The sequence below is a fragment of the Tardiphaga sp. genome (assembly GCF_041424195.1).
Taxonomy (GTDB): domain Bacteria; phylum Pseudomonadota; class Alphaproteobacteria; order Rhizobiales; family Xanthobacteraceae; genus Tardiphaga.
Map to the genome: position 1 here is coordinate 1 of NZ_JBGMOE010000070.1, position 56307 is coordinate 56307.

Genomic DNA, 56307 nt, shown 5'->3' on the forward strand with positions numbered 1-56307 from the left:
CTGATCGCGCTCAGCGAGGCCTATCCGGACCTCAAGGCCAATGCGAACTTCCAGCGGCTGCAGAGCGAACTCTCGGACATCGAGAACAAGATCGCGGCGTCGCGCAGGTTCTTCAACAATGCCGTGTCCGAATACAACACCGGCATCCAGCAGATGCCCGCAGCTTTGTTTGCCGGCACCTTCGGCTTCCACCCGAAGGAGTTCTTCGATCTCGGCGAGACCCGCAAGGAGGTCGAAGCCGTGCCGCAGGTCAAGTTCTGATCGCGGCCTGAACCGAGCAGCGCATCATGGCCGCCTATGGTCTCTATACGCATATTGCCTCGAACAAGACGCGTTCGATGCTGCTGCTCGCAGGGCTGTTCCTGCTGATCTATGTGATGGTATTCGCCGGCGCGCTGATCGGCGAGGTGGTGGTCAACAGCAACGGCACGGTTGCGTATTACATCAACGCGGCAACGCGCGACCTGATCAAGGCCTTGCCGATCGCCACCATCGGCGCGGTGCTGTGGATCATCATTGCCTATTTCTTCCACCAGAAGATGATCGACGCCATCACCGGCAGCGAAAGCGTGACGCGGCAGCAGCAGCCGCGGCTCTATAACCTGCTTGAAAATCTCTGCATCTCGCGCGGCATCCCGATGCCGAAGCTGAAGGTGATGAACAGCGACGCACTGAACGCTTTCGCCACCGGCCTGAACCCCAGGCAATATGCAATCACCGTCACCACCGGCCTGATGCGCGCACTCAACGATGACGAGATGGAAGCGGTGCTCGGCCATGAGCTGACGCATATCCGCAACGGCGACGTGCAGTTGATGGTGGTGGCCGTCATCATCGCCGGCGTGGTCGGCTTTGCAGCCGAACTGTTCTTCCGGATATTCATCAATTCCGGCTTCGACTTCCGCAGCAGCCGTTCGTCGCGATCGTCATCCTCATCCAGTGACAACAAGAATTCCGGTGGCGGTGCGATATTCGTCATCATCATCGCCGTGGCACTGATCGCGCTGGCCTGGGGCCTGTCGCTGGTGGTGCGCTTCGCGCTGTCGCGCTCCCGCGAACTGCTGGCCGATGCAGGATCCGTCGAACTGACAAAGAATCCCGACGCGATGATCTCGGCGCTACGCAAGATCGAGAATCACGGCGAACTGCCCGGCGCAACATCGGCTGTGATGGAGATGTGTATCGACAATCCCCGCGAGGGATTTGCCGACCTGTTCGCGACGCATCCGTCGGTGGATTCGCGTATCGCGGCTCTGGTGAAATTCGCCGGCGGGCACGATCCCGGCCGGATGGCGCTGCCGTCCGATACGGACGCGCCCGGAGAGGCCAATGACACACTGCCACCGCAGTCCGGACCATGGAGCAGCGACACCCCGCCTGCAGGCGGCGCACCGGACCCGTTACGCGGTCCGCTCAAAGGCCCCTGGGGCCGTCACGCCTAAGACGTGTCTCAGTTGGTGGATTTGCGCAGTTCGAGCGCTTCGGTCTTTTCCGGCTCCGGCGTCTTTGCAATTTCCTTCGCCGGCTCGGACTTGATCGATCCGACGGCGTCGATCTTGCTGCTCTCGACGCGCGGGGTCGAGACGCGGGTCACCGTGTTGTCGGCGCCAGCGGAGGCGTCGGCCGAACGGGTGGTGGAGGGCGCACGCAGCGAGCGCGGCGCCGACAGCGAACGGGCCATCAGCATCTGGCCGCGGCCGCCCTGGTGGCGGAAATCGCAATAAGCGAAGCCCATGCCCGAGACCGAACCGCGGAAGCTGCGCTCGTCATTCTTGTTGAGATTGAAACAGGGCTCGAACGGGATGCCCTTGATCGAGGCGCAAATGGCATCGCCGCGGACCTGAAGCGTATTGCCTGGCAGGCGCATGTTGCGCGCAGGGCCGGAGCCCGAGAACTGCACCGCACCCGCCGCACCGCCATCATCGAACACGCGGCCTGCGCCGCGCGTGCCGTCGAAACAGGTAAAGGCAAAGACCTTGCCGGCAACGAACTTGCGGGCCTCTTCGGCCGTCATCGACCCGGCCAGCGCGGGGGTCGCCACCGTGGCGGCGATCACCGCTCCCAACACATAACGCGCAACCATAGGATACTCCGAACAACTGAGCGCGGATGACCGCCAGATGTCTTTACCCGCTGCTTACCATACCAACCGTGGCAACAATGGAGCAGGTTGGTTGGTAAAGTCTGAACGTCGTTAGCCGATCTTTACCACGATTCGCCCGCGGACCTGCCCGGCCAGAACCTTGGCGCCGGCGTCGATCACCTGGTCCAGTGGAATTTCCTGAGTGATTTCAGCGAGTTTTGTATGATCAAGGTCAGTCGCCAACCGCGCCCAGGCCTGCTTGCGCAGCTCGATCGGGCACATGACAGAATCGATACCGAGAAGACACACGCCGCGTAAAATGAACGGTGCAACCGACGATGGCAGGTCCATGCCGGCCGCGAGGCCGCAGGCGGCGATGGCGCCGCGGTACTTCGTCATGGACAGGAGATTCGCCAGGGTGGTCGAACCGACGCTGTCGATGCCGCCCGCCCAGCGTTCTTTCGCCAGCGGCTTGGCAGGTCCCGAGAGCTCGTTGCGATCGATGATCTCGCTGGCGCCGAGGCCCTTGAGATAGCCCTCCTCGGACGTGCGCCCCGTCGAGGCGATGACCTGGTAGCCGAGCTTCGACAGCACCGCGATCGCCACCGAGCCGACGCCGCCGGCCGCGCCGGTCACAACGATCGGGCCATCGGCCGGTTTCAGCCCGTGCTTCTCCAGCGCCAGCACGCTGAGCATTGCCGTGTAGCCGGCAGTACCGACCGCCATGGCGTCGCGGGTGGTCATGCCCTCAGGGAGCCGAACCAGCCAGTCGCCCTTCACGCGGGTTTTTTCGGCATAGGCGCCAAGATGGGTTTCGCCCATGCCCCAGCCATTGCCGATGACCTTGTCGCCGGGCTTCCAGTTCGGATTGGATGACGCTTCCACCGTGCCGGCAAAGTCGATGCCGGCGATCATCGGGAACCTGCGCACCACCGGCGCCTTGCCGGTGACGGCCAGGCCGTCCTTGTAATTCACCGTGGACCATTCGACCCGCACGGTGACATCGCCGTCCATCAGTTCGGCTTCGTCGAATTGCGTCAGCGCAACCGTGGTGCCCTTGTCAGCCTTGTCGATACGGACAGCCTTGAACGTTCCCAACACACGTCTCCTGAGTTTTTGCTTGTGGTTTCTGCGGCCGAGTTATGCCGTAGCGTGGCGAGAAACGCCACCCGCACCAGCCGGTCAGGAGCCTTGCAGCCCTGCCCGGCCGTAGCGGCATAACGCGGCGTTGGTGGCGATCAGGCGGCGAGTTTCCGGGTCGCCGCAATATTGGCGATGGTGGTCGCACAGGCCGTCGCTGCCTCGGTGCCCTTCACGACGAAATGCTCGCGGAAGAATCTGACATGCTCGGCATGTTCGTGGAAATGCTGTGGCGTCAGCACCGCCGAAATCACCGGCACATCGCTGTCGAGTTGCACCCGCATCAGACCGTTGATCACGGCCTCGCAGACGAATTCATGGCGATAGATGCCGCCATCGACAACGAGACCCGCGGCAACGATCGCGACATAGCGTCCGGTGCGTGCCAGCAATTTTGCCTGCAGCGGAATTTCGAAGGCACCGGGCACTTCAAAGAAATCGATCTGACTGTCGGGCACGCCGCGCCGCGCGAGTTCGGCTGTGAAACCGAAACGGCATTGATCGACGATGTCCTTGTGCCAGCACGACTGGATAAAGGCGATGCGCCCGGTCGCTGGTGCAGAATTGAAGGAAGGGGAAGCTTTGAAGTTCATCACAGGCTGATTCATGGATGCTCTCGCGGTTTGAGACCAGAATCAGGACGTACGGTCACACGCCGAGCATCCGCCGAGGCGGTGACCCTGCGCATACCCGTTCTCTTTCATCCGGACTATGACCGTCGGCTCCGGCATCGCACCGGATCTGCTGACCCTGCTGGAGCAATCCAGCAGGCGCTCGCGGGCTTCTGAGCTGACGCTCAGTTACCGCCGGTGGGGATCTTCACCCCGCCCTGAGAACGAAGGCCGCCCCGACTGGAGCGACCGGGATCAATTTTTATCGCTGGAGATCAGCGAGTCAACAACCGGCTCATGCCGGCTGCGCAACCGGACGCGCGACAGGCTCTTCCACGATCGGCAGGTTGATCAGCGCCGACAGCACGCCGAACAGCACCGACAGCCACCATACCGGCGTGTAGGAGCCGAACTTGTCGAACACGATGCCACCGAGCCAGGCGCCGAGGAAGCCGCCGACCTGATGGCTGAAGAAGGCAAAGCCATACAGCGTTGCCAGCCAGCGCGTGCCGAACATCAGCGACACGAGGCTTGATGTCGGCGGCACGGTGGAGAGCCAGGCAAGCCCGCTGATGGCGCCGAACACGAGCGCCGAGGTGGTGGTCAGCGGCAGCATGATGAAGGCCACCGTGGCCAGCGCGCGGGTGAAATAGATGAAAGAGAGAATGTAGCGCTTCGGCAGCTTGCCCTGCACATAGCCGACCGTCAGCGAGCCGATGATATTGAACAGGCCGATAATGGCAATCACCCAGCCGCCTACAGCCGCCGGCAAGCCGCGATCCACCAGATAGGCCGGCAGATGCATGGTGATGAAAGCGAGCTGGAAGCCGCAGGTGAAGAAGCCGAGCACCAGCAGCACATAAGAACGGTGGCCGAAGGCTTCCGTGAGTGCGCTCTTGAACGACTGCTTCTGCGCCGCCGGCGCGTCGGGTGCGGCACCAGCGGTCGGGGTCGCCAACGCAAGCGACAACGGGATCACCAGCAACATCAGTACCGCGAACACGGTGAGCGTCGCCTGCCAGCCGGTGTTGTCGATCATCGCCACCGTGAACGGCGCGAAAATGAACTGGCCGAACGAGCCCGCCGCCGTGCCCGCGCCCAGCGCAACGCCGCGCCATTCCGGCGGCAGCAGCTTGCCGAAGGCAGAGAGAACGAGATTGAATGAACAGCCCGACAGGCCGAAACCGATCAGCAGGCCGGCGCCGATATTGAGTTCGAGCGGCGTCGAGGAATAGCGCATCATCAGCAAACCGGCCGCATAGAGGAAGGCGCCGATGCAGATCACGCGTACGCTGCCGAACTTGTCGGCGACGGCGCCGGCGAAAGGCTGGCCGATGCCCCAGAGGAGGTTTTGCACGGCAAAAGCCAGCGCAAAGACGTCACGACCCCAGCCGAACTCCTGGCTGAAGGGCTGCATGAAGAAGCCGACGCTGGAACGCGGGCCGAAGGTCAGCATGCCGATCAGCGATCCGCAGATGATGATCACCAGCGGCGTACGCCAGCCAAAACCAGATGCCGGACGCGTCGCGCCCTCGATTGCCGCCATGTCGTTTCCCCGGATCAGATTCGGATTGAAAATTCAGCCGGCCCAAGAGCGCAGGCCCGGGCTGGATCACGCGAAGATTAATGCATTCGCATGGAAATCCCAATGGGGATGATCGGGATTTGGGAGAATGCATTGCAGGGATGCAGGGTCCGGGAGGCGTCATCACCGCCCAGCGCCGGGACGACATTTTTCGGAAGCCGGAATGGAAGGAGCGATGCCGGGCATGGCATCGCTCCTGGCAGACTCGGAGGTAAAGTCGCGACTGCTACGGCTTGATTTGTGAGAGTTTGGCGGAGATTTCCGCCGTCTGAGCCGCCGTGCCCCAGGTCGGCGCCTCGCTGCCATCACCCCAGGCGCGCGGACGGTAGAAGGAGTGCACGCCGGTCTTGTACATCTTCTTCATCTCGCGAACCCATGACGGGTGCACCCAATAGGCATGGTAGTGCGTGGACTTTGCGACTTCCGGCAGCCAGATCCGGCCGTCAAGCGTCGCCTTCGCGATCTTGCGGGCACGCTCCCACATGTCCGGCTCTTTCACGACATCCGGAATGCCGTCGCAGGCGAAGGTGAACTGGCAGGCCAGGCGGCGATGCTTGTTCTGATAGACCACACCGCAAACGGTGGTGGGATAGAAGCCTGAGAACACGCGGTTCATCACCACCTGCGCCACCGCCATCTGGCCGCGCACCGCTTCACCGCGGGCCTCGAAGTAAACGGCTTCCGCCAGGCACTTCTCCTGCTTGCCCCGGGTCTGCTCGGTGAGGCCCATCCGTTCGGCCGGCGTCTTCACGCGCTGATTGGCACTGTTGACCTCGCCCTTGCCGGCAACGCTTTCGCCGCTATCACTTGGGCTGATCGTCGCCTTCGGCAAGGCCGCCGTGGCCTTCATGTCCGGGTCAAGGCTCGAGCCCGGCACGGCGATGCCGGGCATGGGTATGCCGGGCATCACGATGGTCGGCTCCTCGCCGGGCTGCCAGCGTTCCATGGTCTCGACGGACGCGCCGAGCGACGAGCTACCGAAAAACAGGCTTGCGGTCTTCACCGAGAAGCCGTCCTTGGCCGGCGCCGGCTCGACGGGGATCACCGCCGCATCGGTCTTGGCATCTTCGGTGGGTTGCACCGGTTGCGACGCATCATATTGCGCGAGCGGCGGCGCACGCAGCGCTTCATCGAGCTCGGGATCGAGAGGGGCGTGCCGCGCGGATGGCAGCGCATCGACGGTCTTTGCGCCCATCACCGATCTATTGTCGTCGAATGAATCCTGCCTGCCGGGCTCGTCGGGCACCATGGTCTCGGGCGCACGAATGGCAAGGCGATCACCCTTCAGCGAGCGATCCACTTTGGGGAAATCGGCGGCCTCATAACGACGTGGCGGTTGCGCCAGCGGATTGCGCGTGAGTGCACCGGCAAAGTCGATACCGGAATTGTCGAGGCTCGCGAGTTGCAAGGTCGGATTGCGCGAGGCCGTGCCGATCGGGCGGCCGAACGAGAACGTCGCAACCTGGATGGAGGAGACGGCGGGCGCGAAGACGCGCTTCTGCCAGCGTTCGGTCACGCCCGGCTGGCGAGCCAGCAGCGAGGCGATGTCCTGATAGCCAGATTCTGTCGGGGTCAACGCGAAAACGCAGAGACCGAAGCCGAAGAACGCGCCACGCGCGCCCTTCGGCCGGTTACGCAGTACTAACATCGATACGCTCACGCAACGCTTACACCAGCATCGTCCCGCACGGCACTAATCAGCACATCCGTACATTTCGATCTGTTTCGTTAGTACGAAATCAAAGTTGCCGCGGAGTTAATCGGCGATGCGTAAACGTCACACGCAAGATGTACGCGCGCAGTGCAAAATCATTCGAAAAGCTTGGTAAACCGGGGCTCCACAAAAGTAGTAAACATCGCGTTGACGAAGATGATGAAGAGAAATCTGCACGCGCGTAAAAATATTCGCGGGTTCCCTTCCGACGCACGCTCGTCATTCCCCGACACACCAATTGGTGTGCCTGAGGGCGGAACCGAAGCCGTAGGCGAAGACCGGACCCGGAATCCCGACATGAGAGTCTTCGACAGCGCAAAGCATATCGAGACTCCGTGTTCGCGTTCGGCAAGGGCCGACCGCGCCCTCAGGCAAACCAATTGGTTTGCCGGGGAATGACAGTGTAGTTCGAACAAAAAATGGCCGGGGAAACTCCCGGCCATTTTTCAGATCATGAAATCAGCGAAACTCTTACGCCTGGCTGGAGATTTCCTTGCCGAGCGCAGCCTGCGCTGCTGCGAGACGCGCGATCGGCACGCGATAGGGCGAGCAAGACACGTAGTCGAGACCGATCTGATGGCAGAACGCGACCGATGCCGGATCGCCACCGTGCTCACCGCAGATGCCGACCTTGATATCCGGGCGTGTCTTGCGGCCGCGTGCGACACCGATCTTCACGAGTTCGCCGACGCCATCGCGATCGACCGAGATAAACGGATCGACCGGCAGAATGCCCTTGGCGATATAGGTACCGAGGAAGCTTGCTGCGTCGTCACGGCTGATGCCGAAGGTGGTCTGCGTCAGATCGTTGGTACCGAACGAGAAGAACTCGGCGGTCTCGGCGATCTCACCGGCCAGCAGACAGGCGCGCGGCAGTTCGATCATGGTACCGACCGAATAGTTCAGCTTGCCGCCGGTCTCCTTCATCACCGCCGCCGCAGTGGCATCGATGCGCGCCTTGATGAGGTCGAACTCCATCTTGGTGACGATCAGCGGCACCATGACTTCGAGGCCGACCTGTTCGCCTGTGCGCTTGCCCGCTTCGATCGCGGCTTCGAACAGCGCGCGCGCCTGCATCTCGGCGATTTCCGGATAGGCGATCGCAATACGCACGCCGCGGAAGCCCAGCATCGGGTTGAATTCGGCGAGATCGCGCGCACGATCCGCCAGCTTGCGCGGGTCGGTGTTCATGACACGCGCCACTTCCTCGACTTCGCCCTGGGTGTGCGGCAGGAATTCGTGCAACGGCGGATCGAGCAGGCGGATCGTGACGGGCAGGCCCTTCATGATCTCGAACAGTTCGACGAAGTCGGCACGCTGCATCGGCAGCAGCTTGGCGAGCGCGGCACGGCGGGCCTGCTCGTCTTCGGCGAGAATCATCTCGCGCACGGTGCGGATGCGGGTCTCTTCGAAGAACATGTGCTCGGTGCGGCACAGGCCGATGCCTTCGGCGCCGTACTTGATGGCGGTGCGCGCATCTTCCGGCGTGTCGCCGTTGACGCGGACCTTGAGCTTGCGGACCTTGTCGGCCCAGCCCATCAGCGTTGCGAATTCGCCCGACAGTTCCGGCTCGATCATCGGCATGCGGCCGGCCAGCACATGGCCAACCGAACCGTCGATGGTGATGACATCACCTGCCTTGAACACGCGGCCACCGATCGACATGGTGCCGCGACCGTAATCGACGCGGACGGTGCCGCAGCCGGAGACGCAGGGTTTGCCCATGCCACGCGCGACCACCGCAGCATGCGAGGTCATGCCGCCGCGGGTGGTGAGGATGCCTTCGGCGGCGTGCATGCCGTGAATGTCTTCCGGCGAGGTTTCGACGCGAACGAGAATGACCTTCTTGCCGTCGGCCTGCAGCTTGGCGGCTTCATCCGACGAGAACACGATCTCGCCCGAGGCGGCGCCCGGCGAGGCCGGAAGACCGGTGGCGATGACGTCGCGATTGGCTGATGGATCGATGGTCGGATGCAGGAGCTGATCCAGCGAAGCCGGATCGATACGCGACACCGCGTCCTTCTGCGAGATCACGCCTTCATTGGCGAGTTCGACCGCGATGCGGATCGACGCCTTGGCGGTGCGCTTGCCGTTGCGGGTCTGCAGCATCCAGAGCCGGCCCTGCTCGACCGTGAACTCCATGTCCTGCATGTCGCGATAGTGCTTCTCGAGCTGCTTGTAGATGCGGGTCAGCTCGGCAAAGGCTTCCGGCATGGCAGCTTCCATCGAGGCCTTGTCCGAGCCGGACTCGATGCGCGCTTCCTCGGTGATGTCCTGCGGCGTGCGGATACCCGCCACCACGTCCTCGCCCTGCGCGTTGATCAGGAATTCGCCATACAGCTTGCTCTCGCCGGTGGACGGGTTGCGCGTGAATGCGACGCCGGTGGCCGAGGTCTCGCCCATGTTGCCGAACACCATGGCCTGAACGCTGACGGCAGTGCCCCATGACTCCGGAATGTCATGCAGGCGGCGATAGGTCACCGCGCGGGCGTTCATCCAGGACGAGAACACGGCGCCGACCGCGCCCCACAGCTGCTCGTGCGGATCCTGCGGGAAATCCTTCCCGGTCTCGCGCGCGACGGCTTCCTTGTACTGGCCCACGAGCTTCACCCAGTCGTCACCATCGAGATCGGTGTCGAGCGTGTAGCCCTTGTTGTCCTTGTAGGTGTCGAGAATGTCTTCGAAGTGATGATGTTCGAAGCCGAGCACCACGTCGGAATACATCGTGATGAAGCGGCGATAGCTGTCATAGGCGAAACGCTTGTCGCCGGAGAGTTCGGCCAGCGCTTCCACCGTGGTGTCGTTGAGGCCCAGGTTGAGGACCGTGTCCATCATGCCCGGCATCGAGGCGCGGGCGCCGGAGCGCACCGAGACCAGCAGCGGATTTTTCTCGTCGCCAAAGCGCTTGCCGGTGATCTTGCCGACGGCCTCGAGCGCCTTTTCCACCTGCGCCTGCAATTCCTTCGGATAGGATTTGCCGTGGGCGTAGAAGTAGGTGCAGACCGAGGTTGGAATCGTGAAGCCCGGAGGCACCGGCAGACCCAGATTGGCCATTTCGGCGAGGTTCGCACCCTTGCCGCCGAGCAGGTCGCGCAGACCGGCCTTGCCCTCAGCCTTGCCGCCGCCGAACGAATAGACCCACTTGCCGGCCTTGATGACATCGGTCATCGGCTTGCCAGTGGCCTTCTTGACGGCCTTTGTCGCTGTAGTCTTGGCTGTGGAAGATTTGGCTACAACCGCTTTCTTGGATGCGGGAGCCTTCGCAACCGGCTTCGGAGCAAGCTTTGCTTTCACAGCCGTCTTGGCCTTCGCCGCGGATTTCGCTGCAGTCTTCGCAGCTGGCTTCTTGAGCGCCTTGCGGGCCGCCGAAGCTACTTTGGGCGCAGCCTTGGAGACCTTTGACTTCGCAGGGGCTTTCTTGGACTTCGAGGCGGTTTTGGCCATGGTTCTCAATCAATCCGCGAGAGGAAACGACAGGGAAATGTGCCGCGTTACACCACGTTTCAGGGACGTGGCGCAAGCAGCCCGGAGGTACCTGTGTAGGTAATAGCCGTGTCAGAATTTAGCCGATTTTGAGCAGCTTGAAGACGCCAAGCCCAGCCAGTCCGATGAAGATCAGATAAATCGCCACCACCAGATTCAGAAACCGCGGCATGATCAAAATCAGAACGCCTGCGATAAGCGCGACGATCGGCTGGATGTGGGCTGCCGTGATGACCATGGACTATCTCCGTGAAGGAATCGATTCGGCGCGATGCGCCGCGGCGATTTAGCAGCATAAAGACCCCCTGCACATCAATGGGTTCCCGCATACTTGCGGGCTTTGCACCAAAAACCGGCAACTGCGCGTGGAAAATTCCGGAACGATCGCTGGCGGCATGCATTGGCGGACGGTGAATAAATCAGACCGGGGGCTGGATGGGGCATCCCGGCATGCGCCGGTCACCGTTCACGAAGGAGACGATCATGCGAAACAGACTTATTGTGGCTGCGGCCCTTGTCGGCACGCTCGGTGCTCCGCTGACCGTGCAGGCTCAAGGCGTCACCGTGGGCGTATCAGGCGGCGATCGTGTGATCGTCGACAACAACGATCCCGATGGCATCACCGTGCTGCAACGTCCGGCATTTCGTGAATATGTGGTGCGCGAACGCGTGCCGACCTTCACCGTGCCAGATCGCATCGTTGTCGGCACCATACTGCCTGAGGCCGGCGTGACCTATTACGACGTGCCGCAGACGGTCGCAACGACGCCCTATCGCTACACGGTCGTGAATGGTCAAACGGTGCTGGTCGAGCCGCGCTCGCGTCGCATCGTGCAGGTCATCGACTAGCACGTCACGACTGAAAGATTCGCTCGGGCGCCGTGAATGGCGACTGGGTGAAGAAGCCCCGACCCGGTTCATCCCCCCACCGGGCGGGGCTTTTTTTTGTTTGCGCATGACGCCACAAGCTCCGCCTCATGGTGAGGAGCGCGACTTCGCGCGTCTCGAACCATGAATGGGTGAGCCCCGGCGTTTGCAGCCATCCTTCGAGACGCGGCGAAGATGCCGCTCCTCAGGATGAGGACGGAGGATTGCAGCACCTTCCTGTATAGACGCTTATCCGCTCTTCAGCAGTGACAGGATGTGGTTGGTCGATTTGTAGCTGGCCACCGCATTATCGCGGAAGCTTGGCGTCCAGTTTGACGCAGTGCGTTCCTCGTCGCTCATCGCCGAATAGCTGTTGAGAATGCCGAGGCTGAACTGGCTGGGATCGCCGCTCTTCTGGCTGGCCTGCAACGCTTCGAGAATGCTGGTGCGATTACGTGAATCGAGCACCTGCTTGGCGGCGAAGCTCTCCTCCTTCGAGAACAATCCATTCTGGTTGAGCGAGATCGCCGAGAGCGAACGGTTGTCGATGGCGGAGAAATCCGCGAGCTGGCCGGTCTTGCGGCGACTGTCATAAACGAGCTCGCCCTTGCCGGCCTCCTGCGCCGCCTTGGCCTGCGCATCCAGCAGCGCACGCACGCTCTTCGCCACGGCAGCGATATCCTTGACGGGCACGGTCGTATCGGGCTGCGCGAGATAGGCGGCGACGGGATCATTGGCGATGCCGGACGGCATCTTGGTCGGGTTCTGCTGCGTCGCCTGAATGCCCTTCACGACCGCGTCGCGCTGCGCCGACCAGGTGGCCGAGGCTTTCTCTTCGCTGCCCGCGGCATCGAGATAGTCCAGCGCGGCCTTGTAGATGCCGCTGAAATCGCCGGTGAGCTTGGCCGTGCCGGTCGCCGGCGCCAGCGCCGCATTGAAGCGATTGCCCAGTTCGGTCTTGGCGACGCTCTGTTCGTCGGCGGTGAAGGTGCCGCCATTGTTGGTGGCCATGGCATAGAGCGAGCGGCGATCCAGCGTCGAGAGATCGATGGTCAGCTTGCCACTGGCATCCAGCGGCCCGGTTGCTTTCGCAGCAAGATAGAGACCCGCCAGCTTTGCCCTGAGATCGGTGACAACAGTCACGATATCCTTGTCCGGGCCTGAGCTCGCAAGCTTCGCCCGGGCCGCATCCGACAGCGTCAGATTGGTCGCCGCGTCCGACGACGACGATGCGCTCTCATTGGCATTCAGCGCATTGGCCAGCGACGGCGGCGCGGTGGCGGCGGCGCGCGCATAGGCAGAGCCGTAATTGGCATAGGGATTGAGGCCGTTATTGACCGAGGTCATGATCAGTCCTGTCCGCGCTTGGAATGCGACGGTTAAGAAACCGTTACAGGACGGGACCATTTCAAGTTGTGGTTAATGGAAGGTAAATGTTTCCGGAGATGTCATGATATTTCTGACGAGCTCAGAAAGCTTGGCCATCCTCCGTCCTCATGGTGAGGAGGCGCCACTTCGGCGCCGTCTCGAACCATGAGTTGGGCAAGCACCAGCGCCCGCGGCCATCCCCGGCGAATGGAATTCCATTCGCTGGAGACGCGGTCGAAGACGACCGCTCCTCAGGATGAGGGACTGTGCGTGCGGTCGATTTAGGCGTCTTCCGAACTTAATCCTGAATCTTCGAGAAATCCGCCACCGCACGCGTCGCCGCGCGGATCTCGTTCAACAGCTTCAGACGATTTTCGCGGACCGCCGCGTCGTCGTCATTGACCTTCACCTTGTCGAAGAATGCATCCACCGCCGGACGCAGCTTGGCCATGGCAGTCATCGCGCCGGCGAAGTCTTCCTTGGCAACAGCCGCGCTCGCTTCCGGACCGACTTCGGCAATCGCCTTGGCCAGCGCCTTTTCCTCATCGAGCTTGAATAGCGCAGCATCCGGCGCGCCGTCGAACTTGCGCTTGTCTTTCTTCTCCTCGATGGCGAGAATGTTGTTGGCGCGTTTGGTGCCGGCCAGCAGGTTCTTGCCATCGTCGCTGTCGAGAAATTTGCCGAGTGCTTCGACGCGGCGGACGACCATCAAGAGATCGTCCTGACCACCGAGCGCGAACACCGCATCCACGAGATCGTGACGCGCGCCCTGCTCGCGGAGCTGGACTTTGAGGCGATCGGCGCTGAAGTCCAACTGCGAGACGATAAACGCTTCAAGATCGACGACTAAGGTCTTGAGATATTCCCTCGATGAGGGCGCCGACGTAGCCGTCGAATTCAACTCCGAACTTACGCTTAGTAGAAGATCTCCAACGGTAATCGATTTACCGAGAGAAGGCTGGCTCAGGATCAGAACCTGCCTGCCATCTTCTTCTCTAATTTCGCCAAACTTCGTGGGATCTACTATTCCGCCGACGAACGAGGAAATAACAGGCGAACTGTTTGCCGTTTGGAAAACTTTTACGTCTACCTTTCCAGAGCGAACATCTTGCGTAAGAAATTGAAAATGCGGGCGAGCAAAATGAGGCCCGAACCCCACGTAGGTGAAAGCCAAAATCTCGCGCAAAGGAATGTGGATTTCGTTCGAAAGTATGATTCGTATAACGCCTAACGCAGCGCGACGCAGCGCAAACGGATCTTTGGACCCCGTAGGCTTTTCATCGATTGCCCAGAAACCAACTAGCGTGTCGAGTTTGTCGGCAAGAGCGACCGCAACACTAACCGGATCGGTCGGAACGCTGTCACCAGCCCCCTGCGGCTTCCAGTGGTCTTCGCTTGCTGCAGCAACAGCAACATCCTCGCCCTGCGCCAGCGCATAATACTTGCCCATCAGGCCCTGCAGCTCGGGGAATTCGCCGACGACTTCTGTCAGCAAATCCGCTTTTGCAAGCTGCGCGGCACGCTTCGTTTTCGCCGGATCGGCGCCAACCTGCGGCGCGATCTCGCCGGCAAGACGCTCGATGCGCTTGATACGCTCCGCCTGTGTGCCGAGCTTCTCGTGAAACACAATCTGCTCGAACTTCGGCAGTCGCGATTCGAGCTTCGTCTTGAGATCCGTCTCGTAGAAAAACTTCGCATCCGACAGGCGCGCGCGGATGACGCGCTCATTGCCGGCGATGATCGCGGCGCCGCCGTCGCTTGCCTCGATATTGGCGGTGATGATGAACTTGTTGGTCAGCTTGCCCGTCTTGGGATCCCGGACCACGAAGCATTTCTGGTTGGCGCGGATGGTGGCGCGGATCACCTCATCCGGGATCGACAGAAACTCCTGGTCAAACGACCCCATCAGCACCACCGGCCATTCGACCAGCCCCGCCACTTCGTCGAGCAGCGCGGGGTCTTCGACCAGTTCATACCCTTGCGCGAAAGTGAGCTGTCGCGCGTCGGCAAGAATGATCTCCTTGCGGCGCTCGGGATCGAGCACGACTTTCGCGGCCTGCAGCTTCGCCACGTAATCGTCGAAACGGCGCACCTGGATCGCATCAGGCGCGAGGAAGCGATGGCCGTAAGTGGTCTGGCCGACGCTGACGCCGCTGAGGTCGAATTGCACCACTTCCGGCTCTTCGGTCTCGATGCCGAAGGTCGCGACGATGGAATGCAGCGGGCGCACCCAGGTCAGCGCGCTGGACTTGGCGGAAAGTTCGCCCCAGCGCATCTGCTTCGGCCACGGGAAGGTGCGGATGATGATCGGGAGAATCTCGGCCAGCACATCGACCGTCGGCTTGCCCGGCTTTTCCGTCAGCGCGATGTAGAAATCGCCCTTGGGGTCGCGCTGGATCTTGGCTTCATCCAGCGAAGCGAGGCCGGTGGCTTTCAGAAAACCCTGGATCGCGGCTTCGGCGCCGCCGACGCGCGGTCCCTTGCGCTCCTGCTTCAAGTCCGACTGGCGCGCGGGAATGCCATGCACTGTCAGCGCCAGCCGCCGCGGTGTCGCAAAGGCTTTCGCGCCTTCATAGACGAGGCCTTCGGCCACCAGACGATCGGTGACCATGCGGCGCAGATCTTCCGCCGCCTTGGCCTGCATGCGGGCGGGGATTTCTTCGGAGAACAGTTCGAGGAGAAGATCGGGCATTACTGGTTCTCCCCATGGGAAGACTTACCCTCCCCTGGAGGGGGAGGGTCGCCCGCACTGACGATGCTCTGCATCGTCACGGGCGGGCGGGGTGGGGTGACAGCGGTCATGTTATGGATAACTTCCAGCACAGCGTCGGTCCTGCTCATCACGTCATTGTTCCAAAATCGTATCACTCGGTAACCTTCCGACTGCAGCCACTGCGTGCGGCTTTCGTCGCGGGCAAGCCCCTCGTCGTCGCCGTGTTGCGAACCATCGACCTCGATAATCAGCCGCGCCGCGAGGCAGGCGAAATCGGCGATATAGGGTCCAATCACAACCTGCCGTCTGAAATGGCTTCCCTTCACATCGAATCTTCGCAAATGTCGCCAGAGAATTTGCTCGGCGACCGTCGTATTTTCGCGCAGCCGTTTCGCGCTTTGGCGTTTGAAGTCGCTGATGGGCCGCTTGACCATATCACTACCGCTGTCACCCCACCCCGCCCGCCCGTGACGATGCAGAGCATCGTCAGTGCGGGCGACCCTCCCCCTCAAGGGGAGGGTAAAGAAGAACCGGCTTCGGTATGCACCCATGCTTCGCCGCAGGCCTTGGCGAGATCGCGGACGCGCATGATGTAGCTCTGACGTTCGGTGACCGAGATCACGCCGCGCGCATCGAGCAGATTGAAAACGTGGCTGGCCTTGATGCACTGGTCATAGGCCGGCAGCGCCATCAGGTGCGCCTCGCGCTTGCCGTCTTTCCAGCCTGCGTCGAGATATTTCTTGCAGGCGCCCTCGGCCATCTTGAACTGCTCGAACAGCATCGCGGTATCGGCATGTTCGAAATTGTGCCGCGAATATTCCTGCTCGGCCTGCAGGAAGACATCGCCATAGGTCACCTTGTCGGCGCCGTCGCGGCCGTTGAAGTTGAGATCGTAAACGCGATCGACGCCCTGCACATACATTGCGAGGCGTTCGAGGCCGTAGGTCAGCTCGCCCGCCACCGGTGCGCATTCGACACCTGCGACCTGCTGGAAATAGGTGAACTGGCTGACTTCCATGCCGTCGCACCAGCATTCCCAGCCGAGACCCCAGGCGCCCAGTGTCGGGCTTTCCCAGTCGTCCTCGACAAAGCGCACGTCATGCAGCGCGGTGTCGATGCCGATGGCTTTCAGCGACTGCAGATAGAGGTCCTGCAGGTTCGCCGGCGACGGCTTCATGATCACCTGGAACTGGTAATAATGCTGCAGCCGGTTCGGGTTCTCGCCATAGCGGCCGTCCTTCGGCCGGCGCGACGGCTGCACATAGGCGGCCTTCCAGGGCTTCGGCCCCAGAGCGCGCAAGGTCGTCGCGGGATGGAACGTGCCGGCGCCCATTTCCATGTCATAGGGCTGCAGGATCACGCAGCCCTGCTCGGCCCAAAACCGCTGCAGAGCGAGAATGAAGCCCTGGAACGAACGTTCCGGGCGCATGTGCGGAGGCAGGGAGTCCATCGTGGTTCTGGGCCGTTTTTCCGGGGATTCGCCAAGGGGATCAAGGCGGATCAAAGCGCGCGGACCGTATCGGCGCGGCCCCCCGGAATCAAGGCAATGCGGCCCGATTTGGCGGTAACCGGCGGGTAACCGCACCGGGAGATGGCCCGATCAGGTGGGCCAGTCGTTAAGTCCTGCGCGCTATCCTGATGGCATCGGTGGGAACGAACCCGGTCGTCGGGACCTGCCCCATCGAAAGGCCCGAACGACGTAAGTCGCACGGGCCGGAGACCTCCAAGTCTTTAAGTTGTCCAAACGTCCAGGGCCAAGGGACCTCCAAGCCTGAAAGCCCAACTTTGTCGCCGGCCTCAAGGACGTGCCCCGTCCTCGGGCCGGCGCAAATGTTTTGGGACCCAGCCTATGGCGGCTAGCCCGGCCGATATGCGCCGGTAACGGGATCGCGGCGCAGGGTCGGGACATCCGTGGTCCCGCTGCGTTCGGCCACCCGCGCCTGGCGGGCTTCTTCCAGTTCGTGATTGATCCGCTTGGCGGTTCGGTAAGCCCAGCGGACGACGGCTGCGCTCCCAAGCGCGCCTGCGAGTGCGACCAGCGGCGGCATCTGTCGATTCCTGTCGTTCATCAAGCCCCTGCCAATAGTCTTGCGCAACTGCCGGTTTCCCGCAATTGGCTTTTGCGACATCAAATGCCGCGGAACCGCGACCCGTTAAAAGCCGTATTTGGACCACAGCGCGCGCGTCTCCAGCGCCGAGATCAATTGCTCCGGCAATCCAGACAGCCCCTCCATCGAAAGCTGCGAACCCGCTCCCGGTTTGCGGCCCAGTAGACTGGACAGCATGCCCGAGGGCTGCGCGATCACCGGCATCTGCACCTTGTCACCATAGCGGGCACGCAGCACCGAGCGCGGATCGCCGATGGCATCGCTGAGACCAAGCGCGATGGATTTTTCGCCGGCCCAGTATTCACCGGAGAACAGCACATCCTCGGCGCCCTTCAACCGGGCACCGCGGCTCTCCTTCACGAGGTTGATGAAGATCGCGTGGATCTCGCGCTGGAGCGATTTCAGCCGCGCCACATCATCGGGATCTTCCGGCAGGAACGGATCGAGCATCGCCTTGTGCTCACCCGCCGTATAGAGACGCCGCTCGACACCGATCTTCTTGATCAATTCCTGAAAACCGAAGGTGCCGCCGACCACGCCTATCGAGCCGACGATGGACGATGGATCGACAAAAATCTCATCGCCCGCGCAGGCGATCATATAACCGCCGGACGCCGCGACATCCTCGACGAAGGCATACACGGGAAGTTTCTTCTCGGCCGCGAGCTGGCGGATGCGCAGATAGATCTGCCGCGACTGGACCGGCGAGCCGCCCGGCGAATTGATCACCAACGCTACAGCCTTCGCATTCTTGGTCGCAAATGCCTTGTCCAGCAGCTTTGCGATACCTGCGAGCGACAATCCCGGACGCAGCGGCGTTACCGCGCCGATCGTGCCGGACAGACGCACGACCGGGACCACTGCGGAAGCGCGACGGAAACGCGCAGGCAGCAGCCTTGTGATCGCCGTTTTCAGATTGGATTCGCTCATTCGAATTTCCTCGAGATTAACCAACTTTTATCACGCTGCTGTCATTGAACCGAGAGACGCTTCCAGCGTTGGGAAACCATAACAGGCCGCAGCGCCACAGCGGGAAGAAGACATGAAAATCTATCTGCTGATGCTGATCATCGGTACGCTGCTCACGGCGATCCACTTCACGTCGACGCCGCAGAAACGTTCCGAAACAGCTCCTCAATAAACCAACACGTTGACTGCGGCATCGCCTAAAGCGACGCCCAGGATAAAGCCACCTGCCCGCCCAGCACCCGCTGGATATGGAGATCGGGCGCGCCATTCGCATCCCGCAGCGAGATGCCCGGCTCAATTGCCGCAGGCGCGCGGCCCCCCTTCACAGCCCGCACCAACACCCTGATTGCCGGCATCGCCGTGTCCCCATGCACCGGCATGATCGACACGCTGCCGAAGCCGCGATCCAGCGCGGCCAACACATCGGCCAGACCATCCGCACGCCAGATCAGCGTCAGCACGCCGCCCGATTTCAGCAGGCGACGCGCCGCGTGAACCCATGTGGGCAACGTGTCTTCCGTCGCAACATGGGCGATCCCACGCGATTTGTTCGGCGAGGCGCGGTGGCGCGCGGGATCGTTGAAGGGCGGATTCATCAGCACCCCATCGGCGCTGTCTTGCGGCAAGCCTGCGGCCGCGAAGATATCCGCGCTGGCAGCGATATCGAGCGTGACGACATCCGCCGCAATACCGTTCGCCGCGGCGTTTTCCTTTGCCAGTTCAGCAAGTTGCGGATCGATCTCAACCAGTGTCAGGGACACGCCGGAGACCCGTCTGGCCAGCGCCAACCCCGCCGTCCCGACGCCCGAGCCGAAATCGACGACCTTGTCACCGTCCTGCGCCGAGGTTGCGGCGGCCAGCAAAATCGCGTCATGGCCGGCGCGATGACCCGATTTCGGCTGCCGCAGCCGCAATTGGCCGCCCAGGAAGCCGTCTTCCGTTGTCACGCTCGCGTCAGTCATCACTTCAGTCCTGCACCCGCAGCTCGTGGGCCAGCCCGGCGTCGGTCAGCACGCGGCGCGCCTGCGCGTCATCGTCCTCGTGGACGAGAATCCGGCGCGGGATGATGCCCAGCGATCCCTCGATCACGCTCATATTCTGGTCCAGCACCAGATGGTGGATATTCGCGCCATCGAGCAGCGCGCCCACCGCCGAAACCAGCACCACATCGTTCGTCCGCATGATTTCGCGCAATTGGAGGTCGCTCCCTGTCAGTAGCCGGGTATGTATCTGGGGGAAGTCATGGTTCCGATGCCCTTGCCGCGCCGCTGCGCAGTTTCTATTGTGCAGTCGCGGTCAATTCAGCAGATGGGGACACCTGTTTTCAACGTGAATTCGCCCTATTTGGACATAAGCGCTGCCGGTGCCGACCTTTTTTGCGGTCCGACGAAGCGCCCTCGTAATTCGGAGACCCCAGCGTGGCGGTGATTGTTCCCTTCGAGAGTCACGCGACAGCGTCGATCGACCAATTGGTCAGCCTTGTCGCCTCTGACATGGAGCGCGTCAATGCGACGATCCTGTCGCGGACCGGCTCGGAAGTCACCATGATCCCCGAGGTCGCCAATCACCTGATCTCCTCGGGCGGCAAGCGCCTGCGTCCCATGCTGACACTCGCGATGGCCAACCTCACCGGCTACACCGGCGATGGCCATATCAAGCTCGCCGCCTCCGTGGAATTCATGCACACCGCGACGCTGCTGCATGACGACGTGGTCGACCAGAGCGAACTGCGCCGTGGCAAGCTGTCGGCACGGATGCTGTGGGGCAATGAGGCCAGCGTGCTCGTCGGCGACTTCCTGCTAGGCCAGGCGTTCCGCATGATGGTCGAGGTCGGCTCGCTGCGCGCGCTGGACATTCTCTCTTCGGCTGCTGCGACCATCGCCGAAGGCGAAGTGATGCAGCTCGCCGCCGCCAAGAACACCGCCACCACCGAAGACGAATATCTCGCCGTCATCCGTGGCAAGACCGCCGAACTGTTCGCTGCCGCCTGCGAAGTCGGCCCGGTGATCGCCAACCGTCCGAAGGCCGAACAGACCGCGTGCCGCTCGGTCGGCATGAATCTCGGCATCGCCTTCCAGCTCATCGACGACGTGCTCGACTACGGCGGCAAGGCCGCCAAGCTCGGCAAGAATGTCGGCGACGATTTCCGCGAGGGCAAGATCACCCTGCCCGTGGTGCTTGCCTTCCGCCGCGGCAACGACGCCGAGCGCGAATTCTGGATCAAGGCGCTGGAGCGCGGCGAGATCGGCGAAGGCGATCTCGACCACGCCATCGGTTTGATGACCAAGCACCGCGCACTGGAAGACACCATCAACCGCGCCCAGCATTACGGCGCCATGGCAGTGGACGCGCTGGCGCTGTTCCCGCAGTCGCCGATGAAGACCGCGCTGGAGCAGGTCGTTGCGTTCTGTCTGGCACGGACGCATTGAGATCGAATCTTACCCACACCCCGCCCTCATGGTGAGGAGCGCGCTCTCCGGCGGAGCGCTCGCTCCGCCGCCGCGCGCGTCTCGCACCATGACTTAGCTGGGCTCTAGCATGTGCGGCCATCCTTCGAGACGCACGCCTTCGGCGTGCTTCTCAGGATGAGGATTGAGTGTTCGGCTAAATCCGCACCACCAATTCCTTGATCAGCGTCGTGATCCGCCCCGTCGGGGATTCCAGTTCTTTCATGATCGAGAAGTGATCCGCGCCCGGGATCTCCTCATAGCTCACCGGCAGGCCATGCTGCACGCGATGCACCGCGAGGTCCGCCGTCTGCTGGCGCAGGATAGGTAATTCGCCGCCGCCGACCACCAGCGCCAGCGGCTTGTTCGGGCCACCATCCTGCATCAGCGGCGACTGGCGCTTCGACATCGCTTCATCGAGCTTCAGTTTCTCGTTCAGATAGGACGCGCGGATGGGTTCGAGATCGTAGATGCCGGAGATCGCCACGCCGCCTTTCACCTTCGGATGCGACAAGGTTGTCGCGGTGAGATGGCCGCCGGCGGACCAGCCGGAAACCACGATACGGTTCGGATCGCCGCCGAGCGACGGCAGCTTTTCGGCGAGCGCATCGACGCCCACGTGCATCTCGGCGACGATCTCGTCCAGCGTCGCATCCGGCGCCAGCGTGTAGCCGATCGCGGCGACGTTGATGCCATGGGCGATCGGGCCGGCGGCGAAGCAGGTGAAGAAATCCTTCGAGCGCATCTGCCAGTAGCCGCCATGGATCAGCAGCAGCACCGGCCCTCCCTCGGCGGCCTTGATGAAATCGAACCTGTTGCGCTCGCGCGGGCCGTAAGCAACATCGAGATGCGCGGGATACTTTGCCTTCATGGCGTCGGATCGCTGGCCCCAACCTGCAGCGATATCGGCGCTGCCCGCAACGGCGGTCGAGTTGTTCAGGCCGGCATCGAGCTGCTCGCGCGACATCGCGCGCCAGTTGGAATCGCCGAAAGGCTTACTCATGGTTGCATCCCTGCATTGTGTGAGGCGACTTGGGTTAAGGAGATTTGGCCTGCGGGTCCCATTTATCCAGAAAATGGTCTACACGGCTACGTCGGGATCAACATCCCAAGCATACGAATTGCTCTGCATCCGAAATTGGAGACGTGCGTGGCCTCTCAGCAAGACCTTATCAAAGCAACGGCCTGCGCCGTGGTCGATCAACTCAATGCGGGGACCGTGACGCCACTCGATCTGCTCGACGTGCTGGAAGCGCGCATCAAGGAAGTCGACGGCCAGGTCAACGCGCTACCGATCCTGTGTTTCGATCGCGCGCGCGACGCTGCGAAAGAGCTGATGAAGAAGCCGCTCGGCGAACGCGGCATCCTCGCCGGCCTGCCGGTGCCGATCAAGGATCTCACAGCAGTTGCCGGCGTGCGCACCACGCAGGGATCGCCGATCTTCAAGGACGTGGTGCCCGCCAAGTCGAACGTCCTCGTCGAACGCCTCGAAGAAAACGGCGGCGTGATCTACGCAAAATCCAACACTCCTGAATTCGGCGCGGGTGCCAACACATTCAACGAAGTGTTCGGCGCCACACTGAACCCCTGGGACCTTTCCAAGTCCGCGGCCGGCTCGTCCGGCGGCGCTGCGGCAGCAGTTGCCAGCGGCACGGCGTGGATCGCACACGGTTCCGACATGGGCGGATCGCTGCGCAACCCCGCCAGCTTCTGCGGGATCGTCGGCCTGCGTCCGAGCATCGGCCGCGTCGCCACCACGCCATCGGTCGCGCTGGGGCGGACGCTCAGCGTGCAGGGCCCCATGGCCCGCACCGTCGAGGATCTCGCGCTGATGCTTGACGCCATGAGCGGCGAATTTGCCGGCGATCCGCTCTCGATCCCGCTGCTGCCGACCTCGTTCCGCTCGGCGGTCCGCGCCGGCACCAAGCCGAAGCGCATCGCCTATTCGCCTGATCTCGGCATCACCCCGGTGGATCCGGAAGTCGCCGCCATCACCCGCAAGGCAGCGGAAGCCTTCGCCGACGCAGGCGTCATCGTCGAGGAAGCGCATCCCGATCTCAGGGAAGCACACGAGTGCTTCCACGTGCTGCGCGCCTACGACTTCGCGCTCTCCAAGGCAGTCTTGCTGCGCGACAAGCGCGATATGCTCAAGCCGGAAGTGATCTGGAATATCGAAGAAGGCCTCAAGCTCAAGGTCAGCGACCTCGAACGCGCCGAAGGCCAGCGCATCGCGATGATGGCGCGGGCCTATGAGTTCTTCCAGACCTACGACCTGCTGCTGTGCCCGGCGACCATCACACCGCCGTTCCCGATCGAGCAGCGCTATCTCGCCGAATGCAACGGCACCACATTCGATAACTACGTGCAGTGGCTCGGCATCGTCTATGCGATCACGCTGACCTGCTGCCCGGCGCTGTCGATGCCATGCGGCTTCACCTCGAAGGGTCTGCCGGTCGGATTGCAGGTCGTGGGCCCGCCGCGCGGCGAAGCCTCGCTGCTCGCCGGCGCGCGCGTGCTGGAAGACATTCTGGGCCTGCGCGACTCCACGCCGATCGATCCGCGCCCGGCGAAGTAACGAAACGCTGTCACGGCCGGGCCACAGCGCAAAGCAAGGCTTCGCGTGATGACCCGGCCACCATCGTTAGTCTGCCGTTCTCAGTGGACGCATGCCCGGACCAAGTGAGGGAATGATCGGCCCTGCGGCCCGCCCTTTATTCGACTTTCGTCGATAGTGCACCGCAATAATTCCACGATATCGCGACATTGCGCCGCAGGCTGCCTGTGCTACAGGCAATCAGAGGTTCTTTTGCCACCAGCAATGCATTCCGCGGCATTGGCTTTTCGTGCCGCGCGTGGCAACGGAGCTTTTCATTTCACGGAATATGAGGCTTTACGTGGCTGAACAATTTGCAACCCCGGCGGACGGCAAACTCCACTTCGACGATGCGAAAAAGCGGATCAAGGCGATCTTCATCGGCTCGATGGGCAATCTCGTCGAATGGTATGACTTCTACGCCTACACGGCCTTCGCCCTGTATTTCGCCCCGGCCTTCTTCCCGAACAGCGACCCCGTCGTGCAGCAGCTCAATGCGGCGGTGCTGTTCGCCGCCACCTTCCTGATGCGGCCGCTCGGCGGCTGGCTGTTCGGCTATCTCGCCGACACCTATGGCCGTCGTATATCGCTGACGATCTCGGTCCTGTGCATGTGCTTCGGCTCGCTGATCATCGCCTGCACGCCGACCTATGCCACCATCGGCATCGCGGCACCGATCCTGCTCGCGCTCGCCCGTATCATCGAAGGCCTCAGCCTCGGCGGCGAATATGGCGCCAGCGCTACCTATCTCTCGGAAGTTGCCGATCCCAACCATCGCGGCTTCTATTCGAGCTTTCAGTACGTCACCCTGATCGGCGGCCAGTTGACCGCGATCATCGTGCTCCTGCTGCTGCAGAAGGTGTTCCTCACCGAGCAGGAGCTGAAGGACTGGGGCTGGCGCATTCCGTTCGTGATCGGCGCGGGTCTTGCGGTCTTCACTGCCGTGATGCGCCGCGACATGCACGAGACTGACCAGTTCGTTGAAGCCAAGAAGCAGGCCAAGCCGATGGGTTCGCTGCGCGCGCTGATGGCCTATCCGCGCGAATTGCTGTTGGTTGTCGGCCTCACCGCCGGCGGCACCGCAGCGTTCTATACCTTCACCACCTATATGCAGACCTTCGTGAAGCTCTCGGTCGGCCTCACCGCGGACCAGACCACGATGGTGATCTTCGGCACGCTGGTGTTCGCCTGCCTGCTGCAGCCGATCTATGGCGCGATCTCCGACCGCATCGGCCGCAAGCCGCTGCTGATTTTCTTCGGCGTTGCCGGCACGCTCAGCACGGTGCCGATCCTCACCACGCTGCAGACCACCAAGTCGCCATTCACCGCATTCCTGCTGATCTCTGGCGCCTGGGTGTTCGTGGCGGGCTACACCTCGATCAATGCCGTGGTAAAGGCCGAACTGTTCCCGACCAATATCCGCGCCCTTGGCGTCGGCGTGCCTTATGCGCTGACGGTATCAATCTTCGGCGGTACGGCGCCGGCGATCGCGCTATACTTCAAGCAGATCGGTCATGAACAGTGGTTCTACTATTACCTGTCGGGCATGATCTTCCTGTCGTTGCTGATTTACGCCACGATGCGCGACACCAAGCACAAGTCGGCGATGCACCGTCACGAGTGACGACAACGATTTAGCGAAGGAGCGTCAGCCATGACCGAGGACCACACCCCGCCGGATTCCAAGCTGCCCGAATCCAAGCTGACTCAATCCAAACGGCGCTGGGCGCGCGAGGGCCGGTTTCTCACCGGCAAGGTTGCGCGCCCAGGAGAACAGCGGCTTCCACCCGGCCAGCACCTGACCCAGGACTGGCCGGTGCTGGATCTGGGCATCACACCCGACATCCCCCGCGAGCGCTGGCGCCTCGATGTCTACGGCGCCGTCGAGACGCCGCTGTTCTGGGATTTCGCGCAGTTTTCCGCGCAGCCGCAATCGACCTTCATCTCCGACATTCATTGCGTCACCACCTGGTCGCGTTACGACAACCAGTGGGAGGGACTCTCGACGCGCGCGCTGCTGGATGCCTGCCAGCCGAAGCCCGAGGCCCGCTTCGTCGTGCTGGAATCCCATGACGGCTACACCACCAACCTGTCACTGGAAGACTTCGCTGCCGAAGACGCGCTGCTGGCGCACTCCTGGCAGGGTATGCCGATCGAGCGCGACCACGGCGGCCCGGTGCGCGTGATCGTGCCGCATCTGTATTTCTGGAAGAGCGCCAAGTGGCTGCAGCGCATCGAATTCGTCGGCGATGACAAGCCCGGCTATTGGGAAGTGCGCGGCTACCACAACCGCGGCGACCCCTGGCAAGAGCAGCGATATTCGGACGACTGACAGCGACACGTTGATGGAAACGTGATCGCACTTGATGCTCTCGCAGTGATGCCGCGACAGCTCGCTTGCTGCGGCTATGAAGGGAAATTCTACTTCAGCACTTCGCAAACGCTGCGATGATCCTGACGTATCCGTCCCTCAATGCGGCAAGAGACTTTCGCCCACCAGCCGTCGAGCGACTCGCGATCGCAATGCAGTTTCACGCTCATGCCATCGGCAAATTCGATCCATTCGGCGAAGCGGTGCGACGGCACGGCGATGACCACCGGGATGTCGCTCGAGAGCGCGCGCTCGATCAGATAAGCGAGCCCCTTGCCCTCGCGCTCCTGCTTGCCGAACCGGTTGATGATGACGAGATCGGCGCCCTCGTCGATGGCGTCGGCAACCTGCGTGCCGGCATCGAGCAATTGTCCAACATCGAGCTTGCAGCCCTTGGCGCCGGGACCGAGATCCTGAAACAGCCGCACTTGCGCACCGGTATGCAGCATGACCGCGGTCAGCTTCGGCACGTCGAATTCGCGATGCCCGAGTTGCACCAATCCGATGGCGCGAACGCCCTGCTTGCTCAGATCCGCCGCGAAGGCGCGCAGCACCGCGTCGGGGTCCTGATCCCTGTCATAGACCAGGGCAGCCAGATCACATTGGGAGTCGAACATTGCAGGTTCCGGTTCAGCCGTCAGGCAGCACAAGGCGCTCGCGATCCTATGCTGTAATGGGCGTATTCAAAAGCCTGATCAGGGCGCGGTCTCGGTATATTTATCCGGATATAGCGCCAGGTCCCGCCCGGTCGCGAAGCTAGAATCTGCGCTTCTTGCCGATATCGCCCTTCAGCGCCAGCAACTCCTTGCGCGCAGCGGTGGTCGCAGCATTTTCGATGCCACGATAGCGCTTGATGAGGGTCAGGCCGAACGGCGTGAGGATAGCTCCGCCGCCATTCTTGCCGCCGGTCTGGCGCTCGACGGCGGGCTGCCCGCAGATCTGGTTCAGTTCATCGACCAGATCCCAGGCGCGCTTGTAGGACATCGCCATGGCGCGGCCGGCGGCCGAAATCGAACCGGTGACATGAATATGTTCGAGAAGCTGGATCTTGCCCGGCCCGATCCGTCCCTCGGGATCGAGGTCGATGCGGATACTGAGGGCTGGCGCGAGCGGGCTGGCGGGTTTGGACATGGCCAAAGTCTACGTTCCCGGACGCAACCTTGCCAGTCCAACAATCAAGGAACGTTTCAACGTTGGCCGCATTCGGGGCAGACGACTTCGCCCCTGGTCACATGCGCGATGCCGCGACAAACCCATTTCCGGGCTATCGCGTGCAGCGGCCGCCGGGCCAACTGATAGATGAAATACATATCGAGCATGATGACATGAGATCCGTTCGTCAGGCCATAGATGGGGCGGCGTCCTGCAATCAGAACGCCGCCTTTATCTGGTCAGCTATCTCTTTTTAGTTAGCCATGCAGCTTCTTGGCGGTCTCGGCGATCACCTTGCCCTGATAACGGGCACCGGCCAGCTCGTTGGCCGAAGGCTGGCGGCTACCATCGCCACCGGTCAATGTGGTCGCGCCGTAAGGCGAGCCGCCGGTGACTTCATCGAGCTTCATCTGGCCCTGGAAGCCGTAATTGAGGCCGACGATGGTCATGCCGAAATGCAGCAGGTTGGTGATGATGGAGAACAGCGTGGTTTCCTGGCCGCCGTGCTGGGTCGCGGTCGACGTGAAGGCACCGCCGACCTTGCCGTGCAGCGCGCCCTTCATCCACAAGCCACCGGCCTGATCGAGGAAGTTGGCCATCTGCGAGGACATGCGGCCGAAGCGGGTGCCGGTGCCGACGATGATCGCGTCGTAATTGGCGAGATCGTTGATGGTCGCGACCGGCGCCGCCTGGTCCATCTTGTAGTAGGACGCCTTGGCGACGTCGTCGGGCACCAGTTCAGGCACGCGCTTGATGTCGACGGTAGCTCCAGCTTCGCGGGCACCTTCGGCCACGGCATTGGCCATCGCTTCGATATGGCCGTAAGCGGAATAATACAGAACGAGTACTTTGGTCATGGTCAGTCTCCGTTGGATTGGGATGAGTAGGTCGGGTTGATGATTGATGGGCGCCTTTGACCTGCGTCAGGCGGCGTCCACCAGCACGAGTTCGGAATCTTCCAGCGCCGTGATCGTGACGTAGGCTTCATCGCGGATAGCGACGCCGTCGCGGGCGTTGACGCGAATGCCGTTGATCTCGATCGCGCCGGCGGCCGGCACGAGGTAGCCGTTACGCGAGCTACCCAGCGGATATTGCGCGGTCTCACCGGCCTTCAGCGTGGTCGCCAGCACCCGGGCGTCAGCCCGGATAGGCAGTGCCCCGGCGTCGTCCTTGAAGCCGCTGGCAATGGTGACGAACTGGCCGGAGCGATCGGCCTTCGGAAACGGCTTGGCGCCCCAGCACGGCTGGCCCCCCGTTTGCGTCGGCTCGATCCAGATCTGGAAAATCCGCGTGGTCGATGCCTCCAGATTGTATTCAGAGTGCCGGATGCCCGAGCCCGCACTCATCACCTGGACGTCGCCGGCCTCGGTGCGGCCCGTGTTGCCCAGACTGTCCTGATGCGTGATCGCGCCTTCACGGACATAGGTAATGATTTCCATGTTCGCGTGCGGATGCGCCGGGAAACCGCTGTTTGGCGCGATCTCGTCGTCGTTCCAGACGCGGAGGCTGCCGTGCCCCATGTTTTCCGGGTCATAGTGGCTGCCGAACGAGAAATGGTGCTTGGCCTTGAGCCAGCCGTGGTCGGCGCCGCCGAGTTTGTCGAAAGGTCTGAGGTCGATCATGACGAAATCCTCATCTGGTTACTTGCGTTTGATGCATTTGCATCCTGGACCTCTGGATATGCCCTCACGGATGGGACATAAATAGAAATGATTGAAACTCATCGTTTCGGATTTTGAGATGTCAAAACTTCCCGACTTCGAGGCGCTGGCGATTTTCGCCAAGGTGGTCGAGCTGCGGTCCTTCGCGGCGGCGGCAACCGAGCTGACCCTGTCCAAGGCGACTGTCTCCAAGGCGGTAAGCCGGCTGGAGGACCGCCTGGGCGCGCGACTGTTCAACCGGACCTCGCGACGTCTGGCGCTGACCGACGCCGGCAAGACACTGGCGGTGAAGGCAACACAGCTTTTGGCCGACGGCGAGGCGGCGGAGAACGAGGCGCTGGCGCAATCGGCGACGCCGCGCGGCCTGGTACGGCTGGCCGTGCCGATGACCTATGGCACCAATACGGTGGCCCATCTGCTGCCGGAATTCCTCGCCCAATATCCGGAAGTCTCCATCGACCTCAGCCTCAGCGACGCGACCGTCGACCTGATCGGCGAAGGCTTCGATGCCGCGATCCGCATCGCGTCATTGCCGGACTCATCGCTGATCGCGCGGCGGCTGCGTCCGGTGAAGCGCCACATTGTGGCGGCGCCGTCCTATTTCGCAAAATATGGCCGGCCGACGCATCCCATGCATCTCGCCGACCACAAATGCTTTGGCTACACCTATCTCTCGACCCCCGGCGTCTGGCACTTCACCAACGCGGTCGGCGAGCAGGCCAGCGTTCGGCCCGCCGGGCCGCTCCGCGTCAACAATGGCGAGGCGCTGCTGCCGGCGATGATCGCCGGATTGGGGATCGGCGACCTGCCTGATTTCATTGTCGGCGACGCATTGGCGAGCGGCGCGCTGGAAGCCGTGTTGCAGGACTGGTCGCTGTCGTCGAGCGGCGTCTATCTCGTCACGCCTCCGGGAGGCCCGCGCCCGGCCCGTGTTGAAGTGCTGCTGGAATTTCTTGCTGACAAACTCGCCATCACGGGCAAGCGCACACGCAAACCGTCAGGCTAGCCCGCCTTCATCATCTGCCCGTAGATGCCGAAATACTGGTCGCGCATATTGGCGATATCGAACTCGGTGACGAAATCCTTCGCCGTCCTTGCGATCTTCGCAGCAAGATCGGGCTGCGCCGCAAGCGCCACGATCTTGTCGGCGAGATCCTCGGCGGATCCGACCTTGAACTTGATACCGTTCGAGCCGTCCACCAGCAGTTCGGCCGGGCCATCGACATCCGCGGCGATGACGGGCAAGCCGACGGCCATGGCTTCGAGCAGCACCAGCCCGAAACCTTCGAAACGCGATGGCAGAACGAAGATATCGGCCTCGTCCAGCGGACGGCGCACATCGGTGCGCCCGCACAGGAAGCGAACGCGATCGGCAACATTCTCCGCGATCGCCTGCGCCTTCAAACTCAGGAGGGTCGACTCGTCGCCCTCCGGCGGGCTGCCGACGAAATCGCAGCGAATGTCGAGCCCGCGCGTGACGCAGAGGCTGACCGCCTTGATCAGAAGGTCCTGGCCCTTCTGTTTCGGATAGATGCGGGCCACGTTGATCAACCGCAGCGGCGAGCCGAAGCGACGTTGCCGCGCCACTCTATCGAATGTCGCCAGCGGAATGCCGTTGTGCACCTTGAACAGGCGCTTCAGTTTGACGGATTCGCATTCACGCTCGACCGCAGCCGAGATTGCGATATTCCAATCGACGAACCGCTGATGCAGCCGAAGCTTCACGCGGTCCCACGCGTTCACGAGGCCGGTATTGTGAATCGTGTAGCCGACACTCATCGGACGATACAGTTTACTCAACATGGCGAAGTGCTTGGCGCCGCTGTCATGCGCATGGATGATACGAACATCGTGACGGCGAATGATGTTGAGCAGACTTAGAATGACACGTGGATTGCGGTTTCCGGGTGGGCGCTTGAGGAAGTAGACCGGGTGACCCGTCGCGGAGAGCTCGGCAGCGAGGTCGGGATGGAAAAAGTCGTTGATGACGACGAAAACCTGCGGAATGTCCTCTCCCGGCGCGCAACTGGCAGCGAAATTGATCAGCAATCGTTCGGACCCGCCAACGGTCAGCGACGAAATCAATTGAAGCACACAACCCACTTTGAAATGCTCCCGGCCCGAATGCCGGGCGACTTCCAAATCCGACACATCCCAAACGGCCCGATGGCGAAATAGCGCCAGGCTTTTTGTTTGTTGGGAGTAATCCATTCCCTATTTCGGCTGATGCTCATGGCTATTCTGCGGCGCACCAAAAGCGCCGCGGAAGCGAATTCTGGCGGAAAGACGGCAGAGTTGCGCTGGAATGCGCACGCAGGTTGTGCAGTGGCGCCAAAGCACATCGGATTTCGAGAAAGCGCAAAACTTCCACGCCATTTGCGGCAACGATGCATTCGTTGCTTTCGCTCGATGATATTCAGTCAGCCATTTCATTGACGAAAAACGCACTGCACGTAGCTTTGATGCACGCCATTGCATCAGAGAAAATGACCATGACCACCGCCTCCCCTACCCGACGTTTGCTATCAACGCTCATCGCGACCGCCTTCAGCGCAGCGCTTGCTACGTCCGCATTCGCTGCCGATCAGATCACACTGCGCGTCGGCGATCAGAAGGGTGGCAATCGTTCGCTGCTGGAAGCCGCCGGACTCACCAAGGACCTGCCCTACAAGATCCAGTGGTCGGAGTTCCCTGCGGCCGCACCGATCCTCGAAGCCATCAATGCGGGTGCACTCGATATCGGTCACACCGGCGATCTCGCTTTCCTTACAGTCTATGCCAACGGCTCGCCTATCAAGGCGATCGGCGGTGTCCGCGCCAATGCCGATACGCAGGCGATCCTCGTGCGCAACGACTCGCCCATCAAGACCGCGGCCGATCTCAAGGGCAAGCGCCTCGCCGGCACGCGCGGCGGCTGGGGCCAGTTCCTGATCGACGCCACGCTGGAGAAGGCCGGCTACAAGATCACCGACGCGACCTTCGCGCCGCTCGGTCCCGTCGACGCCAAGATCGCGCTGGTCGCGGGCTCCATCGATGGTTGGGCGGTGTGGGAGCCCTATGTCTCCTACGCCGTGCTGAAAGACAACGCCCGCGTTGTCGCCGACGGCGCCGGACTCACGCCGACGCTCACCTTCATCATCGCATCGGACCAGGCCATCGCCACCAAGCGCGAAGCGGTCGCCGACTTCCTGCGACGCCTCGACAAGGCGCGTAACTGGTCGCGCGAGCATATCGAAGATTATGCGAAGAATACCGCCGAACTGACCAAACTGCCGGAAGACGTGCTTGTGCGTGCCTACAAGGCACAAGACACGCGGCCGATCGCCATCGACGATGGCGTGGTCAAGGAATTCCAGGAAGCGTCCGACCGCGCCACACGTTACGGAATCCTGTCGAAGCAGGTCGATGTCAGCAAGGCGGTCGATCGCAGCTTCACGCAGACGGCGCCGGCCTCGAACTAGTCGAAGACGACCTGGCGAAGGTTTCTCAATTTACCTTCGCCAACGTCGTCACTGCACGTGGCAAGATCTCCACTGTCGCCGTACGTCCTGCGACCAGCATCGTGCCTGCCGGCACGGGATCCAGGGCGATGCGCACAGGCACGCGCTGGGCCAGACGGACCCAACTGAAAGTCGGGGTCACATTGGCGAGCAGGTTGCTGCCCTCCGCGCGGTCGCGGTCCTCGATACCAGCGGCGACGCTCTCGACATGGCCGGTGAGCTTGGCGGCATCACCCATCAAGTGAATATGGACGGGATCGCCGACGTGAATACGCGACAGTTTTGTCTCTTCGAAGTAGCCATCGACATGCAGGCTCGACGTATCGACCAGCGCCATCACACCCTTGCCCGCGGTGACATATGTGCCCGGCCGCAGATCCATGTTGGAGATCACGCCCGAGACCGGTGCATGGACCTCGCTGCGATCGAGATTGAGCTGTGCCACCGCCTGATCGGCAACGGCCTGATCCAGTGATGCCTTGGCGAGGAGTTGCGTCGCCAGCACTTGCTCCTTCTTCTGCTGCGACACAGCCGCGGTCGTGAGATCGTTGTAACGCTTCAGATCCAGATCGGCCTGCTCAAGGCTGGCCTTGCGACCGGCCACAACCGCCTCGGCCTGCTGTAGCGCCAGTCCGAAACGCGCGCGGTCGATCCGCATGATGACGTCGCCGCGGGCCACCTTCTGATTGTCCTTCACCAGAATTTCGGTGACGAAGCCGGAAACATCCGGCGTTACGGTGACCACATCGGCGCGGACGCGGCCGTCGCGGGTCCAGGGCGCATCCATGTAATAGACCCAGAGATAGTGCCCCACGGCGAGCGCAGCGACAACCGCCAACGCGGTGACGGCGAAACGACGAACAAAACTCACAGCGTTTTTCATGACAGCAATCCGGAGGATAAATAGACCACGCCGCCCAGCAGGCAGACATACAGAGCAAGATCGAACAGCGCGCGGTGCCAGACATAGCGATAGAGGCCCGAGCGCTCGATCAGCGGGCGCAGCAACGCGCCGATGGCATAAGTGATGACCAGCCACAGCATCAGCGACGGCATCAGCACGCCGAACAGGTCGATTTCATATCTCATGCGGCCGCACTCCCCGCGTGAAGGCCCGGTTCGGGCAGATAGGCGGGGGCCGCCGGAAACAGGCCGCGGCGAATGCCGACAAGCCCGATCAACGCGTCCGCGCGCCCTGCCCCGCGCTCGCCCATGGCTTCCGACAGCGCGTGATCGACCTTCGCCAGTAGCGGTTCCGGCATCGCGCCGCCATTGTAGCTGCGGAAACTCACGGCAAGCTCATCCAGCATCGCGTCCATTGCGTTGAGTGTCGGCAGCGACAGGTGATGACGGGCACGGCGCAGATCGACGATGTTCAGCCCGACCCGCAACTCGCGCAGGTTGTCGACCATGCGCAGCTCGGAGTCTTTCAGCGCCGTCAGCCGTGGCGCGAGCAGACCGATGCGATTCAGCATCAAGCCGGCAAAGGCTGCGCGGTCGCGGTTGCCGCGCCGCTCGGCGGCCTGCGCGATGGCAATCCAGCCGCGCCACATCAAGCGCTTCACGCTCCATTCGGAGCCCACCGAGCGGATCAACTGGATCGAAATGACGGACAGCTCGGTACCGACGAAGAAAGCCATGCTGGAATTGGCGAAACTTGCGAAGTCGGCATTGTAGGTCGTCTGCAACGCCATCAGCGTCGCGGTATTCGCCGCCAGCAGCATGCCGATGAAGAAGGTGGCGGGACGCGCGATCAGATAGCCGAACAGCAGGAACGGCGGCGCCAGCACGGCGACCAGCACTTCGACATCGGTGATGGCCGGCAGGATCGCGAACAGATAGAGCGCGATGATGACCATCGCGACCAGGGTCCATTTGGCAAAGCCACGCAACCCGACCGCGGGATCATCCATGCTGGCGAAGAACGAGCAACCGATAGCGGCCATGGTCGGCGCTGTCGCGCCGTCGGTCCAGCCGGTGGCGATCCAGAATGCGCAACAGACCAGGATCGTAACGAATACGCCTGCTGCGGACCACAGCGCCATGCCGTGATCGACATGCCGCACCGGGGCCACCCCGGCTTCGGCCTGAAAGGCGAGTTTTGCGCCCGGCGGGCGACCGCCCTCGGCGATCGCCCGATTGAGGACCCGGCAATCCGCGGAAATATCGACGAGTTCGCGCATCCGGATCAGGAGGCTGGCGATCATGATCTCGTTCCATGACGACGACGCGCTCAGCTTCGGTTGCTGGGCGGCAATCATGCTGCGCAGCCGCTCGGCAGGTTCGCGGTCGGTCCCGTTGTCGGCAATCCAGGCGGAGACGTCCTCGATCAACGCCATCAGGTGCGGGTAGGTCGTCCGCGCGTCCTCGTCCAGCGCATCGATACGATCACCCATGGATGACAGCAGCGGCAGCAATGTCAGCATCCGCGTGCGCAGCGCGCGCATCCAGCGCGAGGTCTCGCGGCCGCCGAGCCGATCATAGGCCAGATGATCGGCCAGCGTATCGATATCGACGGCGTCGGCCGCAAGCTTCAGGCGCAGATCGCGCGTTGCTGGATCGGTGCTGCGGCCGGCCAGAACCTCCTGGGTGAGCTTGCGCGCGCCGGCCAGCCACGTATCGACCCGCGAGGCAACGGCAGGGCCAACGCTGCGCGGCAGCAGAATGGTGGAGACAAGCGTCGCGCAAAGAATACCGACAATGATTTCCTCGCTCCGCGCGACAGCCGTGTCGAAAATGGCCGCGGGTTCATTGACCGAGGGAAAGCTGATCAGCGCACAGGTATAGCCCGCGAGCATGAACATGTAGCTGCGCGGTGTCCTGTCCAGCAGCGACACATAGAGGCAACAGCCGACCCACAGCGCGATGGCGAGGCTCAGCAGTTCCGGTGAATTGACCAGGTTCGGCACCAGCACGACGCTGGCAGAGGCGCCGACCAGAGTGCCGATCACACGAAACAGCGCTTTCGAACGCGTGGCGCCGGCCAGTGGCTGCGACGCGATATAGACCGTGGCCAGCGCCCAATAGGGCCGCGGCAGATCCATCGCGAAACCAATGAGCAGCGCCATCATGCCGGCAATGAAGGTTTTCACGGAGAAGACGATATCGGCGTGGCGGACGAGAAACGTTGGCTGGACAGCAGCGGAGGTCATGGCAGCGCGTCCGCCTCCTCGGCGGCCTCAAACAGGCGACTGGCCGATTGCTCGATCCGTCCGAGGACATCGAAGGCAACCGCGAGTTCGTCCGGCGGGATGCCCTTCATCAGGTCGGCGCGTAGCCGGCGCATGACGCGCCTGACCTCCTCCGCCTTGGCTTCGCCCAGCGGCGTCAGATGCAGCATCTTGGCGCGGCGATCGGTCGGGTCCTCGCGGCGCTCGACCAGCCCTTCCGCGGCGAGCAGATCGATCAGCCGGACGACCGATGGTCCCTCAAGCCCGATTTCATCGGCGAGCACGCCCTGCCGCACATGCTCGCGTCCGGCCCGGGACAGGATCAGCAACGGATGTGCGGTGGCTTCAGACAGGCCATGCGCCGACAGGGTCTGGTCAGCCTTGCGGCGCCAGACCCGTGCCAGTCGCGCAACCAGCAGGCCCAGTTCGGCCTGGATATGCGCTTGGGAGTGGGGCATGGAAATTAGATAGGACCCTATCGATTAGGCTGCAATCTATTTTGTGCATCGCATCAGTCACGGTGTGGTGAGCGCCGCGGGGCGCCCCGGGGACCTGCAGGCCCGGCGGGGAGGCTCTCATGTGGGGAAACGGCGCCGGCAGCGAGATATTGCGAATTTCCCAATGATTTCCGTGGGCCATATCTTTCAGCGATTGAAATCCCCCTTGTTTCTGCCATGTTCGCGCCCAAAGCAGGCATCGGGTAGTGTTCTCAAGCGCGCGAATCTCCATCGCGCCGATGCTCCATTGAAAGCGGCAAAGGAATTCCATGGCGAAGCCAGCAGTGATTGTCGTCGGTGCGGACAAGGGTGGGGTCGGCAAGACCACGGTTTCGCGGACGGTTCTGGATTATTTCAGCGCCAACAACGTTCCGACGCGGGCTTTCGACACTGAAGCGCCCCGCGGCACGCTGAAGCGGTTCCATTCCGACATCACCGAGATCGTCGACATGACGACCACGGCCGACCAGATGAAGATCTTCGATACGCTCAACGCCGTGTCGCCCTCGGTGACCGTGATCGACGTCCGCGCAGGCCTGTTGTCCCGGGCGCTGGCCGATTTACGCGACATCGGCTTCCTCGATGCCGCCAAATCGGGCCAGATCACCTTCGCGGTATTTCACATCCTCGGCCCGTCGATCGCCTCGCTGGACGAAATCGCCGAAACCGCCGGCTTCATGGACGGCGCCAAGTATTTCCTGGTGAAGAACTTCATCAACAACACCAGCTTCTTCGAATGGGACCAGGCGACCTACAACTCGTATTTCCACCGCATCAAGGGCGCCACCGAAATCACCATCCCGAAGCTGAACGAAATGGCCTATGAGCAGGTCGAGGTCTCCAGCGTGCCGTTCCTGAAATTCGTGGCCAACAAGGGTCCGCAGGATGAGGCCGCAAATTACTCGTTCGTGCTGCGCGGCTATGTCCGGCACTGGCTCGCCAATGTCTGGAGCGAATTCGATCGCATCAAGCTGACCGACATCGTCCACGACAAGCCCGGCGCCCGCAGCCCCGGCGAGAAGTAAGTCCATTTAACGATTGGAGCGGCGTCGGATTCGCCTGATATTGCGCCGATGCGACGCACGCCCGTTTATATCATCTGCTCGACGCGACCGATGGTCGGCAAGACCCTCCTCGCGCGCCTGTTGTGCGAATTCCTGAAATTGCAGCGCGGCGACGTCACCGGTTTCGATGTCAGCCTCAAGGAACCATCGCTGCTGGATTTCCTGCCGAAACTGACCGAGACTGCCGACGTCAATGACACGTTCGGCAAGATGTCGCTGATGGACCGGCTCATCATCAATGACGACATGGCCAAGGTGATCGACCTTGGCTATCACGCCTTCGACGAATTCTTCAAAATGACTGGCGAGATCGGTTTCGCAAAGGAAGCCGCCCGCCGCGGCGTGGCGCCCATCGTCTTCTTCATGGGCGACAGCGACCGGGCCTCGGCCCGCGCCTATGAAATGCTGCGGCAGCAGTTCGCGCACAATTCGCTCTATGTGGTCGACAACGAACACGTGCTGCGCGGCGAAATTCCGGTCGCTCTGGCGCAGGGCCGCATGCTGCGCATCGCGGCACTGCCGCCGTTCCTCAAGACCTATATCGACCGGCTGAATTTCTCCTTCACCGGCTATCTGCGTTCGGAGCAGGATTCATCCACCGAACTGCATCAGTGGATCCGGGCAAACTATTTCAGCTTTCGCGAGATCGAGCTTGGGCTGTTGCTGCAGGGGTCGTGAGTTCTCCCCTCGCCCCGGCTTGCGGGGAGAGGTCAAGACAAGGTCAATGCCCTTCGAACGTCATCAACGTCCGCACCGGCACATTCATCGCCCGCAGCTTCGCCGCGCCCCCGAGATCTGGCAGGTCGATGATGAAACAGGCGGCCATCACCTCGGCACCGATCTGGCGCATCAGTTTCACCGCGCCTTCGGCCGTGCCGCCGGTGGCGATGAGGTCGTCGACCAGGATTACGCGCTCGCCGGGCTTGATGGCATCGGCATGCACTTCCATTTCGTCGATACCGTATTCCAGCGAATAGGCTATCCGCACGGTCGTATGCGGCAGCTTGCCCTTCTTGCGGATCGGCACGAAGCCGGCCGAGAGCTGATGCGCCACAGCACCGCCGATGATGAAGCCCCGCGCTTCCATGCCGGCAACCTTGTCGATCTTCAGCCCCGCCCAGGGCTGCACCAGCTCGTCCACCGCGCGGCGAAACGAGCGCGCATCCCCGAGCAGCGTGGTGATGTCGCGAAACAGGATACCCGGCCTCGGGTAATCCGGAATGGTACGGACGGAGGCTTTGAGATCGTGTTCGAGTTCGGGTGTCATCAGGGTCTTTCAGTTCTTCGGGTGGAGATCAGTTGGGGCGTTGCCCCAACCGAAATGCGTTTTCGACGATACGTAAGCCGACCTCGCCACCAAGCGACATCAGCGATTCCGGGTGAAACTGCACACCGCCGACCGGCAGTGTCTTGTGCTCGATGGCCATGGCGACGCCGTCCTCGGTGCTCGCCGTCACGGTGAGCACATCGGGCATGCTGCCCTGCTCGACGAACAGCGAGTGATAGCGGCCGATGACGATCTCGTTGGGCAGGCCGTTCATCAATTGTCCGCCTCTCACTTGCACGCGCGAGGGCCGGCCATGGGCCGGCTGCGCAAGCTGACCCAGCACGCCGCCGAAATATTCGCCGATCGCCTGCACGCCGAGGCAGACGCCAAACACTGGTAGTTTCTTTTCCAGCGCCGTATCGATCGTCCTGCCGATGCCGAAATCCGCCGGACGGCCCGGCCCCGGTGACAGCACCAAAAGATCGAAACTCTCGCGGTTCAATACGGTCTGCGCATGGACATGACGAACCACGCTGACGGTCGCGCCGACCTGGCGGAAATAATCCGCCAGCATATGCACGAAGCTGTCGTCGTGATCGATCAGCAGCACTTTCTTGCCGGACCCGGATGCATCCGGTGCGAAGGCCGACAGCCGCTTCGGCGGATCGCCGCGTAGCGCCTGGAACAGCGCCGCCGCTTTGGTCTGGCACTCTTTCTCTTCGGCGACGGGATCCGAATCGAACAGCAGCGTCGCACCGACGCGGACTTCGGCAAGACCATCCTTCATGCGGATCGTGCGGATGGTGATGCCGGTATTGATGCCGCCATCGAAGGACACGGCGCCGATGGCGCCGGCATACCAGCGCCGCGACGAGCGTTCGTTATCTTCGACGAACTGCATCGCCCATAATTTCGGTGCACCAGTCACCGTCACCGCCCAGGCATGGGTGAGGAACGCATCGAGCGCGTCAAATCCGGGACGCAGCATGCCTTCGACATGATCGACAGTGTGGAACAGTTTCGAATAGGTCTCGATCTGCCGCCGCGCGAGCACCTTGATGGTGCCGGGCACGCAGACGCGTGCCTTGTCGTTGCGATCGACGTCGGTACACATGTTGAGCTCGAATTCGTCCTTCTCCGAATTCAGGAGCTGGCGGATCTGTTCGGCATCGCCGATGGCGTCGACGCCGCGCGCAATGGTGCCGGAGATCGGACAGGTCTCGACCCGGCGGCCATCGGAGCGCACGAACATCTCGGGCGAGGCGGCGACGAGAAATTCGCCATCGCCGAGATTCATCAGCGCGCCATAGGGCGAGGGATTGATGACACACAGCCGCTGGAACACTTCGGCCGGCGACCGCTCGCAAGGTTCGGCGAAGAGTTGCCCGGGCACGGCCTCGAACAGATCGCCGCGCGCGAAGGCGGCGCGGGCATTCTCCACCGTGCGCTGATATTCGCCGGGCGCATGATCGGCAAAACCCTGGCGCGGCGCCTTGTTGTAACCGCTGTCGGGCGTGTCACGCGGCAGGCCCTCGGTGGAGCGATCCTTCCACGTGAAGTCATAGGACATAAGCACGCCGCGGCCAGTGGCGCGATCATAGGCCAGCAAGGTGTCGGGCAGATACAGCACGATGTCGCGCTGATCGGCTTCGCGGGCGCGCTTCTGCTTCAGGTCTTCCATCTGGAACACGAGATCATAGGCGAAGGCGCCGTAGAGGCCGAGCATTGAGTCATCAGACGAGAATAGTTGCGCGACCATGTCGCGCACCAGCGACATCACGCTGGCGCGGCGCGTGCGCTGGTCTTCCTCGACGGGCGCCTCGCCGCGGACGATATGGCCCTTGAGCTTCGACATCGTCCGCCCGTCAAGCGCGATGCAGGGATCCTGCAGCGTGTCGGCGAGGAAGGCGATCAACACCTGGCCGCGCTTGTTCAGCGCCGTCAGTGTAAAATCCGTCCCGGTGGTCTCGAGGAGCAGCGGCGGATCGGCAAAGCCGAGATCGAAGCTCTCATAGCGCCCGGGGACGGTGGTGCCCGACGACAGCACCACGCCGCGGCGCTGGTCGAGCCGGACGATCAGATCGTCCAGCGCGGCGCCGCCGGTGAAATAGTCGACATGGCGCGCCACGGAGAGACCCGCGCGGGTCTTGTAGGCGCTGTCAGCGGGAAGCGAAAAAACAGTCCTGTTCATGGTGTCCTCTTAGGAAACGTGCCGGAGGGGGCGCCACACAGGACAAACAAGCAAAGGCCGTCGCACTGCGATGGCGGCCTTCGACGATTGTAAATAAGCAAATCGCACCGACCACCTCTTCAGGAGGTGCGCCACCAACGACGGCTGTTGCGGACAGGGGTGCTCATGGCCGGCAAATCACCATGGCCGGGCCGGAAGGTCAAGGGACTAGACGGCCTTCGGCCGCTCCCGGACAAATACCGTCAATTTGAGTGCCCCGACGCCGTCCTCGATCGGGATCCAGCCCAACTGCTCGTAATAGGCCCGCCGCGGCGGCGCGGCACATAGATAGACCCGGGCATGACCGCGGGAGAAAGCCTCCAGGCAGGCCCGTTCGATCAGGACCGGGGCGATGCCCTGCCCGCGCGCCTCCGGTTCGGTCCAGACCGCGGCGACCCAGGGCGTGTATTGCGGGCGCTCGTCGAGATCGGACACCAGCAGCGAGGCCATCCCGAGAAAGGCCGGGCCGCGATGCGCCACCAGCGCGATCGGCAGGCCAGTGCCCGCCATGTTTTCGCGCAGGCGCTCGACAATATAGGCCTCGGGCACGCCGTGGCGCTTCCACCATGCCTGCCAGATGCGATCAGCGACGGTGTCGAAAAATTCCGGCGCGTGGCGCAGATCGGAAATCGTGAAGTCGGGTGCCATGGTCTCTGTCCTGGCACCCGACCTATCCGGTCGTCCCGGCCGCATCAAGCGGGGTGGATGATCAAGCGAGATGCTTCTTGAAGAACGCCGTGGCGCGGCCCCAGGCCAGTTCGGCGGCTTCGCGGTCATGCACGCTGACACGCTGTTCGTTGACGAAAGCATGGTCGGCGTCATAGCGAAAGAACTCGGCCGACTTGCCGGCCGCCTTGAGGCCGGCCTCGAAGGCATCGACCACGGCCGGCGTGCACCAGTCGTCGCGATTGGCGAAGTGACCCTGCAGCGGCACCTGCACGTCGGCGGGCTTGACGGCCTGCTCCGGCGGAATGCCGTAGAATGCGACAGCGGCCTTCAATTCGGGAATCTTGCACGAACCGATGATCGTCACCGCGCCACCGAGGCAGAAGCCGGTCAGGCCAACCTTGGCGCCGTTGCGCGACAGATACTGCGCGGCGCCGCGCACCGTCTGCGTGGTCGCATCCATGAAATCCAGCGAGTTCATCTCTTTGCCGGCGGCGTCCGTGTCGTGATAGGGCACGACCACGCCGTTATAGAGATCAGGCGCCAGCGCATCGAAGCCAGCCAGCGCGAGGCGATCAGCCAGACCCTTGATCTGCTCCTGCAGGCCCCACCATTCCTGGATCACGACGACACCCGGCGCGTTACCGGCCTGAGCATTGGCGAGATAACCCTTGGCTTCCTTGCCGTCCGGCCGCTTGAAACTGATCGATGTTCCCATGATGTCCTCCGCTGGAATGGTTCGGGGCAACTTATAGACCCCTCACGTGTCAACTCAACCGGGCCAGCGTGCGCTGCAGGTCTCGCTTGTAGGTGAGAAAATCGACAAACAGTCCGTGTTCGCCGCCGTCCCGCCGTGGCGGTTGCGCGAACCATTGCGTGATCTCCTGCCGCAGCGCTGCTGCCGCATCCGGCCGCGCGGCCTTGGCCGCGAGATAGGCTGCGATCACGCGGGCCTGCAATGCACGCCCTTCCCAGCCCACGCCTGCGCCTTCCAGCAGCCCGGCTACATACAGGCCGTTATCCTCCGACGGAAACATGTTCATGAACAGCCTGGGCGCACCGATCACGTCCTGCCAATCGAGTGCGCGGAGATCCTCGAGGAACGGAAACGTGATCCGGTAGCCGGTCGCAAGCAACACCAGATCGACCTCGTCGCAGCGGCCATCGGCAAACACGACCAACTTGCCGTTGAATTCGCGGACCGGCTTGCGCAAACCGACATCGCCCTGGCCGAGATGCTGCAGCACCAGCGAATTGACGATCGGCGTGCGGTCATAGAGGCGGTGCTGTGGCTTCGGTAGGCCGAAGCGCTCCGGCGCGCCGACGATGAAGCGCAGAATCGGCTCGTGCAGCCTTGAGCGCAGGTTCTTCGGAATGATGAAGCGCTTCGGCTTGTGATTGCCTTCATCCGCCGGCTTGCCGGCGAGAAACTTCGGCACGAAATGATTGCCGCCGCGCACGCTCCACAACACCTTATCCGCGCGATGGATCGCATCGACGACAATGTCGCAGCCGGTATTGCCCATGCCCACCACCAGCACGCGCTGGCCGGCGAAGATATCGGCGGTCTTGTAGTCCTTGGCATGCATCAGTGGGCCATCAAAGGTGCCCGACGTTTTGGGGGTCAGGGGATCACTGAGATGACCATTGGCGATGATGACGCCGGCATAGTCTGCCGACGTGCCGTCGCTGAAAGCAGCGTGCCATCCACTTTCCTGCCGCGTCATGCTGCGCACGCCGGTGTTGAAGCGGATCAATGGATAGAGATCGAAATGCCGGGCATAGCTCTGCAGATAATCCAGCACCTGACGATGGCCGGGATAGGCCGGCCAGTCCTCCGGCATTGGGAAATCCGCAAAGGCCGTGGTGCGCTTCGACGAGATCAGATGCGTCGAGGCATAGACCGCACTCGGCGCCGCGCCATACAGCCACTGCCCGCCGACATCGGCGTTCTGCTCGACGGCTTCCACAGCATGGCCGGCGGTCTTCAGGCTCTGGATTGCGGCAAGACCTGCGGGACCGGCGCCGATGACGAGGAAGGTCATGACATCGGCTCCCGACGCTCGTCGCGATAGCGTTCGAACACGGAGCGCGCATCGAGCTGCGGTGAGTAGCCGAATTCAGACTTGAGGCGCGTATTATCGAGCACCGGGCGATACTGGATGAATTTCACGTTCTGAGGCGTCAACTTCGTCAGGCCGAGCGTATGGAGCAACCACAGCGCGCCCTTCATCACCGCGGGCGGAATCGGAACGAATGGCTTGCCATTGAGCCTTGCGATCTCCCGCAGGCTGAGCGTACCGTCGCCGGCGAGATTATAGATCCCGTCTCTGCCGGTGCGTACGGCCTGCGCCAGGGCGGCCACCACATCGCGATCAGCGATCAGCGAGAATGGCGTTGCAGTGCCACTCAGACCGGTCACGACGGGGCGCTCGAACAGCGCAGTGATCTGATTGTTCGTGGTCGGCCCCAGCACCGTGCAAGGGCGGAACACGGTCTGCCGCAGTTGCGGATGATCTTGCCGCCATCGCGCCAGCATCTCCTCGACCTCACGCTTGTTACGAGCATAAGGGAAATCCTCGTTACCGCGCAGCGGATCGGTCTCGCGCAACGGGACGGGATTCTCGGCGTGATAGCCATAGGCCGCGCCGCTCGATGTGACGATGAGGTGGTCCACACCAGCCGCGAGACAGGCTTCCAGCACATTGCGCGTGCCCAGCACGTCGATCTCATAGTCGCGCCGGTCGTCGCCTCCGACGGCAACGACCGAGGCGAGATGCACAACGGTGCGTGGCTTCACGCGGGCGATGACATCCTTCAAGGCGGGATCTCGGATGTCGCCATGCTCGTAGGCAATGCCGTCGAGACGCCGTTGCGGCGGCACCTCGCGCAGATCGAGCGCTGTCACCGGCCCGTCGCCATCGGCCGCGAGTGGGCGCAGCAAAGCGCTGCCGATGAAGCCTGCCGCGCCGGTAATCAGCACGCCGCTATTCGCCATCACGTCGCTCATGCCGCACCTTCAATGCGTGCCGGATGCGGGTCGCGCCGTTTCCACCAGCCCGCCAGCGCCCAGCCGGAGACGAGGTGCCAGACTCCCCAGCCAGCGGCGACCAGCGCAGCCCCGCCAAGCCCGTCGAATTGCGTGAGGATCAGCGCCAGCCCCAGACCGGAATTATGCATGCTGACTTCGATGGTCAGCGCGCGGGTGTCGTAGTCGCTGAGCCCAAGGATTTTCGCCACGCCCCAGCCGAGCGCCACCGCGATGGCGTTATGCAGCACCACGAACGGCAATACGGATGTCGAGAACACCGAGATGTAGCGCCAGTTGGTGATCGTTGCCGCAAGAATAAAGCCGATCAGAAAAACAAAGGACAGGATCTGCAGCGGCCGGCGCAGACGGTCTGCCAACGCCGGCAGATGACGCACCGTGAGCAAACCGGCAACCATCGGCACGCCGAGCAGCAGCACGGTCGATCCGATAAACGAGACGGGATCGACGCTCACCTGGCGCAGCAGTGCCGCGGTTTGTGGATTGAGCCCGGCCCAGAACAGGATGTTCAACGGCGTCGTGACGGACGCGAGCAGGCTGGAGATGCCGGTCATCGACACCGACAGCGCGGTGTTGCCGCGCGCCATATGGGTGATGAGGTTAGAGATGTTGCCGCCGGGACAGGCCGCCACCACCATCATGCCAAGCGCGATGGAGGGCTGCGGCTTCAACACCATGGTGATCGCCCATGTGACCGCCGGCAGCAGGATCAGTTGCGCGGCGAGCCCCGCGAGCGGCGCCGCCGGACGTCGGAACACATCAACGAAATCGGCGACGCGAAGATCGAGCGCGACGCCATACATGATCAGCGCCAGCACGATGCCGAGCGCCAACTGGCCACTTGGACTGATGTTCAACAGAATATCGTCGATTGCCGCGCCCGCCATCCATCCCCCCGATGAGCATGGATATCCGTGACGCTCACCGAGCCCGCGTCTCCCGCCTTTGCACAAAGCTTAGTCAACGGTTCCTCAAGAATCCATGGTCCGGGCGCGCACAGGCTGAAAACGAAAAAGGGCCCCATCAGGGGCCCTTTTGAAAAAATGTTTGCGATGCTCAGTGAGCGTTGGCCCAGACCTTCTTCTTCGTGAAGTACATCAGGCCGGCAAAGATGAGCAGGAACACCATCACCTGCAGGCCGATCCGCTTGCGGGCCTCGAGATGCGGTTCTGCCGTCCACATCAGGAAGGTCGCGACGTCCTTGGCGTAGTTCTCGACCTTCTGCGGGGTGCCGTCATCATACGTCACCTGATCATCGGAGATCGGCTTCGGCATCTTGATGGCGTGGCCGGGGAAGTACTTGTTGTAATACGCACCCTGCGGCAACGCGAAATCCTTCGGCGCCGGATCGACATAGCCCTGCAGCAGCGCGTCGATATAGTTCGGGCCCTTCTCCTGGAACTGGGTGAAGAAGTCGAACACGAATTGCGGGAAGCCGCGGTCATAGTTGCGCGCCTTGGCCATCAGCGAGAGGTCCGGCGGATAGGCGCCGCCATTGGCCGCACGCGCCGCATTCTCGTTCGGGAACGGCTTCGGGAACGGATCTGCGAGCCGGCCGGGACGCTCAAACATGTCGCCGGCGTCGTTCGGACCATCCTGCACCTTGACCTCGGATGCGACTGCCTGCGCCTGTGCTGCCGTGAAACCGGGGCCGCCCTCATCCGCGAGGTTGCGGAAGTGCATCAGGTTCATCGAGTGACAGGTCGAGCAGACTTCCTTGTAGACCTTGTAGCCACGCTGCAAGGCGCCACGATCGAACTTGCCGAACGGGCCGGCAAACGACCAGTTCAGCGACGGCGGCGTTGGGCCGCCATGTTCATCAGCCGCCTTGACGCTGTCCGTGCCGCCAGCCATCAGGCCACCGGCGAGAACCAGCGCGACAATCGCGGACGCAGCCTTCCTGCCGTATTTCGCCAGCACATCATCGGCGATCGAGTTCGGTATCGCACGCGGCGTCTCGATACGGCTGAGGATCGGCAGAACGATCAGGAAGTAGGCGAAGTAGCAGAACGTCAGCACGCGGCCGGCGATGATGTAGATGCCTTCCGCAGGCTTGCCGCCGAGCCAGCCGAGCAGGACGGCCACCACGACGAACATCCAGAAGAACTGCTTGGCCAGCGGACGATACTTCGACGACTTGGTCTTGGCGGTATCGAGCCAGGGCAGGAAGGCCAGCACGATAATCGCCGAGAACATCGCGATGACGCCGCCGAGCTTGCTCGGGATCGAGCGCAGGATGGCGTAGAACGGCAGATAGTACCATTCCGGCACGATGTGCGCGGGCGTCACGCCCGGATTGGCCATGATGTAATTATCGGGATCGCCGAGATAGTTCGGGATGTAGAACACGAACCAGGCATAGAAGATCATGAAGCAGACCATGCCGAAACCATCCTTGATGGTCGCGTAGGGCGTGAACGGCACGGTGTCCTTCTCGGTCTTCGGCTCGACGCCGGCCGGGTTGTTCTGACCGGCGACGTGAAGCGCCCAGACGTGCAGCACGACGACACCCGCGATCACGAAGGGCAGCAGGTAGTGCAGCGAGAAGAAGCGGTTCAGCGTTGGATTGCCGACCGAATAGCCACCCCACAGCAGGGTCACGATGCTCTCGCCCACATAGGGAATCGCCGAGAACAGGTTGGTGATAACGGTGGCGCCCCAGAAGCTCATCTGGCCCCACGGCAGCACGTAGCCCATGAAGCCGGTCGCCATCATCAGGAGGTAGATGATCACGCCAAGGATCCAGAGGATTTCGCGCGGTGCCTTATACGAACCGTAATACAGGCCGCGTAGCATGTGGATGTAGACGGCGATGAAGAACATCGATGCGCCGTTGGAGTGCAGGTAGCGCAACAGCCAGCCGTAATTCACATCGCGGACGATGCTCTCGACCGAGTTGAAGGCCATGTCCACATGCGGCGTGTAGTGCATCGCCAGGATCACGCCGGTGACGATCTGCACGCCGAGCATGAAGGACAGGATGCCGCCGAACGTCCACCAGTAATTCAGGTTACGCGGTGTCGGATAGGCAATGAACGAGGAATGGACGAGGCCGATAATTGGCAGACGCTTTTCAATCCACTGCAAAGCGGGATTGGTCGGCTGGTAAGTGGATGGTCCGCTCATGATGCGATCCTGAGAAAAGAAGAAACGTTATCGGCGCGAGTTCGGAGAGATCCCAAAGGGCTCACAAACTCAGCCAATCTTGATCTTGCTGTCAGAGACGAAGGCGTAAGGCGGGATCGGCAGGTTGAGCGGCGCGGGCCCCTGGCGGATGCGACCGGAGGAATCGTATTGCGATCCATGGCACGGACAGAAGAAGCCGTCGTAATTGCCCTCATGGGCGATCGGGATACAGCCCAGATGGGTGCAGATGCCGATGACCACGAGCCACTGGTCGTGGCCTTCCTTGACGCGGGCCTGGTCGGTCTGCGGATCGGGCAGGCTCGCCACCGGCACGGCGCGCGCCTCGTCGATCTGCTTCTTGGTGCGGTTCATGATGTAAATCGGCTTGCCGCGCCAGAACACCTTGATGTCCTGCCCCTCGGCGATGGGGGCCAGATCGACCTCGATCGGCGCACCCGCCGCGATGGTCGAAGCATCTGGATTCATTTGAGAAATCAGCGGCCACACGGCGGCTGCGGCGCCCACAGCAGCCACTGCCCCTGTGGCCACGAACAAGAAATCACGGCGCGTGTGTTCCGCCGAAGACGTTGTCGTCACGATCCCAACCCTTTCTTATCTGCAGCCGGCTTTGACACCCCCGGTCACGCCTTTGCGTTGACCTGAAGCAAAAACCGACGCCCGCGATTCTCCCCACGGCGGCAGAGGACCACTTATCCTTGCCTAACAGGCAGAACACGCAGTCCAGAATCGTTCTATTGGCACCCTTGGTGCGGCAGTGCAAGCCTACGATCGGTGAAGCAAGATGCGATGCACCACAGAATCAACGCCTTTCCGCGCCGCGGATAATTCGGCGCGTCGTGACGATCAGAAATGGCTGTCCGGCTGGGGGCGAGACAGACGATCGCGATTCGCCGTCGATAGCGCCCCGCCGATTTTCCTGACACCTCGCGCGCGGCGATTCGTGACGGCCGGGCAAAAACAGCAGCAGTTCATGACCGCGAATAATTCTGCGTCGTTTCGGCAACAAATCGCGCGTTTGAAGACGTTCTAAGCTCCTAATTCTATTCTCATTCTTCGACTGCGCTAAATCGATGGCCTCCAAATCTTACCGGTAATGGGCCGGTCTAACTGAGGCATCGCAGCGTCATGACAAAACCACATCTCATCGAACCGACAATCCGACTTCAGGCAGATCAAGACCCAGGACGCGCAGACCCTGACCCAGGCCCTGCGCTACACCGCGGGTGCCAATGGCAATGGCGGTTCCGACACCCGCCTGGGTCTGCCCGGCCGCATCCTGATTTCTGCGATGGGCTCGTGGTGGCGGCACTCTCGGTGACCGGTGTCGTGATCTGGTGGCGCAAGCGACGCGCCCGCGTGAAGGCGCGCGAGACGACCGAAGCACGTTCAAACACACGACTGGCGCCGGCGGAGTAGATCCACCGGCCTTGTCCGGCTACAGGTCAGGCGCTATCGCCTGAATCGGGCCACGTCGATCGCGACGCGGCCGGAGAAAGTTCGCCGTGCGTATCGCCCTCTACCAGCCCGACATCCCGCAGAACACCGGCACCATCCTGCGGCTTTGCGCCTGCCTCGACGTCGAGGCGCATATCATCGAGCCCGCGGGCTTTCCGATATCCGACCGGCACTTCCGCCGCGCGGGCATGGACTATCTCGATCAGGTGTCGATCGTCCGGCACGATTCATGGCGGCATTTCGAAGAGTGGCGCCGTGAGGCCGGTCATCGGTTGGCGCTGTTCACCACCAGGGGCGCGGTGCCGTATCTCGAACACCGCTATGACGCCAATGATATCCTGATGTTCGGGCGCGAATCCGCCGGCGTGCCCGACGACGTCGCAGCGGCGGCCGATGCGCGGCTGGTGATTCCGATGCGCCAGGATCTGCGCTCGATCAATCTGGCGATGACGGTGGCCATGGCGCTCGGTGAAGCGCTGCGGCAGACGCGCGAGTGACTACCGCCCGCTCGGCACGCGTGTGGCGATGTAGTCCTTGCCCTTTGCCGTAAATGTCTCGCGGATGATGAATCCATCCGCTGGCGACATCGGACCGATCGGCACCGGCCCGGTCGGCATGATCAGCGTGGCATTGCCGCCGACGAAGATCAGCAGGTGGCGGCGTTCGGCCAGCAGCTTCTCCGACCAGGCGATCACGCCGGAATAGATCGGCTCCTTCTGCCAGGCGAAAGGCGAGCCTGGATCGACCTGGCCATAGATGAAGCCGGTGGTCGGATAGACCGAAAACACGATTTTGGAGTTTTCCGGCTTCCAGGACTCCGGCATCTCGTCGTCCTGGATCCAGACGCAATCGAATGCGCGGCACTGCTGCGGCCGGGTGTCGTAAATCTTGCAGCCCTGCGCGATCGCGCAGTGCTTGCACCACTTGCCGGCCGGCTTGGCGAGGTCGTCGATGCGATAGACCTTGCAGCACATGGTGCAGGTCCCGCACGTACGCGTGTTTGCGGCAGAACTGCCGGATGTGACGAGCAAGGGCTGCATGGTATCCAGGTGCGACAATTTGACGTGATGTCTCCGACCTTTGGCTGCAGCAGCTCGACATCGCAATTGACATGTCGGTGATCGGCCGGGACATCCACGGTCCAGCCGTGCTAAGAGCCGCCGCTTACCCCATATGGAACCAGGACGTGGCCCGAGCCGGATCGGGCATGCCGGTTTAGAGAGCTGAAACAGTGAGTTACGCGGTCAAAGAGATTTTCCTGACGTTGCAGGGCGAAGGCGCCCATGCCGGCCGCGCGTCCGTATTCTGCAGGTTTTCCGGCTGCAATCTCTGGACCGGCCGGGAGCAGGACCGCGCGGAGGCCACCTGCCAGTTTTGCGACACCGATTTCGTCGGCATGGACGGCACGCTGGGCGGCCGCTACCCCACCGCCAACAAGCTCGCCGACACCATCGCCGCGCAATGGGTGGGACCGTCCGACAACCGCTATGTGGTGCTGACCGGTGGGGAGCCCTTGCTGCAGGTGGATGCCGAACTGATCGATGCGCTGCATGATCGTGGCTTCGAGATCGGCGTCGAGACCAACGGCACCGTGGCGCCGCCCGTAGGCATCGACTGGATCTGCGTCAGCCCGAAGGCCGGCGCAGAACTGGTGGTGCGCAGCGGGCACGAATTGAAGCTGGTCTATCCGCAGGCGGCAGCAATGCCGGAAAAGTTCGAAAACCTCACCTTCGAGCGGTTCTCATTGCAGCCGATGGACGGGCCGGACGCCGTCAGCAATACCGCCCACGCAGTGGACTACTGCCTGCGCCACCCGCAATGGCGGCTGAGTGTGCAGACACACAAGACACTCGGGATCCGCTAAGGACCACGACTTCTAAGGACGACGACTTCCTATGTGGGAATTGACCAAATCGTTTCGCTTCGAGGCGGCGCATGCGCTGTCTCACACCACGCTCGGTGAAGTGAGCCAGGAAATCCATGGCCACTCCTTCCGTGCCGAAGTGACCATTCGCGGCGTGCCCGATCCCGTGACCGGCATGGTGATGGATCTCGGCCTGCTCGACCTCCAACTCGACGAGTTGCGCAAGACGCTCGACCACAAGTTTCTCAACAACATCGAAGCGATCGGCATTCCGACGCTGGAAAATCTCTCGCGCTTCATCTGGGACCGCGTCGCCGACAAGGGCCCGGTGGTCCGGGTCGGCGTATTTCGCGACAGCTGCAACGAGAGCTGCGTGTATTTCGGGCCGAAGGGCTGAGTTACCGACGCTGGCACTTTCGCGCGGGTAATGATTGGATGCGTGGTCATCATGAAAGTTGCATGACGTGCGCATCCTGCTGATCAATCCCAACACCACCGAGTGTGTCACCACGCTGGTCAAGCGGCATGTCGAAGTCATCGCCGGGGATGCCGCGACCTTTGTGCCGGTGACCGGCCGGTTCGGCGCCCGCTATATTTCGACGCGCGCCTCGGCGGCCATCGCAGGCCATGCAGCGCTCGACGCCTATGCTTCTCATGGCGCCGGCTGCGATGCGGTCTATCTCGCCTGCTTCGGCGATCCTGGCTTGCTGGCGCTGCGCGAAATTGCGGACATTCCCGTGGTCGGCATGGCCGAAGCGTCCTGCATCGAGGCCTCCAGACGCGGGCGTTTCGCCATCGTCACCGGCGGCGCGCTCTGGGGACCGATGCTCCGGGAATTCGTCGGGAGCATTGGCTTGGCCGGCAAACTTGCCAAAATCCGCACCATCGCACCGACCGGCGGCGATATCGCCCGAAATCCCGATGCAGCCCTGGCCGCACTCGCTCAGGCTTGCACCGATTGCGCCACGCAGGATGGTGCCGAGGTCGTGATCCTCGGCGGCGCGGCACTGGCCGGCCTTGCGTCTCGTATCCAGGCCGACGTGCCGGTACCTATCTTGTGTTCCGTCGAAACCGGCACGCGTGCCGTGATCGCCGCAGCAGCGAAAGGTCTCGACTGCAGCCCGCCGCCTGCGCTGGAGAGTGTCGGTCTCGGCGCGGAACTCGCGAAACTGCTTCAACAAAAATAGCTCGTGGAAACATCCCCGTGTTCGGCCTGTCATGACGCGGAGCTAGACTCAGCGCGCGTCAAACATTTTTCGGGAGCCGACCATGGAATTGAAATCAGGCGATGTCGTCATGCTGAAGTCGGGCGGTTGCCCGCTGACCGTGGCCGACGTTGACGGCGACAACATCGAATGCATCTGGCTGGGCGAGGAAGGCGATTTGTTCCGCGAGACCCTTCCGCGTGCCGTGCTCGAACTCGCCCTCGTCATCCCGCATGACGACGAAGACGAGAGCGAAGACGACGAAGCTGAAGAACACGACGACGAAGAAGAAGAGCACAAGAGCAAGGTGGCCTGATCAGGCCATCCGCCGCCGGGCGCAAATGTCCGGCGGCGGCTTTTGCTCACCTTTGCAGACCGAGTTTGAACGCATCCGCCTCGATATTGCCTGCAGCACCGTCGGTCGCGAAGACCGCAACGGTCGTTTGTCCATGTTCGGGACAATGATAGACGGCAATGCCGCTGCCCGGACCTCCGCCAGTATGCCCGACCACACGCAAACTGTTGACTGCGGTTCCGGTCATGACGCCCAGGCCGTAAGCCGCATGGTGCCACGGACGCCCGGCGCCGGGATCGCCAACTGCGATCCCGTGACACATCTCGTCGCGCAGGCCAGCAGGCAGCAAGTCCGTCGTCATCAACCGGTGCAATAGTGTTGCGGCATCCCGCAATCTCCCGATCGCCAACCCGTGATAGACCCAGCGCGGATCGTAGGACTGCGCATTACCCATCCGCACATCGGCGAGATCGACACGATGACTGGCGATGCGCGGCCCGACTACGCCGAGCGGTTCGAACAACCGGTGCCGCATCAGCGCGTCGAGTGTCAGTCCGCTCACGCATTCGAGATGTTGCCGGACGAGCAGATAGCCTACATTCGAATAGGTGAAATGGCCCGGTTCAATTCCGGCATGCAGGACGGAAACTGAGTGCAGCAGCCGGTCGACCGGCCACGCATCCTCGTCGGCGGCAACCGCCGCATGATAGGCGGGAAGTGAACCATAGTCCGCCAAACCTGCGCGGTGCTGCAGCAAGTGGCGGAGCATGAAGGTCTGGCCTGGCAGCCTATTATCCAGAGCGAACTGACCATCACGCACCATTGTCAGTGCCGTGGCGGCCATCAGCGTCTTGGTGAAACTCCACCACGGCACAACGACGTCGGCATCATCGCTGATATCGGCAAAACCGGGGCGAATGACATGCTTCATGGTGCCGTCGGGACTTAGAGCTGATGGTCGTGCTTGAACCGCGCGATGGTCTGATCGGCGATCACCGTCATCACATCGACCTCCATCGGAAAATCCAGCGCGAGCCAGGCATCTTCCGCCAGCGCCAGCACATGGCCGAGCGCCGGCCCCTTGGCGATGCCGCGCGCCATGAAGTCGGCGGCCTTGAGCGGAAAGACCGGCGGGGTCCACCGCTCCGGCAAGGTCACGAGCGCCTTCCAGGCCTCGCTGTCGGCATCGCGGCCAGCGCGGGCCCAGGCCAGCATCATCCGGTTGCGATAACGGGTTTCGCCAAGCCGATAGAGTCGCCGCCGGGCGCGGGATTCGTCCATACCCTTCAGCCGCCACCAGCGATGGCCCATCGAATCCAGTGCCTTGGTTTCGTCATTGGATAGACGCAGCTTTTGCGCAAGCCGACGCGCGTCTTCGGTGACGGCCACGCCAAGCGCGCCAAGCCTCAGAATCGCATCGGGTTTTAGCCCCAGCGCCTGTTCGATGGCGATCATTGCGGCGAACGGTCCCTTGTAAGTGACACCGCCCACGATCCGCAGCATCAGGCCGGCATCGACCATCGCATCCACCGCCGCGAAGGCGCCATCGGCTACCAGCAGCTTCGTCATTTCCATCCGCACGCGCTCGGCCGACAGCCCGGCAATGCCATCGCGGCCGCGAATGCTGGCGAGATAGCCTTCGCGATCCGGCGCCCCGGCGCCATAGGCGGCATGAATGCGGAAGAAGCGGAGAATGCGCAGATAGTCTTCGGCAATGCGCCGGTCGGGATCCCCGATAAAGCGGACACGCCGTGCATCGAGATCGACGAGACCGCCGACATGGTCATGCACCATACCGTCAATCGATGCCGACAACCCGTTCATGGTGAAGTCGCGGCGCTCCGCATCGCGCTTCCAGTCGCGCCCGAACGCCACCTTGGCCTTGCGGCCGAAGGTCTCGACGTCTTCGCGCAAGGTCGTCACCTCGAACGGCGCGCCGTCGACCACCAGTGTCACAGTGCCGTGCTCGATGCCGGTCGGCACGCTCTTGATGCCAGCCGCCTTGGCGCGGCGGATCACTTCGTCGGGCAAGGCCGTCGTGGCTATATCGATTTCGCCCACAGGCAATTTCATCAGAGCATTGCGCACGGCGCCGCCGACGACGCGGGCTTCCTCGCCATTGCCATTAAGCAGCGCCAGCACCTGCCCGGACGGTCCTGACGTGAGCCACGGCGCGTCGTGCAGTTTACGCATGCTCATTTTTCAACCCCGGGGACGAGCTTGCCGTTCTCGATATGCGCGGGGACATAGGTCGATCCCGGCGACGCGCCGGAAAATTGCGCCAGCAGCACGAGGCTCACGATCACCAGCACGGAGGCGGCGATGGCGAGCTTGATCATCACCGGCATCGGCCATGATGATTTCAACACCACGCCGTTCTTGGTGGCGAACAAAAACAACGCGTAGAGCCCGAACGGAATCAGAAAGATGCCGACTTCGGTCAGAACCGGACGGATCATGTCAGCACGATCCGTTCATACAGCACGCGCAGAATGCCTGCAGTGGCACCCCAGATATAACGTTCGGCGAACGGCATCGCGTAATAAGACCGTTCCATGCCCCGGAATTCCTTGCTGTGCAGCTGATGATTGGCGGGGTCCATCAGGAACGCCAGCGGCACCTCGAAAGCGCTTTCGACTTCGTTCTCGTTGATCGTGAGATTGAAGCCCGGCTTCACCCGCGCCAGCGTCGGCAGGATGCGAAAGCCGAAGCCGGTCGCATAGAGATCGAGATAGCCGATCGGCTCGACGAAGGAGCGATCGAGGCCGATTTCCTCCTCGGCCTCGCGCAGCGCGGCGTCCAGCGGCGAGGCATCGCTCGGATCGATCTTGCCACCGGGAAACGATATCTGTCCGGCATGATCGTTGAGATGCGCGGAGCGCTGGGTGAGCAGCACGGTCGGCTGTTCGTGTTCGACGATGCCGATCAGGACCGCGGCCGGGCGGATCGGCCGCTCCTGCGCCACGATCTGGATCATGCGGTCGTTGCCGGCATCGCCGGTGACGGGAATGATGCTGGCGTCGGTAAGCCCCTCGGGCACGTCGAAATGCAGGCGTGCCTTCGCCCGCTTGAAAAACTCAACTGAACCGATATCCGCGGCATCCGCGTCGGTCTTCAGCATCGGCTCATTGGCCCGGCTCACTTCAATCGGCTCACTTATGTAGCTTCCCTGACCTGCTCCGCATCGGCCATGGCGAAAAACGCGCCCGCGGAGGCGATGCCGAACATCGCGGTACCATCGACCATTCGCTCCTCCCCCATGTCAACCAGATCGTAATAGATCGCCCGCGTCACCTTGGCCCACAAGTCGCTACGCACATGCAGATACGGCGTCAGCCCGCCGTCCCCGGCCATATTGAATCGCAACTGGTGCTCGCTGTCACACGTCACCCAATCGTCGACATTGGTGCGAAACTTCAACACCCTGCTGCCCGCGTTCTGCTCCTTGAGCATCTCAACAGCGAGAAAAGGAACATCATCGACGGTGATGCCGACCTTCTCTACCGGGGTCACGAGAAAGTGCTTGCCGTCCTCACGCTTCAGGATCGTTGAGAACAGCCGCACCAAAGCGGGCCGGCCAATCGGCGTGCCCAAATAGAACCACGTACCATCGCTGGCGATTCGCATGTCGAGATCGCCGCAGAATGGCGGATTCCACAGATGCACAGGCGGCAGGCCCTTGTCCGCTTTACCGCCGCCTGCAGCATCGCGCGCCGCAGCGGTCAGGCCATCCAGCCCCTGATTTGCGATCTGCCCTTGCTTCGCCATTGTTTGCCCTGACTTTACCACTGCCATTTGGCACGATTGGTGCACGTATTGAAACGTGTGATGTCACAATCCAACTCGCCATAACGTGATGCAGTTCATACCCGCATCCCGATATTGTGGGGATAGTTTAATTCAACAAATACATGGCCTTCGCTTAAGTTTAGCATCAGGTCCATGAAATACTAAGATGGCATGGCGACAATGCAGCGGCGTTCTTTCGGGCGCCGTTCACCCGAAGGAGCAATGGATGGCTGGCGCTGACAGT

The 56307-nt window shown here is 62.3% G+C and carries 57 protein-coding genes, 1 pseudogene and 1 riboswitch (1 of these 59 only partly in view); of the genes and pseudogenes, 18 read left to right on the top strand and 40 right to left on the bottom strand.

Annotated elements, in window-relative coordinates; all coding sequences use genetic code 11:
* Both ACEK02_RS10840 and ACEK02_RS10845 read left to right on the top strand, forming a co-directional pair.
* Positions 1-261: LemA family protein (locus ACEK02_RS10840; protein ID WP_371421715.1), on the top strand; the 261-nt coding region annotated here is incomplete at its 5' end.
* 26 nt (positions 262-287) lie between these two features.
* Positions 288-1442 carry a M48 family metallopeptidase gene (locus ACEK02_RS10845; RefSeq protein WP_371421716.1) on the top strand — a complete coding sequence of 385 codons (1155 nt, stop codon included), beginning with the start codon at positions 288-290 and terminating at the stop codon, positions 1440-1442.
* A gap of 8 nt (positions 1443-1450) precedes the next feature.
* Here the strand turns inward: ACEK02_RS10845 and ACEK02_RS10850 are convergent, their stop codons facing one another.
* The 7 genes from ACEK02_RS10850 to ACEK02_RS10880 form a co-directional block, all read right to left on the bottom strand.
* Positions 1451-2083, bottom strand: a complete 633-nt coding sequence (locus tag ACEK02_RS10850; protein WP_371421717.1) for a hypothetical protein — start codon at positions 2081-2083, stop codon at positions 1451-1453.
* 111 nt (positions 2084-2194) lie between these two features.
* Positions 2195-3181 (bottom strand): MDR family oxidoreductase, encoded by a 987-nt coding sequence (locus ACEK02_RS10855; RefSeq protein ID WP_371421718.1) that lies wholly within the window; start codon positions 3179-3181, stop codon positions 2195-2197.
* A gap of 140 nt (positions 3182-3321) precedes the next feature.
* A complete protein-coding gene (locus ACEK02_RS10860; protein ID WP_371421797.1) occupies positions 3322-3816 on the bottom strand; it encodes a 6,7-dimethyl-8-ribityllumazine synthase in 495 nt (164 codons plus the stop codon).
* A 95-nt stretch (positions 3817-3911) separates the two neighbouring features.
* Positions 3912-4064, bottom strand: a riboswitch (FMN riboswitch).
* A 65-nt stretch (positions 4065-4129) separates the two neighbouring features.
* The gene (locus ACEK02_RS10865; protein WP_371421719.1) at positions 4130-5380 is read right to left on the bottom strand and encodes an MFS transporter; all 1251 of its coding nucleotides are present in this window, start codon (positions 5378-5380) and stop codon (positions 4130-4132) included.
* A gap of 265 nt (positions 5381-5645) precedes the next feature.
* The gene (locus ACEK02_RS10870) at positions 5646-7067 is read right to left on the bottom strand and encodes a cell wall hydrolase (RefSeq protein ID WP_371421720.1); all 1422 of its coding nucleotides are present in this window, start codon (positions 7065-7067) and stop codon (positions 5646-5648) included.
* Positions 7068-7604: 537 nt separating this feature from the next.
* Positions 7605-10577 (bottom strand): pyruvate, phosphate dikinase, encoded by a 2973-nt coding sequence (gene ppdK, locus ACEK02_RS10875; RefSeq protein WP_371421721.1) that lies wholly within the window; start codon positions 10575-10577, stop codon positions 7605-7607.
* Between the two features lie 118 nt (positions 10578-10695).
* A complete protein-coding gene (locus ACEK02_RS10880; protein ID WP_081421867.1) occupies positions 10696-10854 on the bottom strand; it encodes a DUF3096 domain-containing protein in 159 nt (52 codons plus the stop codon).
* Between the two features lie 245 nt (positions 10855-11099).
* Between ACEK02_RS10880 and ACEK02_RS10885 the strand changes: the two genes are divergently transcribed.
* The gene (locus tag ACEK02_RS10885) at positions 11100-11465 is read left to right on the top strand and encodes a DUF1236 domain-containing protein (RefSeq protein ID WP_371421722.1); all 366 of its coding nucleotides are present in this window, start codon (positions 11100-11102) and stop codon (positions 11463-11465) included.
* A gap of 267 nt (positions 11466-11732) precedes the next feature.
* Here ACEK02_RS10885 and ACEK02_RS10890 read toward each other — a convergent pair whose 3' ends face one another.
* The 8 genes from ACEK02_RS10890 to ACEK02_RS10925 form a co-directional block, all read right to left on the bottom strand.
* Complete coding sequence (locus ACEK02_RS10890) at positions 11733-12830, bottom strand: hypothetical protein (RefSeq protein ID WP_371421723.1); 1098 nt, start codon at positions 12828-12830, stop codon at positions 11733-11735.
* Between the two features lie 319 nt (positions 12831-13149).
* The gene (gene glyS, locus ACEK02_RS10895; RefSeq protein WP_371421724.1) at positions 13150-15543 is read right to left on the bottom strand and encodes a glycine--tRNA ligase subunit beta; all 2394 of its coding nucleotides are present in this window, start codon (positions 15541-15543) and stop codon (positions 13150-13152) included.
* Positions 15543-15998, bottom strand: coding sequence for an endonuclease domain-containing protein (locus ACEK02_RS10900; RefSeq protein ID WP_371421725.1), 456 nt, complete (start codon positions 15996-15998; stop codon positions 15543-15545). Before ACEK02_RS10900 ends, glyS begins: the two co-directional genes overlap by 1 nt.
* 74 nt (positions 15999-16072) lie before the next feature.
* Positions 16073-17014 (bottom strand): glycine--tRNA ligase subunit alpha, encoded by a 942-nt coding sequence (locus ACEK02_RS10905; RefSeq protein WP_371421726.1) that lies wholly within the window; start codon positions 17012-17014, stop codon positions 16073-16075.
* 406 nt (positions 17015-17420) lie between these two features.
* The gene (locus tag ACEK02_RS10910) at positions 17421-17612 is read right to left on the bottom strand and encodes a hypothetical protein (protein ID WP_116661316.1); all 192 of its coding nucleotides are present in this window, start codon (positions 17610-17612) and stop codon (positions 17421-17423) included.
* Positions 17613-17717: 105 nt separating this feature from the next.
* Positions 17718-18602 carry a S49 family peptidase gene (locus ACEK02_RS10915; RefSeq protein WP_371421727.1) on the bottom strand — a complete coding sequence of 295 codons (885 nt, stop codon included), beginning with the start codon at positions 18600-18602 and terminating at the stop codon, positions 17718-17720.
* A 236-nt stretch (positions 18603-18838) separates the two neighbouring features.
* Complete coding sequence (locus ACEK02_RS10920) at positions 18839-19603, bottom strand: tRNA1(Val) (adenine(37)-N6)-methyltransferase (protein ID WP_371421728.1); 765 nt, start codon at positions 19601-19603, stop codon at positions 18839-18841.
* Between the two features lie 4 nt (positions 19604-19607).
* A complete protein-coding gene (locus tag ACEK02_RS10925) occupies positions 19608-19835 on the bottom strand; it encodes a DUF2007 domain-containing protein (RefSeq protein WP_371421729.1) in 228 nt (75 codons plus the stop codon).
* Between the two features lie 224 nt (positions 19836-20059).
* Here ACEK02_RS10925 and ACEK02_RS10930 point away from each other — a divergent pair, with 224 nt between their 5' ends.
* On the top strand, positions 20060-21070 hold the full coding sequence (locus ACEK02_RS10930) for a polyprenyl synthetase family protein (RefSeq protein WP_371421730.1): 1011 nt from the start codon (positions 20060-20062) through the stop codon (positions 21068-21070).
* Between the two features lie 175 nt (positions 21071-21245).
* On the opposite strand, the gene ACEK02_RS10935 is transcribed toward ACEK02_RS10930, so the two are convergent.
* Positions 21246-22091, bottom strand: coding sequence for an alpha/beta hydrolase (locus ACEK02_RS10935; protein WP_371421731.1), 846 nt, complete (start codon positions 22089-22091; stop codon positions 21246-21248).
* A gap of 147 nt (positions 22092-22238) precedes the next feature.
* On the opposite strand from ACEK02_RS10935, the gene ACEK02_RS10940 reads away from it, so the two are divergent.
* The 3 genes from ACEK02_RS10940 to ACEK02_RS10950 all read left to right on the top strand — a co-directional run bounded on the left by ACEK02_RS10940 (position 22239) and on the right by ACEK02_RS10950 (position 26013).
* The gene (locus tag ACEK02_RS10940; protein WP_371421732.1) at positions 22239-23663 is read left to right on the top strand and encodes an amidase; all 1425 of its coding nucleotides are present in this window, start codon (positions 22239-22241) and stop codon (positions 23661-23663) included.
* Between the two features lie 307 nt (positions 23664-23970).
* Positions 23971-25305 carry an MFS transporter gene (locus ACEK02_RS10945; RefSeq protein ID WP_371421798.1) on the top strand — a complete coding sequence of 445 codons (1335 nt, stop codon included), beginning with the start codon at positions 23971-23973 and terminating at the stop codon, positions 25303-25305.
* 30 nt (positions 25306-25335) lie between these two features.
* Positions 25336-26013 carry a sulfite oxidase-like oxidoreductase gene (locus tag ACEK02_RS10950; RefSeq protein WP_371421733.1) on the top strand — a complete coding sequence of 226 codons (678 nt, stop codon included), beginning with the start codon at positions 25336-25338 and terminating at the stop codon, positions 26011-26013.
* A gap of 89 nt (positions 26014-26102) precedes the next feature.
* Here the strand turns inward: ACEK02_RS10950 and ACEK02_RS10955 are convergent, their stop codons facing one another.
* From ACEK02_RS10955 to ACEK02_RS10970, 4 genes are all read right to left on the bottom strand, one after another.
* Positions 26103-26669, bottom strand: a complete 567-nt coding sequence (locus ACEK02_RS10955) for a DUF2478 domain-containing protein (protein ID WP_371421734.1) — start codon at positions 26667-26669, stop codon at positions 26103-26105.
* 139 nt (positions 26670-26808) lie between these two features.
* Positions 26809-27183, bottom strand: a complete 375-nt coding sequence (locus ACEK02_RS10960; RefSeq protein ID WP_371421735.1) for a winged helix-turn-helix domain-containing protein — start codon at positions 27181-27183, stop codon at positions 26809-26811.
* A 278-nt stretch (positions 27184-27461) separates the two neighbouring features.
* Positions 27462-28061 carry an NAD(P)H:quinone oxidoreductase gene (wrbA, locus tag ACEK02_RS10965; RefSeq protein ID WP_371421736.1) on the bottom strand — a complete coding sequence of 200 codons (600 nt, stop codon included), beginning with the start codon at positions 28059-28061 and terminating at the stop codon, positions 27462-27464.
* A 66-nt stretch (positions 28062-28127) separates the two neighbouring features.
* A complete protein-coding gene (locus tag ACEK02_RS10970; RefSeq protein WP_371421737.1) occupies positions 28128-28826 on the bottom strand; it encodes a pirin family protein in 699 nt (232 codons plus the stop codon).
* A gap of 118 nt (positions 28827-28944) precedes the next feature.
* Between ACEK02_RS10970 and ACEK02_RS10975 the strand changes: the two genes are divergently transcribed.
* The gene (locus ACEK02_RS10975) at positions 28945-29871 is read left to right on the top strand and encodes a LysR substrate-binding domain-containing protein (RefSeq protein WP_371421738.1); all 927 of its coding nucleotides are present in this window, start codon (positions 28945-28947) and stop codon (positions 29869-29871) included.
* Here ACEK02_RS10975 and ACEK02_RS10980 read toward each other — a convergent pair.
* Positions 29868-30968: a glycosyltransferase family 4 protein gene (locus ACEK02_RS10980; protein WP_371421739.1), complete on the bottom strand. Its 1101-nt coding sequence runs from the start codon at positions 30966-30968 to the stop codon at positions 29868-29870. The two genes, ACEK02_RS10975 and ACEK02_RS10980, sit on opposite strands and share 4 nt — an antisense overlap.
* Before the next feature lie 389 nt (positions 30969-31357).
* Here ACEK02_RS10980 and ACEK02_RS10985 point away from each other — a divergent pair, with 389 nt between their 5' ends.
* The gene (locus ACEK02_RS10985) at positions 31358-32326 is read left to right on the top strand and encodes an ABC transporter substrate-binding protein (protein ID WP_371421740.1); all 969 of its coding nucleotides are present in this window, start codon (positions 31358-31360) and stop codon (positions 32324-32326) included.
* 25 nt (positions 32327-32351) lie between these two features.
* Here ACEK02_RS10985 and ACEK02_RS10990 read toward each other — a convergent pair whose 3' ends face one another.
* Genes ACEK02_RS10990 through ACEK02_RS11005 form a run of 4 tightly spaced genes read right to left on the bottom strand, consistent with a single transcriptional unit; the run spans position 32352 to position 35993 of the window.
* A complete protein-coding gene (locus tag ACEK02_RS10990) occupies positions 32352-33248 on the bottom strand; it encodes an efflux RND transporter periplasmic adaptor subunit (protein ID WP_371421741.1) in 897 nt (298 codons plus the stop codon).
* Complete coding sequence (locus tag ACEK02_RS10995) at positions 33245-33454, bottom strand: DUF1656 domain-containing protein (RefSeq protein ID WP_371421742.1); 210 nt, start codon at positions 33452-33454, stop codon at positions 33245-33247. Before ACEK02_RS10995 ends, ACEK02_RS10990 begins: the two co-directional genes overlap by 4 nt.
* Positions 33451-35517: an FUSC family protein gene (locus ACEK02_RS11000; RefSeq protein ID WP_371421743.1), complete on the bottom strand. Its 2067-nt coding sequence runs from the start codon at positions 35515-35517 to the stop codon at positions 33451-33453. The genes ACEK02_RS10995 and ACEK02_RS11000 overlap by 4 nt, the downstream gene beginning before the upstream one ends.
* Positions 35514-35993 carry a MarR family winged helix-turn-helix transcriptional regulator gene (locus ACEK02_RS11005; RefSeq protein WP_371421744.1) on the bottom strand — a complete coding sequence of 160 codons (480 nt, stop codon included), beginning with the start codon at positions 35991-35993 and terminating at the stop codon, positions 35514-35516. Before ACEK02_RS11005 ends, ACEK02_RS11000 begins: the two co-directional genes overlap by 4 nt.
* 308 nt (positions 35994-36301) lie before the next feature.
* Here ACEK02_RS11005 and ACEK02_RS11010 point away from each other — a divergent pair, with 308 nt between their 5' ends.
* Entirely contained in the window at positions 36302-37057 is a 756-nt protein-coding gene (locus ACEK02_RS11010; RefSeq protein WP_371421745.1) for a hypothetical protein, read from the top strand.
* Between the two features lie 48 nt (positions 37058-37105).
* Positions 37106-37774: a hypothetical protein gene (locus ACEK02_RS11015; RefSeq protein WP_371421746.1), complete on the top strand. Its 669-nt coding sequence runs from the start codon at positions 37106-37108 to the stop codon at positions 37772-37774.
* A 43-nt stretch (positions 37775-37817) separates the two neighbouring features.
* Here ACEK02_RS11015 and ACEK02_RS11020 read toward each other — a convergent pair whose 3' ends face one another.
* From ACEK02_RS11020 to petA, 9 genes are all read right to left on the bottom strand, one after another.
* Positions 37818-38363 (bottom strand): adenine phosphoribosyltransferase, encoded by a 546-nt coding sequence (locus tag ACEK02_RS11020; protein ID WP_371421747.1) that lies wholly within the window; start codon positions 38361-38363, stop codon positions 37818-37820.
* A gap of 28 nt (positions 38364-38391) precedes the next feature.
* On the bottom strand, positions 38392-40554 hold the full coding sequence (locus tag ACEK02_RS11025) for an anthranilate synthase component I (protein WP_371421748.1): 2163 nt from the start codon (positions 40552-40554) through the stop codon (positions 38392-38394).
* A 207-nt stretch (positions 40555-40761) separates the two neighbouring features.
* Positions 40762-41241, bottom strand: coding sequence for a GNAT family N-acetyltransferase (locus ACEK02_RS11030; protein ID WP_371421749.1), 480 nt, complete (start codon positions 41239-41241; stop codon positions 40762-40764).
* Between the two features lie 61 nt (positions 41242-41302).
* Entirely contained in the window at positions 41303-41977 is a 675-nt protein-coding gene (locus tag ACEK02_RS11035; RefSeq protein ID WP_371421750.1) for a dienelactone hydrolase family protein, read from the bottom strand.
* 49 nt (positions 41978-42026) lie between these two features.
* Positions 42027-43304: a flavin-containing monooxygenase gene (locus tag ACEK02_RS11040; protein WP_371421751.1), complete on the bottom strand. Its 1278-nt coding sequence runs from the start codon at positions 43302-43304 to the stop codon at positions 42027-42029.
* Entirely contained in the window at positions 43301-44269 is a 969-nt protein-coding gene (locus tag ACEK02_RS11045) for an SDR family oxidoreductase (protein ID WP_371421752.1), read from the bottom strand. Before ACEK02_RS11045 ends, ACEK02_RS11040 begins: the two co-directional genes overlap by 4 nt.
* Positions 44266-45195, bottom strand: coding sequence for a bile acid:sodium symporter family protein (locus tag ACEK02_RS11050; protein WP_371421753.1), 930 nt, complete (start codon positions 45193-45195; stop codon positions 44266-44268). The genes ACEK02_RS11045 and ACEK02_RS11050 overlap by 4 nt, the downstream gene beginning before the upstream one ends.
* A 169-nt stretch (positions 45196-45364) precedes the next feature.
* The gene (locus ACEK02_RS11055; RefSeq protein ID WP_371421754.1) at positions 45365-47434 is read right to left on the bottom strand and encodes a cytochrome c1; all 2070 of its coding nucleotides are present in this window, start codon (positions 47432-47434) and stop codon (positions 45365-45367) included.
* Positions 47435-47503: 69 nt separating this feature from the next.
* Positions 47504-48031 (bottom strand): ubiquinol-cytochrome c reductase iron-sulfur subunit, encoded by a 528-nt coding sequence (gene petA / locus ACEK02_RS11060; RefSeq protein ID WP_116661343.1) that lies wholly within the window; start codon positions 48029-48031, stop codon positions 47504-47506.
* A gap of 679 nt (positions 48032-48710) precedes the next feature.
* Here petA and ACEK02_RS11065 point away from each other — a divergent pair.
* Positions 48711-48871: pseudogene (locus tag ACEK02_RS11065) on the top strand (PepSY domain-containing protein); the annotation flags it as partial.
* An 86-nt stretch (positions 48872-48957) separates the two neighbouring features.
* On the top strand, positions 48958-49407 hold the full coding sequence (locus tag ACEK02_RS11070) for a tRNA (cytidine(34)-2'-O)-methyltransferase (RefSeq protein ID WP_371421755.1): 450 nt from the start codon (positions 48958-48960) through the stop codon (positions 49405-49407).
* Here the strand turns inward: ACEK02_RS11070 and ACEK02_RS11075 are convergent, their stop codons facing one another.
* Positions 49408-49884, bottom strand: a complete 477-nt coding sequence (locus ACEK02_RS11075) for a hypothetical protein (protein ID WP_371421756.1) — start codon at positions 49882-49884, stop codon at positions 49408-49410.
* Positions 49885-50141: 257 nt separating this feature from the next.
* Between ACEK02_RS11075 and queE the strand changes: the two genes are divergently transcribed.
* The 4 genes from queE (at position 50142) to ACEK02_RS11095 (ending at position 52295) form a co-directional block, all read left to right on the top strand.
* A complete protein-coding gene (gene queE, locus ACEK02_RS11080; protein WP_371421757.1) occupies positions 50142-50774 on the top strand; it encodes a 7-carboxy-7-deazaguanine synthase in 633 nt (210 codons plus the stop codon).
* Positions 50775-50805: 31 nt separating this feature from the next.
* Positions 50806-51171: a 6-pyruvoyl tetrahydropterin synthase family protein gene (locus ACEK02_RS11085; protein WP_371421758.1), complete on the top strand. Its 366-nt coding sequence runs from the start codon at positions 50806-50808 to the stop codon at positions 51169-51171.
* A 67-nt stretch (positions 51172-51238) separates the two neighbouring features.
* Positions 51239-51961 carry an aspartate/glutamate racemase family protein gene (locus ACEK02_RS11090; protein WP_371421759.1) on the top strand — a complete coding sequence of 241 codons (723 nt, stop codon included), beginning with the start codon at positions 51239-51241 and terminating at the stop codon, positions 51959-51961.
* A gap of 82 nt (positions 51962-52043) precedes the next feature.
* Entirely contained in the window at positions 52044-52295 is a 252-nt protein-coding gene (locus ACEK02_RS11095; protein WP_371421760.1) for a YodC family protein, read from the top strand.
* Positions 52296-52341: 46 nt separating this feature from the next.
* On the opposite strand, the gene ACEK02_RS11100 is transcribed toward ACEK02_RS11095, so the two are convergent.
* Genes ACEK02_RS11100 through ACEK02_RS11120 form a run of 5 tightly spaced genes read right to left on the bottom strand, consistent with a single transcriptional unit; the run spans position 52342 to position 56042 of the window.
* The gene (locus ACEK02_RS11100; RefSeq protein WP_371421761.1) at positions 52342-53205 is read right to left on the bottom strand and encodes a serine hydrolase domain-containing protein; all 864 of its coding nucleotides are present in this window, start codon (positions 53203-53205) and stop codon (positions 52342-52344) included.
* Between the two features lie 14 nt (positions 53206-53219).
* Positions 53220-54473, bottom strand: coding sequence for a CCA tRNA nucleotidyltransferase (locus ACEK02_RS11105; protein WP_371421762.1), 1254 nt, complete (start codon positions 54471-54473; stop codon positions 53220-53222).
* Entirely contained in the window at positions 54470-54733 is a 264-nt protein-coding gene (locus ACEK02_RS11110; protein WP_371421763.1) for a DUF6111 family protein, read from the bottom strand. The genes ACEK02_RS11105 and ACEK02_RS11110 overlap by 4 nt, the downstream gene beginning before the upstream one ends.
* Positions 54730-55395 (bottom strand): CoA pyrophosphatase, encoded by a 666-nt coding sequence (locus tag ACEK02_RS11115; RefSeq protein ID WP_371421799.1) that lies wholly within the window; start codon positions 55393-55395, stop codon positions 54730-54732. Before ACEK02_RS11115 ends, ACEK02_RS11110 begins: the two co-directional genes overlap by 4 nt.
* Positions 55396-55430: 35 nt before the next feature.
* Positions 55431-56042 carry a DUF1285 domain-containing protein gene (locus ACEK02_RS11120; RefSeq protein ID WP_371421764.1) on the bottom strand — a complete coding sequence of 204 codons (612 nt, stop codon included), beginning with the start codon at positions 56040-56042 and terminating at the stop codon, positions 55431-55433.
* Positions 56043-56289: 247 nt separating this feature from the next.
* Between ACEK02_RS11120 and ACEK02_RS11125 the strand changes: the two genes are divergently transcribed.
* Positions 56290-56307: the 5' portion of an AAA family ATPase gene (locus ACEK02_RS11125; protein WP_371421765.1), read on the top strand. The gene runs 987 nt beyond the window's last position; only the first 18 of its 1005 coding nucleotides appear in the window; its start codon is at positions 56290-56292; its stop codon lies beyond the right edge, outside the window.

Coding starts and splice junctions, on each gene's coding strand:
- ACEK02_RS10845 (WP_371421716.1), top strand. CDS start 288: ATGGCCGCCTATGGTCTCTATACGCATATTGCCTCGAACAAGACGCGT.
- ACEK02_RS10850 (WP_371421717.1), bottom strand. CDS start 2,083: ATGGTTGCGCGTTATGTGTTGGGAGCGGTGATCGCCGCCACGGTGGCG.
- ACEK02_RS10860 (WP_371421797.1), bottom strand. CDS start 3,816: ATGAACTTCAAAGCTTCCCCTTCCTTCAATTCTGCACCAGCGACCGGG.
- ACEK02_RS10865 (WP_371421719.1), bottom strand. CDS start 5,380: ATGGCGGCAATCGAGGGCGCGACGCGTCCGGCATCTGGTTTTGGCTGG.
- ACEK02_RS10870 (WP_371421720.1), bottom strand. CDS start 7,067: ATGTTAGTACTGCGTAACCGGCCGAAGGGCGCGCGTGGCGCGTTCTTC.
- ppdK (WP_371421721.1), bottom strand. CDS start 10,577: ATGGCCAAAACCGCCTCGAAGTCCAAGAAAGCCCCTGCGAAGTCAAAG.
- ACEK02_RS10880 (WP_081421867.1), bottom strand. CDS start 10,854: ATGGTCATCACGGCAGCCCACATCCAGCCGATCGTCGCGCTTATCGCA.
- ACEK02_RS10885 (WP_371421722.1), top strand. CDS start 11,100: ATGCGAAACAGACTTATTGTGGCTGCGGCCCTTGTCGGCACGCTCGGT.
- ACEK02_RS10890 (WP_371421723.1), bottom strand. CDS start 12,830: ATGACCTCGGTCAATAACGGCCTCAATCCCTATGCCAATTACGGCTCT.
- glyS (WP_371421724.1), bottom strand. CDS start 15,543: ATGCCCGATCTTCTCCTCGAACTGTTCTCCGAAGAAATCCCCGCCCGC.
- ACEK02_RS10900 (WP_371421725.1), bottom strand. CDS start 15,998: ATGGTCAAGCGGCCCATCAGCGACTTCAAACGCCAAAGCGCGAAACGG.
- ACEK02_RS10905 (WP_371421726.1), bottom strand. CDS start 17,014: ATGGACTCCCTGCCTCCGCACATGCGCCCGGAACGTTCGTTCCAGGGC.
- ACEK02_RS10910 (WP_116661316.1), bottom strand. CDS start 17,612: ATGCCGCCGCTGGTCGCACTCGCAGGCGCGCTTGGGAGCGCAGCCGTC.
- ACEK02_RS10915 (WP_371421727.1), bottom strand. CDS start 18,602: ATGAGCGAATCCAATCTGAAAACGGCGATCACAAGGCTGCTGCCTGCG.
- ACEK02_RS10920 (WP_371421728.1), bottom strand. CDS start 19,603: ATGACTGACGCGAGCGTGACAACGGAAGACGGCTTCCTGGGCGGCCAA.
- ACEK02_RS10935 (WP_371421731.1), bottom strand. CDS start 22,091: ATGAGTAAGCCTTTCGGCGATTCCAACTGGCGCGCGATGTCGCGCGAG.
- ACEK02_RS10945 (WP_371421798.1), top strand. CDS start 23,971: ATGAGGCTTTACGTGGCTGAACAATTTGCAACCCCGGCGGACGGCAAA.
- ACEK02_RS10950 (WP_371421733.1), top strand. CDS start 25,336: ATGACCGAGGACCACACCCCGCCGGATTCCAAGCTGCCCGAATCCAAG.
- ACEK02_RS10955 (WP_371421734.1), bottom strand. CDS start 26,669: ATGTTCGACTCCCAATGTGATCTGGCTGCCCTGGTCTATGACAGGGAT.
- ACEK02_RS10960 (WP_371421735.1), bottom strand. CDS start 27,183: ATGTCCAAACCCGCCAGCCCGCTCGCGCCAGCCCTCAGTATCCGCATC.
- wrbA (WP_371421736.1), bottom strand. CDS start 28,061: ATGACCAAAGTACTCGTTCTGTATTATTCCGCTTACGGCCATATCGAA.
- ACEK02_RS10970 (WP_371421737.1), bottom strand. CDS start 28,826: ATGATCGACCTCAGACCTTTCGACAAACTCGGCGGCGCCGACCACGGC.
- ACEK02_RS10975 (WP_371421738.1), top strand. CDS start 28,945: ATGTCAAAACTTCCCGACTTCGAGGCGCTGGCGATTTTCGCCAAGGTG.
- ACEK02_RS10985 (WP_371421740.1), top strand. CDS start 31,358: ATGACCACCGCCTCCCCTACCCGACGTTTGCTATCAACGCTCATCGCG.
- ACEK02_RS10990 (WP_371421741.1), bottom strand. CDS start 33,248: ATGAAAAACGCTGTGAGTTTTGTTCGTCGTTTCGCCGTCACCGCGTTG.
- ACEK02_RS10995 (WP_371421742.1), bottom strand. CDS start 33,454: ATGAGATATGAAATCGACCTGTTCGGCGTGCTGATGCCGTCGCTGATG.
- ACEK02_RS11000 (WP_371421743.1), bottom strand. CDS start 35,517: ATGACCTCCGCTGCTGTCCAGCCAACGTTTCTCGTCCGCCACGCCGAT.
- ACEK02_RS11005 (WP_371421744.1), bottom strand. CDS start 35,993: ATGCCCCACTCCCAAGCGCATATCCAGGCCGAACTGGGCCTGCTGGTT.
- ACEK02_RS11010 (WP_371421745.1), top strand. CDS start 36,302: ATGGCGAAGCCAGCAGTGATTGTCGTCGGTGCGGACAAGGGTGGGGTC.
- ACEK02_RS11015 (WP_371421746.1), top strand. CDS start 37,106: ATGCGACGCACGCCCGTTTATATCATCTGCTCGACGCGACCGATGGTC.
- ACEK02_RS11020 (WP_371421747.1), bottom strand. CDS start 38,363: ATGACACCCGAACTCGAACACGATCTCAAAGCCTCCGTCCGTACCATT.
- ACEK02_RS11025 (WP_371421748.1), bottom strand. CDS start 40,554: ATGAACAGGACTGTTTTTTCGCTTCCCGCTGACAGCGCCTACAAGACC.
- ACEK02_RS11030 (WP_371421749.1), bottom strand. CDS start 41,241: ATGGCACCCGACTTCACGATTTCCGATCTGCGCCACGCGCCGGAATTT.
- ACEK02_RS11035 (WP_371421750.1), bottom strand. CDS start 41,977: ATGGGAACATCGATCAGTTTCAAGCGGCCGGACGGCAAGGAAGCCAAG.
- ACEK02_RS11040 (WP_371421751.1), bottom strand. CDS start 43,304: ATGACCTTCCTCGTCATCGGCGCCGGTCCCGCAGGTCTTGCCGCAATC.
- ACEK02_RS11045 (WP_371421752.1), bottom strand. CDS start 44,269: ATGAGCGACGTGATGGCGAATAGCGGCGTGCTGATTACCGGCGCGGCA.
- ACEK02_RS11050 (WP_371421753.1), bottom strand. CDS start 45,195: ATGGCGGGCGCGGCAATCGACGATATTCTGTTGAACATCAGTCCAAGT.
- ACEK02_RS11055 (WP_371421754.1), bottom strand. CDS start 47,434: ATGAGCGGACCATCCACTTACCAGCCGACCAATCCCGCTTTGCAGTGG.
- ACEK02_RS11075 (WP_371421756.1), bottom strand. CDS start 49,884: ATGTGCTGCAAGGTCTATCGCATCGACGACCTCGCCAAGCCGGCCGGC.
- ACEK02_RS11085 (WP_371421758.1), top strand. CDS start 50,806: ATGTGGGAATTGACCAAATCGTTTCGCTTCGAGGCGGCGCATGCGCTG.
- ACEK02_RS11095 (WP_371421760.1), top strand. CDS start 52,044: ATGGAATTGAAATCAGGCGATGTCGTCATGCTGAAGTCGGGCGGTTGC.
- ACEK02_RS11100 (WP_371421761.1), bottom strand. CDS start 53,205: ATGAAGCATGTCATTCGCCCCGGTTTTGCCGATATCAGCGATGATGCC.
- ACEK02_RS11105 (WP_371421762.1), bottom strand. CDS start 54,473: ATGAGCATGCGTAAACTGCACGACGCGCCGTGGCTCACGTCAGGACCG.
- ACEK02_RS11110 (WP_371421763.1), bottom strand. CDS start 54,733: ATGATCCGTCCGGTTCTGACCGAAGTCGGCATCTTTCTGATTCCGTTC.
- ACEK02_RS11115 (WP_371421799.1), bottom strand. CDS start 55,395: ATGCTGAAGACCGACGCGGATGCCGCGGATATCGGTTCAGTTGAGTTT.
- ACEK02_RS11120 (WP_371421764.1), bottom strand. CDS start 56,042: ATGGCGAAGCAAGGGCAGATCGCAAATCAGGGGCTGGATGGCCTGACC.